Genomic DNA, 56521 nt, shown 5'->3' on the forward strand with positions numbered 1-56521 from the left:
GCGCCCGCCAATGGATGATTTGATGGACGCCGATGATGTGACGCTGGCGCGTCGCATGAACGAAGAGGTGGAACATTTCGTCGGCCCGCATCCGGAGCAGTACGCCTGGATCCTCAAGCTTCTGAAAACGCGTAAAGATGGCGAGACCGAGCCTTACCGCCGCAAGGATCTCTACCCGAAATAAAAAAGCCGCTCAGGGCGAGCGGCTTAAATAGAGAGAAAAGGGGCACGGGCCCCTTTTTTACGGCGTTTAGTCGACGGTCAGCACGCGCGTGGTGTTGGTGCTGCCTGTGGTGCCCATCATATCGCCCTGGGTGACGATAACAAGATCGCCGGTCACCAGATAGCCTTTATCACGCAGCAGGTTAACGGCATCCTGCGCCGCCGCCACGCCGTCGTTGGCGCTGTCGAAATAAACCGGCGTCACGCCACGATAAAGCGCGGTGAGGTTCAGGGTGCGCTCATGGCGGGACATCGCGAAAATCGGCAGGCCGGAGCTTATACGCGAGGTCATCAGCGCCGTGCGCCCCGATTCGGTCATGGTGATAATCGCGCTCACGCCTTTTAGGTGGTTGGCGGCGTACATGGCCGACATCGCAATTGCCTCTTCGACGTTATCAAATTCAACGTCCAGACGGTGTTTAGAGACGTTAATGCTCGGGATTTTCTCCGCACCGAGGCAGACGCGCGCCATCGCGGAAACGGTTTCTGCCGGGTATTGGCCCGCGGCAGTTTCCGCCGACAGCATCACGGCGTCGGTACCGTCCAGCACGGCGTTCGCCACGTCCATGACTTCCGCACGGGTCGGCATCGGGTTAGTGATCATCGACTCCATCATCTGGGTCGCAGTAATGACGGCACGATTCAGCTTACGGGCACGACGAATGAGGGTTTTCTGGATGCCGACCAGCTCCGGGTCGCCAATTTCAACGCCCAGATCGCCACGCGCGACCATCACGACGTCAGACGCCAGAATGATGTCGTCCATCGCTTCGTTGCTGCATACCGCTTCAGCGCGCTCGACTTTGGCGCAAATTTTCGCGTCACAACCGGCGTCGCGCGCAAGACGGCGAGCGTAGTTAAGATCTTCGCCGCAGCGCGGGAAGGAGACGGCCAGATAATCCACGCCGATTTTCGCCGCGGTGATGATGTCCGCTTTATCTTTTTCGGTCAGCGCTTCAGCGGAAAGCCCGCCACCCAGCTTGTTGATACCTTTGTTATTCGACAGCGGGCCGCCGACGGTGACTTCGGTGAAGACTTTCATGCCCTGAACTTCAAGGACTTTCAACTGTACGCGGCCGTCGTCCAGCAGCAGGATATCGCCCGGCACCACGTCCGCCGGCAGGCCTTTATAGTCAATACCAACTTTTTCTTTATCGCCTTCGCCTTTGCCGAGGTTAGCGTCGAGCAGGAATTTATCGCCAATGTTGAGGAAAACTTTGCCTTCTTTAAAAGTAGAGACGCGAATTTTCGGCCCCTGAAGGTCGCCAAGGATAGCGACGTGACGTCCCAGTTTGGCCGCTATCTCGCGGACTTTATCAGCGCGAAGCTGATGATCTTCCGGCGTCCCGTGCGAGAAGTTCATACGTACTACGTTCGCGCCGGCGGCGATAATTTTTTCCAGGTTATTATCGCGGTCGGTAGCCGGGCCTAACGTGGTAACGATTTTGGTTCTGCGAAGCCGTCTGGACATGTATTACTCCGTTGACTGAAACAACTTTGGTGTTGCGTGAACATAAATTCGGCACGATGGCCTGTTTCGAATAGAGACACAAACCATAACCGAATGGCTTTGTAAGTTACAACTTTGTTATAAAAATGCTTACTGGTCGTCAGAAACCAGTAAGCTCTTATCAAAACGCGATTCCTTAAGCGCTTCTTTGACTCGCTTCAAGTTATCCCGGAATTTTGCCCCGCGCCGCAGCGTAAAGCCCGTCGCCAGCACATCAATGACGGTAAGCTGGGCAAGCCGCGAGACCATCGGCATATAGATGTCGGTATCTTCCGGCACGTCCAGCAGCAGGGCGAGGCTCGCTTCGCGGGCGAGCGGTGACCCACGCGAGGTGATAGCCAGCACCAGCGCGTCGTTGTCGCGGGCGAGACGCGCCAGTTCCACCAGGCTTTTGGTGCGCCCGGTGTGCGAAATCAGCACTACCACGTCATCGGCTCCGCCGTTCATGCAGCTCATGCGCTGCACCACAATATCTTCTGAATAGACGACAGGGACGTTAAAACGGAAAAATTTATTCATGGCGTCATGCGCCACGGCCGCCGACGATCCCAGGCCAAAAAAAGCGATTTTCTTCGCCTGGGTGAGCATATCGACCGCCCGGTTCACCGTCGCCATATCAAGCGACTGGCGCACGTGATCGAGGCTCGCCATCGCGGATTCAAAAATTTTCGTGGTATAGGCTTCAACGCTGTCATCTTCATCGACATTGCGATTCACATACGGCGTGCCGTTGGCAAGGCTCTGAGCCAGATGCAGTTTAAAATCGGGAAAGCCTTTCGTCTCAAGGCTCCGGCAGAAGCGGTTGACTGTCGGCTCGCTGACGCCCGCCTCGCTTGCAAGGGTCGCGATGCTCGAATGAATGGCCTGCGAAGGCGATTCCAGGATCACTTCGGCGACTTTGCGTTCAGATTTACTCAGATGTTCCAGTTGCGACTGGATCTTTTCCAGCATGTTCATTGCTAACATGAGACCCGCAGAGAGCGTCATTTCACACGATTGGGAAACGACGATGAGTTTTATCGAGAATATACTCCTGATAGTACAGGTGCGGGCTGGCTGAAAAAGACAATGTTGTTGTTTTTTTTCATAACATGATCGCGGTCTGATTTTGTTATGACGAGGGTGGCGTAAAAAGCGCCAGCCGGGCGCGGCGGGCCACTTTCAGAGCGATCGCCGCTGCGTGTGGCGTTTTAGTCATCAACGCCGGTCGCTTAGGAGTATCCTGAAAGACCTAAAAGCAGTAGAGTGCAGTGTAAGAAAATTACAATGATGACCTGTCCCGACAGGGATTCCGAAACGAGGAGAAAGACATGGCGGTAACGCAAACAGCGCAGGCGTGCGACTTAGTGATTTTCGGCGCCAAAGGCGATCTGGCGCGCCGAAAACTGTTGCCTTCCCTTTATCAGCTGGAAAAAGCGGGCCAAATCCATCCGGATACCCGCATTCTGGGGGTAGGCCGCGCGGACTGGGATAAAGAAGCCTATACCAAAGTCGTCCGTGAAGCGCTTGAAACCTTCATGAAAGAGAAAATCGACGAAGCCCTGTGGGACACCTTAAGCGGCCGTCTCGATTTCTGTAATCTGGATGTCAACGACACCGCCGCGTTTACTCGTCTTGGCAAAATGCTGGATCAGAAAAACCGCGTCACCATCAACTATTTCGCCATGCCGCCAAGCACTTTTGGCGCAATTTGCGAAGGCCTGGGGGCGGCGAAGCTTAACGCCAAACCCGCGCGTGTGGTGATGGAAAAACCGCTCGGCACCTCGCTTGAAACCTCTCGTGAGATTAACGACCAGGTCGGTAAATTCTTCGAAGAGTGCCAGGTCTACCGTATCGACCACTACCTCGGTAAAGAGACGGTGCTGAATCTGCTGGCGCTGCGCTTCGCAAACTCGCTGTTCGTTAACAACTGGGACAACCGCACAATCGATCACGTAGAAATCACCGTGGCCGAAGAAGTGGGCATCGAAGGCCGCTGGGGATACTTCGATCAGGCGGGCCAGATGCGCGACATGATCCAGAACCACCTGCTGCAAATCCTCTGCATGATTGCGATGTCGCCGCCGTCTGATCTGACTGCCGACAGCATTCGCGATGAAAAAGTGAAAGTGCTGCGCTCGCTGCGCCGTATCGACCGCTCCAACGTGCGTGAGAAAACTGTGCGCGGCCAGTACACCGCCGGTTTCGCGCAGGGCAAAAAAGTGCCGGGTTATCTGGAAGAAGAGGGCGCCAACAAAACCAGCCATACGGAAACGTTTGTGGCTATCCGCGTGGATATCGACAACTGGCGCTGGGCCGGCGTGCCGTTCTATCTGCGTACCGGTAAACGTCTGCCAACCAAATGCTCTGAAGTGGTGGTCTATTTCAAAACGCCGGAGCTGAACCTGTTTAAAGACTCCTGGCAGGATCTGCCGCAGAACAAGCTCACTATCCGTCTGCAGCCGGACGAAGGCGTGGATATCCAGGTGCTGAACAAAGTGCCGGGGCTGGATCACAAGCACAACCTGCAAACCACCAAGCTGGATCTGAGCTACTCCGAAACCTTTAACGAAAGCCATCTCGCGGACGCCTACGAGCGCCTGCTGCTCGAAACCATGCGCGGTATTCAGGCGCTGTTCGTGCGTCGCGATGAAGTGGAAGAAGCCTGGAAGTGGGTCGACTCCATTACCGAAGCCTGGGCGGCGGACAACGACGCGCCGAAACCGTATCAGGCGGGCACCTGGGGGCCTGTCGCCTCGGTCGCGATGATTACCCGTGACGGTCGTTCCTGGAACGAGTTCGAGTAATCACTCGGTACGGAGGAGTGTTACTTTACCGGTAACATGATCCCAAACAGGTGTTGTGTAAAAAATTCTTTTTTAAAGCCCCGTCTGGATTCACCAGCGGGGCTTTTTTTATTACACTGGCTGAAGCGATTTTGCTCTTGTGAGGCGCGGCTGGCGCGTATACGTGATAACCCCGCGGCATTGCGCAACGCCTGAAAAGGCGGCCTCAGGCAGAAATAACAGAGAGGACTTTTTATGCATCCTGAATTGTTACGGGTAACAAAACGTATTACCGAACGCTCCCGCGCCACGCGCGAAGCTTACCTTGCGCGCATCGAAGAGGCGAAAAGCCAGACCGTTCATCGCGCCAGCCTCGCCTGCGGTAACCTGGCGCACGGCTTCGCCGCCTGCCAGCCGGATGACAAAGCGGCGCTGAAAAGCATGCTGCGTAACAATATCGGCATCATTACCTCCTATAACGACATGCTCTCCGCGCATCAGCCTTACGAAACCTACCCACAGCAGATCCGCGAGGCGCTGCACAGCGTCGGCGCGGTGGCGCAGGTCGCAGGCGGCGTGCCCGCCATGTGCGACGGCGTGACGCAGGGGCAGGACGGTATGGAGCTGTCGCTGCTGAGCCGCGAAGTGATCGCCATGTCGGCGGCGGTGGGGCTGTCGCACAACATGTTCGACGGCGCGCTCTATCTGGGCGTGTGCGATAAAATCGTGCCGGGGCTGGTGATGGCGGCGCTCTCTTTCGGGCATCTGCCCGCCGTGTTTATCCCGTCGGGGCCGATGTCGAGCGGCCTGCCGAACAAAGAGAAAGTGCGCATTCGCCAGCTTTACGCCGAAGGCAAAGTGGATCGCGCGGCGCTGCTGGAATCCGAAGCCGCATCCTATCATGAGCCCGGCACCTGCACGTTCTACGGCACCGCTAACACCAATCAGATGGTCATTGAATTTATGGGGATGCAGCTGCCAGGCTCCTCCTTTGTTCACCCGGACGCGCCGCTGCGCCACGCGCTGACCGCCGCGGCCGCGCGCCAGGTGACGCGCCTCACCGGCAACGGTAACGACTGGATGCCGCTTGGCAAACTGGTGGATGAAAAAGTGGTGGTCAACGGCATCGTGGCGCTGCTTGCCACCGGCGGTTCCACTAACCACACCATGCATCTGGTGGCGATGGCGCGCGCGGCGGGCATCATCATTAACTGGGACGACTTCTCCGAGATCTCAGACGTCGTGCCGCTGCTGGCGCGTCTCTATCCGAACGGTCCGGCGGATATCAACCATTTCCAGGCCGCAGGCGGCGTACCGGTGCTGATGCGGGAGCTACTGAAAGGTGGTCTGCTGCATGAAGATGTCAACACCGTGGCGGGCTTTGGCCTTACGCGCTACACCCAGGAGCCGTGGCTTGATAACGGCGAACTCGCCTGGCGCGACGGGGCGCAGGCTTCGCTGGATGACGCTATCATCGCCACTATCGATAAACCGTTCTCAAAGCATGGCGGCACCAAAGTGCTGAGCGGCAATCTGGGCCGCGCGGTGATGAAAACTTCTGCGGTGCCGGTGGAAAACCAGGTGGTGGAAGCGCCCGCCGTGGTCTTCGAAAGCCAGCACGATGTGCTGCCTGCCTTTGAAGCCGGTCTGCTGGATCGCGACTGTGTGATAGTCGTGCGCCATCAGGGGCCAAAAGCGAACGGTATGCCAGAATTACATAAACTTATGCCGCCGCTTGGTGTATTATTGGACCGCTGTTTCAAAATTGCATTGGTCACGGACGGTCGCCTTTCCGGCGCGTCGGGGAAAGTGCCTTCGGCCATCCACGTGACGCCCGAAGCATACGACGGCGGGCTGCTCGCGAAAGTGCGCGACGGCGATATCATCCGCGTTAACGGCCAGACCGGCGAACTGACGCTGCTGGTGGATGACGCCGAGCTGGCGCGGCGCGAGCCGTACCACCCGGATCTCAGCGCGCAGCGCGTGGGAACGGGGCGCGAGCTGTTCGGCGCGCTGCGTGAAAAACTGTCCGGGGCGGAGCAGGGCGCGACCTGCATCGAATTTTAACTGTCAGGTGCGCAGGCGCGTACCACACCTTTTTAAAAATGGCGGGAGAGATCCACAGATGAAAAACTGGAAAACGAGTGCCGAACAGATCCTGAAAAGCGGTCCGGTTGTGCCGGTGATTGTGATTAACAAGCTGGAGCACGCGGTTCCGATGGCGAAAGCGCTGCTGGCAGGCGGCGTGCGCGTGCTGGAAGTGACCCTGCGCACCCCGTGCGCGCTGGACGCTATCCGCGCTATCGCCAAAGAAGTGCCGGACGCCATCATCGGTGCGGGCACCGTGCTGAACGCGCAGCAGCTTAAAGACGTCACCGAGGCTGGCGCGCAGTTCGCCATCAGCCCGGGCCTCACCGAGCCGCTGCTCAAGGCCGCGACCGAAGGCACTATCCCGCTGATCCCGGGCATCAGCACCGTTTCTGAACTGATGCTGGGTATGGATTACGGCCTGAAAGAGTTCAAATTCTTCCCGGCGGAAGCCAACGGCGGCACCAAAGCGTTGCAGGCTATCGCAGGCCCGTTCTCTCAGGTGCGTTTCTGCCCGACCGGCGGCATCTCTCCTGCCAACTACCGTGACTACCTGGCGCTGAAAAGCGTGCTGTGCATCGGCGGCTCCTGGCTGGTGCCGGCAGATGCGATGGAAGCGGGCGACTGGGATCGCATTACCGAACTTGCCCGCGAAGCGGTGGAAGGCGCGCAGTAACTTTCGCGCGAGATAAAACGTAGCGCGCCGCCTTCACGGGCGGCGCGTTTTTTTAGCCCTTAACGTTTACGGCCGCGGCGGACGCTTTCGCGCGCGCGATGGCGTCATCGACCGTTTCGCCGGTGGCGAGCGCCACGCCGAGGCGGCGCGAACCGTCGATTTCCGGCTTGCCGAACAGCCGCAGTTGCAGCCCAGCGCCCAGCGCCCCGGAAAGTTCGCCAAATTTTACGTCATCGCTTTTCAGCGATGGCAGGATCACCGCCGAGGCGGCCGGCCCGTACTGACGAATACCGCCGACCGGCAGGCCGAGAAACGCGCGTACGTGCAGCGCGAACTCTGAGAGATCCTGAGAGATAAGCGTCACCATCCCGGTATCGTGCGGGCGCGGCGACACTTCACTGAATATCACCTCGTCGCCGCAGACAAACAGCTCTACGCCGAACAGACCGTAACCGCCGAGCGCCTCTACGACCTTCTGCGCAATCTCCTGCGCGCGGGCGAGCGCCACATCACTCATCTGCTGCGGCTGCCAGGATTCGCGGTAATCGCCATCTTCCTGGCGATGACCGATGGGCGCGCAGAAATGCACGCCGTCCACGGCGCTGATGGTCAGTAAGGTAATCTCAAAATCGAACTGCACCACGCCTTCAACGATGACTTTGCCCGCGCCGGCGCGTCCGCCCTGCTGCGCGTACTGCCAGGCATCGTCCAGCATCTCTTCGCTGCGAATAAAGCTCTGGCCCTTGCCGGAGGAACTCATGACCGGTTTGACGATGCATGGCAAGCCGATTTCCGCCACCGCCTCGCGAAATTCCGCCTCGTTTTCGGCGAAGCGATAGGCGGAGGTCGGCAGTCCAAGCTCTTCAGCGGCGAGGCGGCGAATGCCTTCACGGTTCATGGTAAGACGCGCGGCGCGGGCGGTGGGCACCACGCGCTGACCCTGTTGTTCAAGCTCTACCAGCGCGTCGGTCGCGATGGCTTCAATCTCCGGTACGATGAAATCCGGCATCTCCTGCGCCACCAGTTTTTTCAGCGCCGCGCCGTCGAGCATAGTGATAACGTGGCTGCGGTGCGCCACCTGCATGGCGGGCGCATCGGCGTAGCGATCGACGGCGATCACCTCAATGCCCAGGCGCTGGCATTCGATCGCCACTTCTTTTCCGAGTTCTCCTGAGCCAAGCAGCATCACGCGGGTTGCTGACGGGCGTAGTGCGGTTCCTAACATAGCCATAGCGGTATTCCTGCTGTGTGAAATTCTGGCGGCAGTATATACGAAAACGTTTGCCTTGCGCATTGCGCGCGGGTTGCATTTCGGTTCTTACAGGTTTATACTGTATATAAATACAGTAACGGGAGTTGCAACATGGCGGTAGAAATCAAATACGTCGTAATCCGTGAGGGTGTGGAAAAAATGTCATTTGCCAGTAAGAAGGAAGCCGACGCCTGGGACAAAATGCTGGATTTAGCCGAAGCCCTGGAAGGCTGGCTGGGCCAGGCGCCTGTCGGTTTCGCGGAAGGTCAGGTCGAGCAGCTGGCGCTGTGGATGGCGGAGCAGAAAGACAACCTCAGCACTATCGTGCGTACCGGTCGTCTGCCGCAGGAAACCAGCGAGCACACCGGGAGTGCGGCAGAGTCTTCCACTGAAGAATCAGCTGAAAGCGAAGAGGGCGCTGTCGCGCTGCACAGCGCGCGTAAACGCACCAAAGCCGCCTGATAGCCTTCTCCCTGTGCCGCTGGCGGGTTTACCTCTCCAGCGGCGCGGTTTTCAGTTACGGCGCGCTTGTGCGCCTGATGGGATGCTCTGTATTCACTAAACGCAGAACCGGGCGTTGCGTGCGTACAGCGGGCTGTTATCGCTGACTGCTGCCCATGACTTAACGCTTTTCACCCCGCCTCTGACCCTCCTTCGCCTAATCCCTTCCTTTTGTATGGTTCGCTTGCGCTTCGCTGTTTTTGTACCAGGCTTTTTTCATCACCCGTCTTCGGAGAAGTACGATGAAAAAAACAGCAGGAGCCCTGATTTCTTTTCTGTTACTCACCGCGGCAAGCGCCGCGCACGCTGACGATCCGCGTAAGGTGCATTTCCCAAAATGCGAAGGGATGACGGCGGAGGGGATCGCCGCGAGCGTGAAGCGCGACTATCTGCAAAACCGCATTGTGAAGTGGGCCGACGACCAGAAAACGTTAGGGCAGGCCGATCCGGTTGCCTGGATCAACAGCAAAGAGATCGTCGGCAAAGACGATAAATGGACAGTGCCGCTGACCGTGCGCGGTAAAAACACGGACATTCACTATAAAGTGATGGTTGACTGTGCGGCAGGCGAAGCGCATTACCAGCGCTGATCCTCTGCGGCCCTGTTTGGGGCCGCGTCTTTTCCCTTCCTTGCGGTTCCCCGACACATCTTGACGTCCGCTCGCTTACGCTTGGGTTATCACTCATCAGCGCAGAGGACAATAATGAGCAACTGGTTAACACAGCTTCAGTCGATGCTGGGACAAAGCGGCGGTGCGTCGTCCGGTAAGTCCGGCATTCAGGACGCGTTGCGCTCCAAAGGGTTAAGCAGCCTGATTACGCCAGGCGCGCTCGGCGGTCTCGCTGGCTTACTGGTGGCCAGCAAATCGTCGCGCAAGCTGCTGGCGAAATATGGCGGCGGCGCATTGCTGGTGGGCGGCGGGGCCGTGGCGGGTACGGTACTGTGGAACAAGTACAAAGATAAAATCCGCGCGGCGCACCAGGACGAGCCGCAGTACGGCCAGCAGCAGACGCCGCTTGATCGCCGCGCCGAGCGTCTCGTGCTGGCGCTGGTCTTCGCCGCCAAAAGCGACGGGCATATTGATGACAGCGAGCGCGCGGCCATTGAGCGCCAGCTGCGCGAAGCGGGCATTGAAGAGCAGGGGCGGATACTGGTGGAGCAGGCGATCACTCAGCCGCTCGACCCGATGCGTCTTGCCGCCGACGTGAAAAACGAAGAGGAAGCGCTGGAGCTTTACTTCCTGAGCTGTGCCGCGATTGATATCGATCACTTTATGGAGCGCAGCTATCTGCAGGCGCTTGGCGACGCCCTGAAAATCCCGCAGGAGGTGCGTGACGAGATTGAGCGCGACATCCAGCAGGAGAAAAAAGCGCTGCCGGGATAAGCAGATAATGTCATAAACACGCATGTTTCGCTTGCAACGCGCGCGGGTTTTGCCACCCTTACAGGGTGTTAAACAAAAAGAACAGCGACATGCCACCGAAAGCGAAACAGATCCCCTACGCCATCACACAGCATGGCGACACCCGCATCGACAACTATTACTGGCTGCGGGACGACACGCGATCGCAGTCGGACGTACTGGATTACTTACGCCAGGAGAACGACTACGGGCGGCGCGTGATGTCCACGCAAAGCGCGCTGGAAGAGCGGCTGCTCTCTGAAATGGTCAGCCGTATTCCGCCGCGCGACGTCTCGGCACCCTACGTGAAGAACGGCTATCGTTACCGGCAAATTTACGAGACCGGCTGCGAATACGCGATTTATCAGCGCCAGTCGGTTGTCCTGAGCGAGTGGGAAGAGTGGGAAGTCCTGCTGGATGGCAATAAACGCGCCGCCCGTAGCGAATTCTACACGCTCGGCGGGATGGATATCGCGCCGGATAACACCGTGATGGCGGTGGCGGAAGATTTTCTGTCACGCCGCCAGTACGGGCTGCGCTTTCGCAATCTGGAAACCGGGCAGTGGTACCCGGAAGTACTGGAAAATGTCTCGGCGAGTTTCGTCTGGGCCAACGATTCCCGCACGCTCTATTACGTGCGTAAACACCCGGTGACGCTGCTGCCGTACCAGATCTGGCGGCACACGCTCGACACCGCCGCCGATCAGGATGAGCTGGTCTATGAAGAAAAAGACGAGACGTTTTACGTCAGCCTCTACAAAACCACCTCGCAGAATTTCATTCTGATTTTCCTCGGCAGCGCCACCACCACGGAAGTGCTGCTGGTGAACGCCGATCTCCCGGACGCGCCGCCGCTAAGCTTCCTGCCGCGCCGTAAAGATCATGAATACAGCGTCGATCACTTCCAGCATATGTTTTACATCCGCTCCAACCGCGCCGGGAAAAACTTCGGGCTGTACCGCAGCCGCGTGCGCGATGAAGCGCGCTGGGAAGAGATAATCCCGGCGCGCGAGCATGTGATGCTGGAGGGTTTTACGCTCTTTGCCGACTGGCTGGTGGTGGAAGAGCGCCAGCGCGGCCTCACCAGCCTGCGGCAAATCAACCGCAAAACGCATGAATCAATAGGCATCGCTTTTGACGATCCGGCGTATGTCACCTGGGTTGCTTATAACCCGGAGCCGGAAACCTGCAAGCTGCGTTACGGCTACTCGTCAATGACGATGCCGGACACGCTTTTCGAACTGAACATGGAAACCGGCGAGCGTCGTGTGCTTAAGCAAACGGAAGTGGCGGGGTTTGACGCGGCCAACTACCGGAGCGAACACCTCTGGATCACCGCGCGCGACGGCGTTGAAGTGCCGGTGTCGCTCGTTTATCACAAAGACCATTTCCGCGAAGGCAAAAACCCGTTGCTGGTGTACGGCTACGGCTCTTACGGCACCTGTATCGACGCCGATTTCAGCGCCAGCCGGTTGAGCCTGCTGGATCGCGGCTTCGTCTACGCCATCGCCCATGTGCGCGGCGGCGGCGAGCTCGGCCAGCAGTGGTATGAAGAAGGCAAATTCCTGAAGAAGAAAAATACCTTCAACGATTATCTCGACGTGTGCGACGCGCTGCTGGCGCAGGGCTATGGCGATCCGACATACCTGTTCGGCATGGGCGGCAGCGCGGGCGGTATGCTGATGGGCACGGCGATTAACGAGCGTCCGAAACTCTTCCGCGGCGTGATTGCGCAGGTGCCGTTTGTCGATGTCGTCACTACGATGCTCGACGAATCCATTCCGCTCACCACCGGTGAATTTGAGGAGTGGGGCAACCCGGCTGACCAGGAATACTATTTCTACATGAAAAGCTACAGCCCTTATGACTGCGTGAGCGCGCAGCGCTATCCGCACCTGCTGGTGACCACCGGTCTGCACGATTCGCAGGTGCAGTACTGGGAGCCGGCGAAATGGGTGGCGAAGCTGCGCGAGCTGAAAACCGATGACAATCTGCTGCTGCTTTGTACCGATATGGATTCCGGTCACGGCGGAAAATCGGGGCGCTTTAAATCGTATGAGGGCGTGGCGATGGAGTACGCGTTTTTGATTGGGCTGGCCCAGGGCACGCTGCCGCCGGACCAGCTCGCGGATTAATCGTTATCGAGGTAGTGCTTTAACGTCAGACGTAAATCCGGGTTGAGCTGTTTGACGTTATTCAGCATCCAGCGCAGATATCCCGGATCGCGCCCGGCGATATCGGCCACCGGCTCGCCGCGGTATTTGCCAAACGGCAGCGTGGCGATAAGCTGCGGACGGCCGGTGATATTAACCATCTCTTCCGGCGTCCAGCCGGAGACTTTCATTATCTCCAGCAGCAGCGCCGCCGTAATGTAGCAATCGAACAACGCGCGGTGATGATGCAGCCCCTCAGGCGTCTCAACCTGTAGCTTCAGGGATTTATACAGCCCCATATTGCTGTAGCGAATGCCCGGCCACAGGCGGCGCGCCAGCTTAACGGTGCAGATCCACTCGCCCGGCATTTCAGGAAGGACTTTACGGTCAAAGCTGGCGTTATGCGCCACATACCACTGGCTGCCGTGGTAGCGCGGGATCACCTCTTCGATATACGGCTTATCCGCGACCATCGCCTCGGTAATTTTATGTATCGCCATCGCCTGATGGCTGATAGGGCGGTCCGGGCGCACCAGATCGCTCATCGGGTTGACTATCGCGCCGTCGATGATGTCCACCGACGCCACTTCGACAACGCCGCCCTGCAGGCCGCAGGTTTCGGTATCAATAATCCGTAGCATATGCGCTCCGCCGGAAGGGAAAACAGACGCCCGCCGTCATTAGTGATGACCGGCAGGCGAGGCAGAAAGCCATTATTTCATTTTAGGCTCGTAGGGCAGGCGGGAGAGGTTAACCGACGCCAGGCGATGCGCGATAAGACGCTCGCGAAACCAGTCGCGCAGATGCTCAGGCTGTTCGCGCTCTACGGCTTCGGCGATAACCGGCATATTGTAGCGCTCTTTAAACGCCACGCCGGACGCCGCCAGATCGACGTTCACTTTATCCATCTCTTCCTGCGGAAGAAGGGCAAGGTTCTGGTTCATGGTGTGCTCCTGTTAATCGCCGTGAAGGTACTGCGCCGCGCGCCGGATGACAAGCCTTATGTGGCGGGATGTGCCTTCCCGGCTCGACTTGCCATCAGCGCGAAGGTATTCTTGCGCCTGATTTATAATAAAAAGGAATGACTGATATGGCACTGTTTACCGCACGTTTTTGCCGTGCGCTGGCGCTGGTCGCCGCCGTCATGACCACGCCCGCCGTATGGGCGCATGCGCATCTGAAAGCCCAACAGCCCGCCGCGAATGCGACGGTAGACGCATCGCCTGAGGCGCTGATTTTAACCTTTTCCGAAGGCATCGAGCCTGCGTTCAGCGGCGTAACGCTGACCGGCCCGGATGGCAAAAAAACGGACACCGGCGCGGTCAAACGCGCGCCGAATGATGATAAACAGCTGGTCGCTCCGCTTGCCGCGCCGCTGGCGAGCGGTGAGTACCAGGTGCAGTGGCACGTGGTGTCGGTGGACGGTCATAAAACCAAAGGCAGCTACCGGTTTAGCGTGAAGTAACGTCGTGCTGGAAAGCGTTTATGTCGCGCTGCGTTTTGTCCACGTCGCCGCGCTGATGCTCGGCGCGGGCGGGGCGCTGTTCTGCGCGTGGCTGGCACCTTCCGCGCTCGCCGAACCGCTGGCACAGCGTCTGCGTACGCTCTGGCGCTGCGCTGCGCTGGCGACGGCTCTCAGCGCCGTAGCGATTTTCGCGGTGCAGGCGGGGCTGATGGGCGATGGCGCGGCGGACAGCCTGCGCCCGGCTATCTGGCAGGCGATGTTATCGACGCGCTTTGGCGCGGTGTGGCTGTGGCAAATCCTGCTGGCGCTGGTGACGCTGCCGTGCGTCTGGCGTGCGGCGCAGCGCAGTGGACTGCTGCTTATTTTATTTTGTGCGCAGCTCGTGTTGCTCGCGGGTGTCGGGCATGGCGCGATGCACGAGGGGCTGGCCGGCGCGCTCCAGCGGCTCTGTTATGCGCTACATGTGCTGTGCGCGGCCTGGTGGTTTGGTGGTCTCGTGCCGCTCTTAATGCTGATGCGCATGGCGAAAGAGGCGTGCTGGCATGCCGACGCGATTACCGCCATGATGCGCTTTTCACGCTACGGACATGTAGCGGTTGCCGGGGTTATCGCGACAGGTATCGTTAACAGCGTACTGATTCTCGGCGTGGTCTGGCCCATTGAGAGCGGTTATGTCCGGATGCTGGCATTTAAAATCGCGCTGGTGGCGGTGATGGTGGTCATCGCGCTGATTAACCGCTATGTTCTGGTGCCAACATTTTCACGTCAGGCGACGGCGCTGCGCCGGTTTATCCTGATGACAAAACTGGAAGTGGCGCTCGGTGCGCTGGTGCTGTTAAGCGTCAGCCTGTTCGCCACCTGGGAACCTTTTTAACTGGTGAGAAAATAATGAAGAAATCGCTGCTTGCGCTGCTGATGCTCTCCTGTTCCGGCATGGCTCTCGCCGCGCCGCAGATTATTACGGTCAGCCGCTATGAAATCGGCAAAGACAAATGGGCGTTCAACCGTGAAGAAGTGATGCTCGCGTGCCGTCCGGGCGATGCGCTGTTTGCGATTAACCCCAGCACGCTGATGCAGTATCCGCTGAATGACGTCGCTGAAAAACAGCTGGCGCAGGGCAAAGTCACCGGCCAGCCGATCTCTGTCATCCAGATTGACGATCCGGCGCATCCGGGGCAGAAGATGAGCCTGGCACCGTTTATCGAGCGCGCACAGAAACTCTGCTAATTTCCTGCCACGCATAAAAAAACCGCAACAGCCGGTGAGGGGCGTTGCGGTTTTTCTTTTTTATGACGTTGTGACCGCTTTTTGCTGCGACTTTAGCCGCAAACTGGAAAAGCTGGTGTCGTCATCTATTCTTAAAAGGCAAGGCGACTGAGCCTGCATTAATGCCAACTTTTAGCGCACGGCTCTCTCCCAAGAGCCATTTCCCTGGACCGAATACAGGAATCGTATTCGGTCTTTTTTTATCCTTCGTTTATAAGTAATAAACTAAATCATCCTTAATAAATACCCTTTTATTTAAATATTATTGATTCAGACAGGTCTGAAGGGATCGAAAGTGGTTTTCAAGTCTTTTTGATCCAATAGGTTGTACTATTTTTAGGGGGGGGTGAGACGCTGTTCATTTCTGGGGGATTTAATTAGCATATACTGCCTTCTTTTATCAGAGGGATGCCAAAAAAGGAGAATAAAATGAAGGAGTTAAGCGGGGCAGCTTGGGTTAATAAATTTCAGGGTAGTGCTTCCACTGAAACGTTAAGCTATCCATTCAGAACCAATGTTGAACAATTTTTGGCCGCCTTGCGGCAAGCTGGAGCAGTAGTAACTATAGCCGCTACGCTTCGCCCACCAGAAAGAGCTTATCTGATGCACTGGTGCTGGAAAATTAGCCGGGGACTGGTCAAAGCTTCCGATGTACCCCCAATGGCTGGCGTTGATATTGAATGGGATCATGGCAATGACGCTAAGAGTTTGCGTGAAGCGAATGCGATGGTCGCGGCCTATGGTATGAGTGGGTTGCATGTGGCTCCGGCGTTACAAAGCCGTCATACGGAGGGGAATGCGATTGATATGAACATTTCGTGGTCAGGCGATCTGCATATCATCGATAAAGATAATAACGCTGTCATTATCAGGACACCGCCGCGAGATGGAATGAATACAGAACTTCATCAGGTAGGCAGAAATTATAACGTGATAAAATATCATGGCGGTGCTCGGGACAAGCCTCACTGGTCATCTGATGGGAGATAACATGAAAAAAATAATGATGATGGTCGTCGCTTTTTTGCTGATAGAAGGATGTACCACAGTCCAGGCTGAACCCGTACAGCCTGATGTGAAAGCTTTTCAGGATAACGCTGATGAATGCCAGCACTTTGCTGGTGAGTGGGACAGCACGTTACCTAAAAGCCGCCAAAAGGAAATTGAGGCAGGCGTAGATAAATATTGTACAGCGGCGCGTCAGCAACAAGAGCAACTAAAGAAAAAATATAAGGGAAATCATCAGGTAGAACAAAAAATTGCTGAGTACGATCTCTGAATGAGCGTACTCGCATAGTATTATTCGACTGGGTTTCTGAGGCGACATCCTATAACCGGGTGCCGCCAGTTAATGACTTCGCGTCAAGCCTTCAGCATAACGTTTATTCACGCTCTGGTTATGCTTGTTACTTTCTGCTCCCTTCTCAATACCAGTCAGGATTATCTCTGGATCATGAATTCATGATGATTAAGGTCATACCGTTCTTTCGCGAACGAACCGACCATCCCTTCCTTATGTGAACAGAAATTCCTCCCACTAAATCTGGTGGATTTGTGAAGGCGAACCGGTAGCAGGCTAAGGGATGAAGTATAGTAAAAGCAGGAAAACAAGGAGTTAATCCCGATGAATCCGTTTATCTATGTTTTTGGTCTCCTGCTGACGCTCGACGCGCTGCGTGAACTGGCCGGCGCCTCTTCCGTTATTGGGCTGTGGTAAGCCGGCCTGCGCAAACGTGGCTATTTATCGTGTTTGCGGCCAAACAACCAGAGCATAAAGATCGCCGCCACAACACAGCCGATAAAGCTGACGATAGCTTCGTGAGTAAAAATGGTCACAGGACACCTCCCGACGTTGCTTGCTTTAAGCATAGAACATCCTTAGCCGGGTAAGCGTCTTTACGTGAATTAATGGGATAAACGCTACCGTAGACCACAAATTTAGTTACAACATACTTAAAGCGATGACGAGAGTTTCTGCCGACACGCAGGCGAGCGCGACGCCTGGTAAAGCGCCAGACCCAAATTGCCATGACTCGCCGCGCTATACTTGCCTGATAACCAGAGGAACAGGCGATGTATCAGCGAATCGACGGCGCGGCGTGGCGGCATATCTTTATTGTGGGCGATCTGCACGGTTGTCTGGAGGCGCTGGTCAGCGCCCTGAAGCGCGAGCGTTTCGACCCGCGCGTCGACGCGTTGATTTCGGTGGGTGATTTAATCGATCGCGGCCCCGACAGCCTGGGCTGTCTGCGGCTCATCGGAAAACGCTGGTTTTTCGCGGTGCGCGGCAATCATGAGGCGATGGCAGTCGAGGCGCTGGATTCCGGCGACAACGCGCTATGGGCAATGAACGGCGGCAACTGGTATTTCGGGCTGTCTCAAACCGTGCAGCAGGAGGCGCAGGCGCAATTTGTCAGAGCACGCGAGCTGCCGCTGGTCATTGAGGTACAAAGCCACGACAGGCGGATAGTGGTGGCGCACGCCGACTATCCGGCGTCGCGCTACGTTTGGGAAGAGCCGCTTGATGAACAGGCGGTGGTGTGGAGCCGGGCGAGAATAAACCGGGTATCGGCAGGTAAAGCGGAGCACATTGAGGGCGCGGACGCGTTCTATTTTGGTCACACGCCGCTGCGCGAGCCGCTCACGTGCGGGAACCTGCATTACATCGATACCGGCGCGGTCTTTGGTAATACGCTGACGCTGGTACGTGTGCAGTGATTAGAAATCGCTGTACTCCCGCGCCGGGCGCCAGAAGCCATCGATAAAGTCTTCAACGGGGTAGCAGCCCCCGTGGCGCATCCGCTGTTCATCCATCACTTTCAGACATTGCTGTTCCGTATTAAACACATCCACGACGATGTCATCGCAACCGCCATCCAGATAACAAACAAATAAAACCAGAGCGAACATGGCGTCCTCTGTGTGACAACGTTTGTCATAAGTGTAGGAGAAGCGAGGGGGAAGGGAAAACCGAAGGTTCTGAATCGGGACGTGTAAATAAATAACCCGCCTTCAGCGACGGGTTCTTTTTGAATCAGGCAAGGCGCATGATCCAGGCATCAGCTTGCTGGTCGTAATGTTCGCGGTATAGCACAGAGTGTTCGCCGTTGAGCACGGCAGGAATACTGGTTTCGGCGTCCCAGGCATCAAGCTGCATGCAGAGATCCGGATCCGATTTACAGGGAATGCTCAGCTTGCGCTCGCCGGGCGAGTCGCCGTGCAGCTCTGCATCATCTATCTCGAAAGTGCCGATTTTTACGCTGGTTTTTGACATAACGTTCTCCCTCAGACAGTACACAGGTGGTATGACCAGTCAGGCCCCATCGTTAAGCGTAGTCAAAAGCGCAAGAAATGCCAAAAAATGCGTTGGTGAACTTTTGCGCACCTTAAACCGGCGCGCTGAACAGAACACCGTCGCGCACCAGCTCGCGGGGATAACTATTCTTCAGTCGGCTGCCCACTTTTTTCGCCAGGCCCAGCGGCTGATGCTGAAAAGTGACAATCACATCATCGGCGCCCGGTACCGTCTGCGGCCAGACATCGCGCCCGCGATACCACTCCTGGGCTTCTTCGGCGGTCAGCTCAAACGCCAGAGGATTATCGCTTCCGGCCAGCGCCACCACGGCTTCATGCTGCCAGCGGTATCCTTTATTATGGACTTCAGCCAGACGAATGCCAGTGCGTGAGAACCGCACCTTGCCGATGAACGGCGTAAAAGCCTGCGGGAAAAGCCAGATCTCTTTATCGCGCTGCCACAGTTCAAGCGTCTCGTCCCATTCGAGGCCGACTTTTCTGGCGGCGGCGATAACGGCCTGCGCTTCGCGAGTTTTCATCGGCGCGAAGGGGAATGCGCCTACTTTGTAGGTCGGCGCGGGCAGCGGCTCGACACTCGCGGTTTTACGCAGACGCGCAACAAAAAAGCCTTCGCAGTCGTAGATTTGCGGAAAGACATGCAGAAAGCCTTCTTCGGTCAGCGCCGCGTCGGCACCGGGGAACAGGGCTTCAAGCGAGAGCACTTCCACCGCCTGCGGGTAGCGCGCCAGCAGCCAGCGCACCGTCTCCTGGTTCTCTTCGCGGTTCAGCGTGCACGTGGAGTACACCAGCGTGCCGCCAGGGGCGAGCGCATGAAAAGCGCTGTCGATAAGCTCGCGCTGGGTGGCGGCGATCTCCTGGTTGCTTTGCGGCGACCAGTTGCGCAGTGCGTCCGGATCTTTTCTCACTACGCCTTCGCCGGAGCAGGGCGCGTCCAGCAGAATGGCGTCAAACTGTTCCGGCAGCGCGGCACCAAAAACGCGGCCGTCAAAATGGGTCAGGCCGACGTTGCGAATGCCGCAGCGGCTGATATTCGCGTGTAACACTTTGACGCGGCTGGCGGAATATTCGTTGGCGAGAATGAAGCCCTGGTTTTGCATCAGCGCGGCTATCTGGGTCGTTTTCGAGCCGGGCGCTGCCGCAACATCCATCACGCGCGCAGGCGTGTTGCCGTCGGCGAACAGCGCCGCCACCGGCAGCATGGAGCTCGCTTCCTGAATATAAAACTGACCGCTTAAGTGCTCGGCGGTGCTGCCAAGCGGCAGCGCCTCTTCGTCATCCCGCTCGATCCAGAAGCCTTCCGGGCACCACGGCACGGGCGTTAACTGCCAGCCGTAGGGCGCCACCTGTTCAAGGAACGTCAACACGCTGATTTTCAGCGTGTTGACGCGAATGCTGCGACGCAGCGGGCGTTGGCAGGCGGCGATGAAATCGTCCATCGCAAGCCCGGCGGGCATCGCTTCACGCATAACATCAAGAAAAGCTTCAGGAAGGCAGACAGAACCGAATTGCGCCACGGCGACACCTCAGCGGGCAGAAAAAGAGGGCGCGAAGTGTAACACAAACGCCCCGGCGTGACACCGGGGCGCAGGCGTTAACGAGGAAGGGCGGTGCCCCACTGACGCCACTCTTTCGGCTCACTGTCCTGCAACAGGAAGTGCTTACCGGGCTGCGCTTTCGGCGCGAGCGGCGTTTCCGGTGGCGTGGCGAAGGCAATGCCGCCGCGAATGAACTGGTTAAACGTGCCGGTTTTCACCACGCCGCCCACCAGACCGAAGTTCAGGCTGTAGCCCGAGGCGAGCCAGAAGACCGAGTTCTCGCGCACCAGATGCTGATAGCGCTTGCTGATACGCATCGCGACCATCACGCGATCAGACATGCTGCCAAGCGACATCCCGGTTACCGTGCCCACTTCGATGCCGCGGAACAGCACTGGCGTGCCAATATTCAGCGACCCGGCCTCCGGCGCTTCCACAATAATGCTCAGGCCGTCGAGATAGCGGGAATCGGTAATGGTCGCTTCCTGAAGCTCAAAGCTGCGACGCCCCGGCCCACGCCCCGGCTCCACGTTGATATAGGGTTGCAGGATGGTGTCGAGATTCTCGACGCCTGCCGCCGAGATCTGCGGCGTCACCACCGAGAACCGCGTGCCAGCGCGCGCGAAAGTATTCACATATTCCGGGTAGAGCACCGCCGTCGCCTGCACTTCGTTGCGATCGGTGATGAGCTTCAGCGATTCGATCTGGCCGATGTTAATGCCGAGATAGCGAATCGGCATGTCCGGCGCGAGCTTGCCGGCATCAAACGCGTGCAGCGTTATCTGGCTGCCCACCGCGCGGGCGGCGGTTTCTGACGGATAGAGCGTGCGCTTGTCTTTTTCGCCAAGACCCGCGCTGGCACCGTTGAGGTTATCGAAGCTGATAGCGCCTTTGAGCGCGCGGGAGAGCGGTGAGGCCTGCACCGTCAGCCCGCTGCCGTTGAGCTGTACTTTCGCGCCGCCTTCGGCCCAAAAGACGCTGTTTGGCGTGAGCAGCTTGCGATATTCAGGTTTGATATGCACTTCAATATCAAACGCGTTGGCGCGCGGGCGCACGGTGATGACTTCACCCACTTCAAATTTACGATACAGCACCACCGAACCGGCCTGAACGTCCGGCAGGCTTTCGGCGGTGAGCGTCAGCGTCGTGGTCGGCATGTCGCTTAAGCTGTTTTCCACCGCTTTTTCCAGGTTGGCGTAGAGCGGGTATTCGTTTTTCATCTCGCCTTTATCGCCCGGCAGCACGCGGATGCCGCCGCTCAGCCATTCGCTGGCGCTGGCACCGAGAAACTCAACGCCATCGAGACCGACTTTCACATCCACGCGGCTGTTGACGACGAATTTGCTGTCGCCTTTGAGCAGCTCGCGATATTGCGGATCAATCGCCACGGCGAAGCTGACGCCTTTGGCGTTCAGCGAGCGCTCCAGCACCTGGCCTATCTGAATGCCGTGGAGGATAACCGGCTGGCCTGCGTCAATGCCGTAGCTCTCCGGCGCGTTCAGCGTCAGCGTCAGCACGCCTGGTTTTTGCAGCGGCGTTTTGTCATCCGGCAGGACGACGAAATGGTTGCGCGGCTGGCCTTCGCCCGGCACCAGCTCCAGCGTACTGCCGGTCAGCAGCGTGCTGATTTCGGGGTTATTGAGCGAAAGTTTCGGGCTGTGCATCTCAATGCGCGTACCGTCACGCAGCAGGTTTACCACGCTCGGATCGACCGTCAGCTCGCCGGTGACCGCGCCGCCAGGGTTGAGATTGAGTTTGGTGAGCGTGCCCACTTCAAGCCCCTGATACATCAGCGGTGTGGAGTTTTCTTTCAGCCCCTGACCGCCCGGGAGATCGAGCTTCACCAGCACGCCGCGTTGGCTGTGGGCGAGATCTTCATACAGCCCGAAGGTGTCGTTCTGGTCGGCGTGCGCGGAATCCGCCGGCGAGTCAAAGGCGATAGCCCCATTGACCAGCGCCGCCAGGCTCTCCAGCTCGACTTTAGCACCGCTCAGCCCGATGTTGGTTTTCACGCCGGAGACGTTCCAGAAGCGGCTGCCTTTTTTCACCAGATTGGTGAAACGCCGCTCGATAATAACGTCGATGGTGACGCCCTGTTTATCAGTGTTGATGGAGTAGTCATACACACGGCCAACAGGAATTTTACGGTAGTAAACCAGCGAGCCGCTGTTCAGCGAACCGAGATCCGGGGCGTGCAGGTGGATCATCAATTCGCCGGTATTCAGACGGTATTTCGGCTGCGTATCAAGCGCCCGGAAGTGGTCGCGCGGCTCGCCTTCACCCGGCATCATGCCGATATAGTTACCCCCCACCAGCGCATCCAGCCCGGAAACGCCCGCCAGCGAGGCTTTCGGCGTGACCAGCCAGAACTGCGTCTGATCGCGCAGCGCGTCTTTCATGTCATTCTTGATACTGACCGTTACCTCGATTTTATTCAGGTCGTCGCTCAGGCGAATATCCTGTACGGTGCCGACTTCGACGCCCTGATAGCGCACCGGCGTGCGCCCGGCGACGATCCCGTCGGCGGACATAAAGTCGATAGTAACGGTGGTGCCTCGCTCTTCATACGTGGTCCAGATAAGCCAGCCCGCGATCAGCAATGCGATAACCGGCAGGATCCAGAACGGAGAGATGCGACGTTTTGTTTTAATTCGCGCTTCAGTCTGTGAAGCGGGCGTTTCCTGACTCATGTGCGTCCCAAAGTAAGCGGCTGTCCAGCCATTCAACAGCAAGAATAGTCAAAATCACCGACGCGCCGAAATAAAACGCAGCCGGCCCCATGACAAACGACAACAGCTGGTCACGATTGACCAACGACATCGTAAGAGAAATCACAAACAGATCGAGCATTGACCAGCGGCCAATCCAGGCCACCAGACGTAACATCAGGATGCGCGCGCGCAGCCCCTGCTGACATTTAAAATGAATACTGACCAGCAGCGTCAGCAGCACCAGCACTTTGGTGAACGGCACCAGAATACTCGCAACAAACACCACGCCCGCCACCAGGATATTGCTCTGCGCCAGGGAGATTATCCCTGACATGATCGTATCTTCCTGGCGCGAGCCGTTAATATAGATAATCGAAATAGGCAGCAGGTTGGCGGGCAGGAGAAACACCATCGAGGCAATCAACGCCGCCCAGCATTTCTGCAAACTCTGACGGCGACGGCGGCGCAGCGGAATATGGCAGCGCGAGCAACGCCCGCGTTTATCCGGCACGCCGGTGTAGTGGCAGCCTAGACAGACGCGCAGATCCTCATGATAGCGTGTGGCGGGGCGCTGGGGATAAAAGCGCTCCCACAGCTCTTCAACATTGAGATGAATCAGCGTCAGCACGCTTAACACCACCAGCGCCACAAACGCCAGCAGTCCGATGCCCGGCTCCAGCCAGGCGTATTCGCGTACTTTGATAGACGCGACGCCGATGCCCACAAGATAGATATCCAGCATCACCCATTCGCGCAGCCGCTCCAGCATCAGCAGCACCGGACGCAGGTTCATACCCAGAATATTACCGAACCAGAGATAGGCGATAGCGGCCACCAGCGTCGCGGGCGCGCCCACCGAGCAAAACAGCACCATGGCGGCGGTGATCGTGTCGCCCTGGCGCGTCATCTGCCAGATGCCCTGGAAAAGGTTGGCGTCAATGCGCGTGCCGAGCAGGTACAGGCGCAGCAGCGGTTCGCTATAGGCGAACGGCATCAGCAACAGCATGGTGATGGCCATCGCCGCCAGCCGGGTAAGCGACCAGTCGCGACCGTCACGAATTTTCGCGTCGCAGCGCGGGCAGTGCGCCGTCTGGTTAGACTTCACCACAGGCAGCATAAAAAGGATATCGCATTGCGGGCAACGCTGATAATGTGCCATCGGCAACGGCTCGCCGATGGCGTGAATGCTCAGTTTTTTGCCAGGAGAAATCTGTTGAGTTTTGAGTGCCATGTGCGAAGCATGTTTTTATATGATTCTGTTATCGTAACTCATGAAATGATTAATCTTGAGCATGAGCGCATTTAATGCTTATTTTAGTAGGCTGGCAGAGTAAGTAAGACAACAAAGCGATCGGATTAATGAACAAAACACAATTTTACGCGGAACTCAATCGCGATTTTCACTCCCTTATGGCAGGGGAAACCAGTTTTCTCGCGACGCTCGCGAATACCAGCGCGCTACTGTTTGAACGCCTTGACGGCGTGAACTGGGCAGGTTTCTACCTGCTGGAAGACAAGACGCTGGTGCTGGGCCCGTTCCAGGGCAAAATCGCCTGCGTGCGTATTCCTTACGGCCGCGGCGTGTGCGGTACGGCGGTTGCGACCGGTGAAGTGCAGCGCGTGGATGACGTGCATGCGTTCGACGGCCACATCGCCTGCGATGCGTCCAGCAACGCCGAAATCGTACTGCCGCTGCGCGCGGACGGGCAAATTATCGGCGTGCTGGATATCGACAGCACCGTCTTTAACCGCTTCGACGCCGACGACGAGCAGGGGCTGCGTACCCTCGTGGAACAGCTTGAAGCCGTTATCGCCGCCACCGACTTTAAAAAATTCTTTGCGCCAGTCGCATGATAAGCAACGGATAACGTGGCATTTACCGATGGCGTCATTATAATGACGCCTGTTCATGCCTGCGGCTTGTTGGCAACATCCGTTGTAATCAGGAAATTTCATGGAAAATCAACCTAAGTTGAATAGCAGTAAAGAAGTTATCGCCTTTCTGGCCGAACGTTTTCCGCAGTGTTTCAGTGCTGAAGGCGAAGCGCGTCCTCTGAAGATCGGCATTTTTCAGGATCTGGTAGAGCGTGTTGAGGGCGAAATGAACCTCAGCAAAACGCAACTTCGTTCCGCATTACGTCTTTATACGTCGAGCTGGCGCTATCTTTACGGCATCAAACCCGGTGCCACGCGTGTCGATCTCGACGGCAACCCGTGCGGCGTTCTGGAAGAACAGCACGTAGAACACGCCCGCAAGCAGCTTGAAGAAGCGAAAGCCCGCGTCCAGGCGCAGCGCGCTGAACAGCAGGCGAAAAAACGCGAAGCAGCAGGCGCTGAAGGCGAAGAGAACGGCGCAGAGCGTCGTGAACGTAAGCCGCGTCAGGCCCCGCGCCGCAAGGACAACGCCGAGCGTAAACCGCGCGCTGCGAAACCCGCCGCCGCCGCCAAACCATCGCGCCCTGCGCGCGAAGAGCGCCATACTCCGGTGTCTGACATTACGGCGCTCAGCGTCGGCCAGGCCATCAAGGTCAAAGCAGGCAATAACGCGATGGACGCCACCGTGCAGGAAATTACCAAAGATGGCGTCCGTGTACAGCTGACTTCTGGTATGTCGATGATTGTACGCGCAGAACATTTAGTGTTCTGAAACGGAGGTCAACCAGGGCATGAACACTTTTTTTAAGCTTACCGCCGTCGCCGGCCTGCTGCTGATGGCGGGTCAGGCGTTGGCCGTGGATGACATTACCCGTCCTGACCAGATCCCGGTTCTTAAAGAAGAACCGCAGCATGCCACCGTAAGCGAGCGCGTGACCTCACGGTTCACCCGCTCTCACTACCGCCAGTTCGATCTTAACGAAGCCTTCTCCGCCAAAATCTTCGATCGCTACCTCAACCTGCTCGACTACAGCCACAACGTGCTGCTGGCGAGCGACGTCGAGCAATTCGCGAAGAAAAAAGGGCAGATTGGCGATGAACTGCGCAGCGGCAAGCTCGATGTGTTTTACGATCTCTACAATCTGGCACAGCAGCGTCGTTTTGAACGTTATCAGTACGCGCTGAAGGTGCTGGAAAGACCGATGGATTTCACCGGTAACGATACGTTCGATATCGATCGCAGCAAGGCGCCCTGGCCTTCCAGCGAAGCGGAGTTGAATAAACTCTGGGACGGCAAAGTCAAATATGACGAGCTGAGCCTGAAGCTGACCGGTAAAACCGATGCGGAAATCCGCGAAACGCTGACCAAGCGTTACAAATTCGCGATTCGTCGCCTGGCGCAGACTAACAGCGAAGATGTATTCTCGCTGGCGATGACCGCGTTCGCGCATGAAATCGACCCGCATACCAACTATCTCTCGCCGCGCAGCACCGAGCAGTTCAACACCGAAATGAGCCTTTCGCTTGAGGGCATCGGTGCCGTTCTGCAAATGGATGATGACTATACCGTCATTAACTCCATGGTCGCGGGCGGCCCGGCGGCGAAAAGCAAGGCGATTAGCGTTGGCGATCGCATTGTCGGCGTAGGCCAGGTAGGCCAGCAGATGCAGGATGTAATCGGCTGGCGTCTTGATGATGTCGTCGCGCTCATCAAAGGGCCGAAGGGCAGCAAAGTGCGCCTTGAAGTTCTGCCTGCCGGTAAAGGCACCAAAACCCGCATTGTGACGCTGACGCGTGAGCGCATTCGTCTTGAAGATCGCGCCGTGAAGATGTCGGTGAAAAATGTCGGTAAAGAAAAAATCGGCGTGCTGGATATTCCTGGCTTCTACGTTGGTCTGACCGATGACGTGAAAGTGCAGCTTCAGAAACTTGAGAAGCAGAACGTCGCGGGCGTGATTATCGATCTGCGCTCCAACGGCGGCGGTGCGCTGACGGAAGCGGTATCGCTCTCCGGTCTGTTTATTCCGTCCGGCCCGGTCGTGCAGGTGCGTGATAACAACGGCAAGGTACGTGAAGATCGCGATACCGACGGCGTGGTCTATTACAAAGGCCCGCTGGTGGTGATGGTCGACCGTTTCAGCGCCTCGGCGTCGGAGATTTTCGCCGCCGCCATGCAGGATTACGGCCGTGCGCTGATTGTCGGCGAGCCAACCTTCGGGAAAGGCACCGTGCAGCAGTACCGTTCACTGAACCGTATTTACGATCAGATGCTGCGCCCGGAATGGCCGGCGCTGGGTTCCGTGCAGTACACCATCCAGAAATTCTACCGCGTTAACGGCGGCAGTACCCAGCGTAAAGGGGTCACGCCGGATATCATCATGCCAACCGGCAATGAAGAGACGGAAACCGGCGAGAAATTCGAGGATAACGCGCTGCCGTGGGATAGCATCAATGCCGCCACGTATGAAAAATCTGGCGACCTGAAGTCGTTCGGCCCTGAGCTTTTGAAAGATCACAACGACCGTATCGCGAAAGATCCGGAATTCCAGTACATCATCAAGGATATTGCTCGTTATAACGCGATGAAAGAGAAGCGCAACATTGTGTCGCTTAACCTTGCCCAGCGTGAAAAAGAGAACCATGAAGATGACGCAACCCGACTGGCGCGTATCAACGACCGTCTGAAGCGTGCCGGCAAACCGCCGCTGGCGAAGCTTGAGGATCTGCCGAAGGATTATCAGGAGCCCGATCCGTATCTCGATGAAACGGTGCATATCGCCCTTGACCTGGCGAAAATGACCAAAGAGAAAACGGCGCAGCCTGCTGACTCTCAGAAATAAAATCCCCAACCGGCGCACTCAGAGGCGCCGGTTTTTTATGTCGTGTTAAGCCCCCCGTCAGTGAAATGCTACAAAATGTAAAGTTTCGTATTTTTAGGGACTTGCCCGCTTCTGATGCTTGAAAACGGCGCGCGCGCCCCTACGATGTGTGTAATCGCATAATGCGTATTGTTAAACCGAGGTAAAAAGAAAATTATGATGCGAATTGCGCTTTTCCTGTTGACTAACCTGGCCGTTATGGTGGTGTTCGGTCTGGTGCTCAGCCTGACAGGGATCCAGTCAAGCAGCGTGACGGGCCTTCTGATCATGGCGCTGCTGTTTGGCTTCGGCGGCTCGATCGTTTCGCTGCTGATGTCCAAATGGATGGCGCTGAAATCGGTGGGTGGTGAAGTTATTGAAGCGCCGCGTAATGAAACAGAACGCTGGCTGATGGATACCGTGGCGCAGCAGTCGCGCCAGGCGGGCATCGCGATGCCGCAGGTGGCTATCTACCACGCGCCGGATATCAACGCCTTCGCGACAGGCGCGCGCCGTGACGCCTCTCTGGTAGCGGTAAGTACTGGCCTGTTGCAGAACATGAGCCGCGATGAAGCGGAAGCGGTTATCGCGCACGAGATCAGCCACATCGCCAATGGCGACATGGTTACCATGACGCTGATTCAGGGCGTGGTGAACACCTTCGTTATTTTTATTTCGCGTATTATCGCGCAAGTGGCGGCTGGTTTCCTCGGTGGCAACCGTGACGAAGGCGAAGAGAGCAACGGCAACCCGCTGATTTACTTCGCGGTCGCGACTGTGCTGGAACTGGTATTCGGTATCCTCGCGAGCATTATCACCATGTGGTTCTCGCGCTATCGTGAATTCCACGCTGACGCCGGCTCCGCAAAACTGGTGGGCCGCGAGAAAATGATCGCTGCACTCCAGCGCCTGAAAACAAGCTATGAGCCGCAGGAAGCGAGCAGCATGATGGCGTTCTGCATCAACGGTAAATCGAAATCGCTGAGCGAACTGTTCATGACGCACCCGCCGCTCGATAAACGTATCGAAGCGCTGCGTAGCGGCGAATACCTGAAATAACCGCGTAAGCGATAAAGACGAAAGCGCGCCTGATGGCGCGCTTTTTTTGGTCAGTGCGGCAGGAGCTTGCGAGTGATACGTTCATCTTAAGCGATTGATCTGGTGCGAAAGATATATCCTGCCACTCAATGCGGTTGGATGTCGCAGATTTATGATGTGCGCGCATAGATTCATTGCGACACCGTCGCCCGGAATTTATAATAAAAACCGGTTCTGATTTTTATAAAACAAATGCGATCGAGGTGATCAATGGCAATCGCAGAATTAGATAAACAGCCTGACTCCGTCTCTTCGGTGCTCAAGGTCTTTGGTATCTTGCAGGCGTTGGGTGAAGAGCGGGAAATTGGTATCACCGAATTGTCGCAGCGCGTGATGATGTCAAAAAGCACTGTTTACCGCTTTTTGCAGACGATGAAGTCGCTGGGTTATGTCGCGCAGGAAGGGGAGTCGGAAAAGTACTCTCTGACGCTCAAGCTCTTTGAGCTTGGTGCGCGCGCATTGCAGAATGTCGATCTTATCCGCAGCGCGGATATCCAGATGCGCGAGCTGTCGCGCCTGACGAAAGAGACCATTCACCTGGGCGCGCTGGACGAAGACAGCATTGTCTACATCCATAAAATCGACTCGATGTATAACCTGCGCATGTATTCGCGCATTGGTCGCCGCAACCCGCTCTACAGTACCGCTATCGGTAAAGTGCTGCTGGCCTGGCGCGATCGCGACGAAGTTCGACAGATCCTCGAAGGCGTTGAGTATAAGCGCAGTACCGATCGTACTATTGTCTCTACCGACGCGCTGCTGCCGGTGCTGGATCAGGTTCGTGAGCAGGGTTACGGCGAAGATAACGAAGAGCAGGAAGAAGGGCTGCGCTGCATCGCGGTGCCGGTATTTGACCGCTTTGGCGTGGTGATCGCGGGGCTGAGTATCTCCTTCCCGACGCTGCGTTTCTCTGAAGAACGTCTGCACGAATATGTTGAGATCCTGCATAACGCCGCGCGGAAAATCTCCGAACAGATGGGATATAACAGCTATCCGTTCTGACGATAAGCCTTCTGATAAAAAAGCCGCGCGACTCCGCGGCTTTTTTATTGCGTATGATTAACCGTTATCCACGACAGTTTCGCTTTTACGCAGCACCGGACAGGCGGTGATGCCGATAAGCCCGCTGTCTGAGTGAATGAACTGCGTGTTCACTACCTGTCTTGCCGTCAGATAACGACACTGCAATCCCAGGCCTGCGGCGTTCTCATGACTACCAATCAATACTCCATAACCGCTGAAAAGCAGCGCAGCCCAGGCCACAACCACCAGCGCGGCAATACGAATCAAATAGCGCATTACGGCTCCGTTTGTTAACGTTCATGCGTACAGCGTGCCGTGGCTGCCGCTGCGTCACAAGAGGAGGATTCCGTATTGTGCGAGTTAACGTTACAGTGATATTTGGTTTAAGGTTTCCGTGATAATTTGGCCCTGTAGATGCCGTAACGGAGAAGGTAGTGAAAAAATTAAGATGGGCTATTTTGCTGGCCGTGCTGGTGGCCTGTTTACTGTTATGGACGCAGACGATCAATGTAATGTGCGATCAGGACGTTCAGTTTTTCAGCGGCATTTGTACCATCAATAAGTTCATTCCCTGGTAACGCGCGTCAGGCATGCCCTTATGCCGCAGCGGTGGTAAGATAGCGCGTTTCCCTGAGGTGGTTAGCATGAACGACATTATCAATTCTGGTGCTTTAAATTTCGCCTCCCTGGCGATTTCTCTCTTTGGCGCTATCGTGGCGCTGGTGGCCTGGTTCTTTATTAACCGTGCAAGTGTGCGTGCCAACCAACAGATAGAACTGCTGGAAGCGCTGCTTGAACAGGAAAAACGTCAGACAGCACTGCTGCGTCGTCTGTGCGACGCGAATGAGCCGGAGGCGCCGGCGCCTTCCGACGCGCCCGTGGCAACGCAGGATGACGACGATGGTTTCGTCCGCCTGGTGGCTGAACGTTAATTGCCAACGCCCGGGAGGTGATGGGCATGGTCTGGAAAAACCCGTGGTACGATCCCACAAAAGCCCATCACCGCCCGGACGGGTTTTGCAACACACATGAGGTCGGGCATCAGCCTGGCGATTTGCGCCGCTGGCAGGATGAACGTAAAGCGCTGGGGCTGCCGCACCCGCCTGCTGAAGGGTACGGGACGTTTATCCGCCAGTGGTGGCAGCCTGCGGTAATTGAAGGCGACGAAGATGGCGTCTGGTGGCTCGGCCACGCCACGCTTTTGCTGCGTCTTAACGGTCGCTATTTACTTACCGATCCGCTTTTCTCCCGCCGCGCTTCGCCCGTGAATTTTTACGGCCCCGTTCGTAAAACGCCGCTCTCCCTTGAGTTTGCCCGCCTGCCGCGTATCGACGCGGTGCTGATTTCCCACAATCATTACGATCATCTGGACAACAGCACAGTACGCCGTCTGGCGAAACGCTTTCCTGACGCGGCGTTTTTTGTACCGCTCGGGCTGAAAGCGTGGTTTGTGAAGCGCGGTATTCGCAACGTTACCGAACTCGACTGGTGGGAAAGCCATTCCCGGGAAGGGCTTCAGATGACGGCTGTCCCGGCGCAGCACTGGAGTATGCGCACGCCGTGGGATCGCAATCGCTCCCTGTGGTGCGGCTGGGTGATTGAGAGCGCCTCGCAGCGTTTCTGGTTTAGCGGCGACAGCGGTTATACGCCTGAGCTGCTTGAGATCCCGCGCCGCCTCGGGCCCCTCACCGGCGCGGCTATTCCCATCGGCGCTTACGCGCCACGCTGGTTTATGGCACCGCATCATATGGATCCGCAACAGGCGGTCGGACTCTGGCAGGATACAGGCCGCCCGCTTGCCATTCCCATTCACTGGGGCGTGTTTGAGCTGGCGGATGAATCGCTGGATGCGCCGCCTGCCGAATTGCTAAGTGTACTTGCCGAACGCGGTGAAAAAGAGGAAATGTTTGTGCCGCGCCGTATCGGGCAATATTTATCGCTGACGGCGAATAAGACCGGGTAAGAATATATCAGGCTGGTTAAATTTACTTCTGGCAGGATGATTTATTAATCACTTCGCCTTATTCCCTGTGCCTCTTTTTGAGGCAACTTTCATTAAAATGTCATTATTTTGGTGCAGAGAAAAATTGTCTTGTACAATTTTTTCTGATTTGTACATTATTTACTGCCGTCAGGCTGTAATAAAGCCTCGTTAAAATGAAGTTTAACCACATTTATGAATAAGCTTTTGCAGAAATAATAACAGCGTGAAAAATACTCTGTGTACTCTCACGTGTCGCCTGGACGAACCGAAGTTATTGAGCTACTTTTAAAAAAGTGCATTCTGGCTTATCGCCAGAACCGGGTGGCGAGGTCACTGATATGGGGCTTCGTACGCCCGTTCTGTGCTTTATTGTCAGGCACATAGCGATCTGTTGAGGAATCTGTGCGACAGATCGTGCAGCGTATAAAAATGGCTTGCCATTGTTTACGTTGTATGTGATAACAAGTTTTGGGTTAAACGAGGTACAGTTCTGTTTATGTGTGGCATTTTCAGTAAAGAAGTCCTGAGTAAACACGTTGTCGTTGAATACCGCTTCTCTGCCGAACCTTATTTTAGTGCCTCAAGCAGTAATGTCTCAGTTTTATCTAAGTCAGCGCCTGCGGGCGAACAAAACAATTGAAGGAATTTGCGAAATGGCAAAGATTAAAGGTCAAGTTAAGTGGTTCAACGAATCTAAAGGTTTTGGTTTCATTACTCCTGCTGACGGCAGCAAAGACGTGTTCGTACACTTCTCTGCAATCCAGGGTAATGGCTTCAAAACTCTGGCTGAAGGCCAGAACGTTGAGTTCGAGATTCAGGACGGTCAGAAAGGTCCGGCAGCTGTTAACGTAGTTGCTATCTAATCGCACTTAAACTGACCCGGTGCCTTGTTTCACCGGCCAGCTATTTTAAAGCCCCGCCCACTGGCGGGGCTTTTTCATGTCTGACGCGTATCAGCGTTTCCCCGTCTGCCGAATCACGTTACACTTCGCGTTTTGCGCTGTTTCGGAGTCTCCATGTCTTTTATTTGCCCCCTTTGTCATTTGCCCTTACAGCCGCAAGCGAAAAGTTTCCGCTGCGCAAGTCACCACCAGTTTGATATCGCAAAGGAAGGGTACGTGAATCTTCTCCCGGTGCAGCATAAGCGCTCACGGGATCCGGGCGACAGTACCGAAATGATGCAGGCGCGCCGCGCATTTCTCGATGCCGGGCATTACGCGCGGCTTCGCGAGCGCACCGCACAATTGCTGAATGAGCGCCTGCCGCAAAGCGATGCCACACTGCTGGATATTGGCTGTGGGGAAGGGTATTACACTAGCGCGTTTGCCGCGCTCACCACCACCCGCGGTGGGCAGAGCTTTGGGCTTGATGTGTCGCGAAGCGCCATTCGTTTTGCCGCGAAGCGTTATACCGATATTTCGTTTTGCGTGGCATCCAGCCACCGGTTGCCTTTTTCGGACGCCTTTTTCGATGCTGTGGTGCGCATTTACGCGCCCTGCAAAGCTGAAGAGCTGGCGCGCGTAGTGAAACCCGGCGGCGTGGTGGTAACCGTTACGCCTGGGCCGCGTCATCTTGTTCAGCTCAAAGGGCTTATCTATGACGAAGTACGGCTGCATGCGCTGAATGAAGAGTCGCTGCCTGGCTTTACGCTCGCGGAAGAACAGGCGTTACGCTATGAGATGAGCCTGAATGGCGATGAGGCGACGACGCTTTTACAGATGACGCCGTTCGCCTGGCGCGCGCGCCCCGAAGTGTGGGCGGCGCTAAAAGAACAAACGGCGTTTGGCTGTGAAACCGATTTTTGCCTGCGCGTCTGGCAGCGCGAGGGCTAACCCGCGAAATGGCTCCAGAGGATCTGGCAGCCAATACCGATAAGCACCACGCCGCCAAGAATCTCTGCCCGCTTACCCAGCAGCGGGCCGATAAAGCGGCCAACCATCATGCCGAGCGTTGACATAATCAGCGTGGCGCAGCCAATGGCGAGCGCGGTTTTCACAATATCGACCTGCAGGAAGGCGAGGCCAACGCCAACGGCCATCGCATCAAGGCTAGTGGCGAATGCTGTTGTCACCAGCAGCCAGAAGCTGTGGCGGCGGATTTTCTCAGGTTCTTCCTCACAGCCGCGCACGCCTTCGATAATCATTCTGCCCCCAAGAAACGTCAGCAGGACAAACGCTATCCAGTGGTTCCAGGTCAGAACAAACTGGGTCGCCAGCAGGCCCAGCAGCCAGCCAACCAGCGGCGTGATGGCTTCGATTACGCCAAAGATCAGTCCCGTGCGGAGCGCTTCAGAAAATTTGGGTTTATGGAGTGTGGCGCCTTTGCCGATGGAAGCCGCGAATGCGTCCATGGACATACCGAAGGCAAGAAGCAGGGTTGCAGAAAGATTCATTACTCAGTCCTGACCGGGATCACCATATACACGCCGACCGCCCCCAGTAAAAAGCGGCCGCGTGCCTATGGTCTCGCCTGACTGAAAAGGCTTCAGTCCGTACGCACCACGTTTTGCAACGAGTATGTTGATGCGTACATTTCCAAAAGGAAATTGGCTACTCCCCAATGACGGGCGCAACCTTACCATATTCCAGACGGCAAAGACAATAATTAGAGAATAACCTTTTAGATATAAATGAGAATGGTTTTCGCTTAATAGCAGAGGCGTGACGAGCTTGTTAAGAATAATGGAAATGTTCGGAACGGAAATATAGCACGGGCTATACACATGGTTATTTTTTGCACGCAAAAATAGCCTGTGCTATATTTTTAACTCACTGATTATTAATCATAAAATGATAAATCCTCTCCAGGTCATCGATATTCTTTACACGGATAAGCAAGCGGCGTTTAGCTAATTGTATTACCAGTACGCCATCTTCGGATAAATTCATAGCCTTAATGTGGTTATATTTCACCCAGCCACCAGCAAAGTAAAAGCCTTCACGCTTGAAGCGTATTTGCGGCTCTCTGATCCAGAAAAGATAAATTGCGAGCAAGCCCAGCGCGCCCAACAGCCAGGTAGTGAGCAGAGCGCCGTGCGACGCAATGTTCTGCCAGATAAGGATGGCGACCAGGCCGGTAAAAATCAGGCTGTCGGCACGCCCGCGTTTGAGCAGCGGTACACGCAGCAGCGTTTTTCCGTGGCGGCGCTCGGTTCCCCACTGGTCATAAATGGCCCAGCCCAGCAGCGCGATAATAAAAATCACCAGAACGCCATTTGTCAGCGTCATGCCGTCTCCCTTAAATAAAAAAGCCGGGAGCCACTGGCCCCCGGCGTATTACATTAACCGTTACTGACCGAGCAGGCCGACCGCGTAACCGGCGATACCAATCACGAAGAACCCGACGATGATCCACAGCGGGTTCACTTTCTTACGCAGTAACCACATGCATGCGAAGGTCAGCAGCAGCGGCACCAGGCCCGGCATCAGCTGATCAAGGATCGTCTGCACTGTCGTGACTTTCACCGCGCCGTTCTGATCGGTAACACGCGATACCACGAGCGGAATGTTGACGTGCGTCCACTTGTTAACCAGCGCCCCCATCACAAACAGGCCGAGAATTGACGCCCCCTCGGTCAGTTTTTGCAGGAAGCCGCCGCCCATATCTTTCACGATATCGACGCCTTTACGGTAGCCATACGCCACACCGTAGTAGCGTGTGGCGAGACGCACCAGGTTAAACAGCACAAAGAACAGTAGCGGGCCGAGCAGGCTGCCGCTCATGGCGATGCCTGCGCCGAGCGCCGCGAACACCGGACGCACCGTTCCCCAGAAAATCGGGTCGCCAACGCCCGCGAGCGGCCCCATCAGGCCCACTTTGATACCGTTAATCGCGCCGTCGTCGATCTCCGCGCCGTTCGCGCGTTGCTCCTCCATGGCAAGCGTTACGCCGAGCACCGGCGCTGCCACATACGGATGGGTGTTAAAAAACTCCAGATGGCGTTTAATCGCCTGACGACGCGCTTCGTTATTCTCAGGATAAAGGCGACGAATCGCCGGTATCATCGAGAAGCAGAAGCCAAGCGCCTGCATACGTTCAAAGTTCCACGATCCCTGGAAGAGGTTAGAGCGGATAAACACGCCGCGCACATCGCCCGGGGTCAGTTTTTTCTCACCAGTTGTTTTCGTCATATCAACCATGTCGCTCACCTGTTAATCCAGTTCGTTATCAAGATCGTTCGCGCCAGCAGTGTGCGCGGGTGCCGCTGCGGAGCGGTTATATTTCGGGCTAAGCTGAATATAGAGCACCGCCATAACAGCACCGATGACGCCCAGCGCCACGAGGTTGAAGTTGGTGAACGCGGCGGTAACGAAGCCGAGATAGAAGAATGGCATCAGGTAGCCCGCGCGCATCATGTTAATGACCATGGCGTAACCAACCACCACGATCATGCCGCCCGCGATGTTCAGGCCGCCGGTCACGACTTGCGGGATAGCACTGAGCATACTTTGCACTTCGCTGGTACCGACGGAAATCGCCACGATAACGGCCGGGATAGCGATACGCATTGCCTGTAAGAACAACGACGAGACGTGGATCCAGGATAGCGCCGTGAGGTTGCCGTTTTCGGCGGCTTTATCCGCGGCATGCTGGAAACCGACGGTAATGGTACGCACGATGATGGTCAGCACCTGGCCTGCCGCAGCCAGCGGAATCGCCAGCGCGATACCCGCGCCGATGCTCTGGTGCCCGGCGATAACCAGAATGGTCGAGATGATAGACGCCAGCGCGGCGTCAGGCGCCACGGCGGCACCGATGTTCATCCAGCCCAGCGCTATCATCTCCAGCGTACCGCCGATGATGATGCCGGTTTTCATATCCCCCAGTACGGCCCCGACCAGGGTACAGGCCACCAGCGGGCGGTGGAACTGAAATTCATCAAGCACCGATTCCATACCCGCGATACAGGCGACGATGAACACCAGCACAATCTGAAGAGTGGTAATCTCCATTGTACTTCTCCTGTGATATCAAACTTACGTGTAAGAACTGAGTAATCGTTAAGCAGCAATGCCGTTATTTCGTAGCTTTGCTGAGTAAATCCATCATTTTTAAGCGGGGATCGTTAGAGACTTTCCGCACTTCCAGCTCAATGCCGCGCGCGTTGAGTTTCTTAAAGGCTTCGATATCTTTCTCATCGACAGACACCGCGTTATTCACCTGAGTTTTACCCTGGCGATAGGCCATCCCGCCAATATTAACGGAGGTGATTTTGACGCCGCCTTCCACGATGCGCTCAACGTCGGTCGGGTTGGTGAACAGCAGCATCACGCGCTCGCCCGCATATTTCGGGTTGTTGTAAACGCGGATCATTTTGGCGACATCCACCACATGCGCGGTGACGCCTGGCGGAGCCACCTGAGTGAGCAGCGTTTTACGTACGTTGTCGGCGGCGACTTCATCGCTCACCACAATAATGCGCGAAACGTTGGTCTCTTTTGTCCAGCGGGTGGCGACCTGGCCGTGGATAAGACGGTCGTCGATACGTGCGAGGCCGATGACCATATAGTCGTTCGGTCCCATCGGTCTGGCAGGTGCCGCCGCTTTAGGGGCAGGTGCTGCGGGAGCCGCTTTTTCATCGGGTTTGGCTTTCAGGGCTTTTACGCCTTCACGGCCCGTTTCAACGGCAATCGCCACCAGTTCATCGAAAGCCGGATCGTCATCGCGCGCCATTAAGGTTTCGACGAGCATCGGGATATTCACCCCGGCGACGACTTCATAGTTGGGCTTGTCCACCACAATGCGGCTCGCCGCGTTAAACGGACTGCCGCCCCAGGTATCCACCAGAAAGACAACGCCTTTGCTGGTGTCCAGTTTTTCGAGCTGTGCATTATATTTTTCGATCAAGGTTTCCGCATTTTCGCCGGGAACGAAATCGATCCAGCCGACATTTTCCTGCTCGCCCAACAGCATTTCCGCTGTTTTGAGCAGTTGTTCGGCCGCCCAGCCATGCGTGCCTATGACAATAGCAATGGTCACTTGCTACCTCCGTGGTTATTGTCAATGCCCTTACAGGCACCGCTAACAGTGATTCGCTTATCGAATCGATTCAGATAAGGATTTGTAAGCTTTCAGAACCTAAGCACGATTTATTTTAGAAGGCGAAAAAATAATGTATGTGATGAAGGTCTGTAATTTTGCCATCAAAACAAGGCATTCGGCGTCCGGGCAAAATATGCGCGCTTTTTATGTCACACGGATTGCAAATTCTGGTAAATCTTTGCCAAAGGCTATTACGCTTTGTTAAGGTAGATTTCCGATTAACTAACAGGAGTAGCGGGCAGCAGCCCACCGTATGGACCGTCACCGACGTCTTTTCTTTTCCTGGCTTTCATCAGCCGTCATGTCACAAGGCTTTCGCCTTAACTCTCTGATAAATCATGTCAAAGCGCCCGACATCGTTGGGGTGCCGTTTAGTCATTCCTTGCGCAGGAGCCTGTTATGGAATTCTTAATGGACCCCTCGATTTGGGTGGGCTTAGCAACGCTTGTGGTGCTGGAGATTGTTCTCGGCATCGACAACCTGGTGTTTATCGCCATTCTCGCGGACAAACTGCCGCCGAAGCAGCGCGATAAAGCACGTCTGATAGGTTTATCCCTGGCGCTGGTGATGCGTCTGGGGCTGCTGTCGCTGATCTCCTGGATGGTGACGCTTACCCGTCCGCTCTTCAGCGTGTGGGAGTTAAGCTTCTCCGGCCGTGATTTGATCATGCTGTTCGGTGGTCTGTTCCTGCTGTTCAAGGCCACGACAGAACTCCATGAGAGGCTGGAAAACCGCCAGCATAATGACAGCCACGGCAAAGGCTACGCCAGCTTCTGGGTCGTGGTGGCGCAGATTGTGGTGCTGGACGCCGTCTTCTCGCTGGATGCCGTGATCACGGCGGTAGGCATGGTGAACCATCTGCCGGTGATGATGGCTGCGGTCGTGATTGCGATGGGCGTCATGCTGCTCGCCTCGAAGCCGCTCACCAACTTCGTCAACGCGCATCCGACGGTCGTGGTGCTCTGTCTGAGCTTCCTGCTCATGATCGGTCTGAGCCTGGTGGCGGAAGGTTTCGGTTTCCATATTCCGAAAGGCTACCTCTACGCGGCGATTGGCTTCTCTATCATCATTGAGTTCTTCAACCAGATTGCACGTCGCAACTTCCTGAAGCATCAGTCCAACCTGCCGCTGCGCGCACGTACGGCAGAGGCGATTCTGCGTCTGATGGGCAACCATCGTCGTCCGGCCCCGGTCAGCGAAACCGAGCATCACACCGTGGTGCCGGTGCATGACGAGGCGTTTGCCGAAGAAGAGCGTTACATGATTAACGGCGTGCTGACGCTGGCGTCCCGCTCGCTTCGCAGCATCATGACGCCACGTGGCGAAATCAGCTGGGTTGACGCCAACCGCAGCGTGGATGAGATTCGCGAGCAGTTATTGTCGTCACCGCACAGCCTGTTCCCGGTGTGTCGCGGCGAGCTTGATGAAATCATCGGCGTGGTGCGTGCCAAAGAACTGCTGATGGCGCTGGAAGAGGGCGTTGACGTCGCGGCCATCGCTTCGGCGACGCCGGTGATTGTGGTGCCGGAAACGCTGGACCCGATCAACCTGCTTGGCGTGCTGCGCCGCGCGCGCGGCAGCTTTGTTATCGTCAATAACGAGTTTGGTGTGGTGCAGGGGCTGGTCACGCCGCTGGACGTGCTGGAGGCGATTGCCGGGGAATTCCCGGACGCCGACGAAACACCGGAAATCGTTCACGATGGCGACGGCTGGCTGGTGAAAGGCTCGACCGATCTCCATGCGCTGCAACAGACGCTGGATCTTCCGTCACTGGTCAATGACGAAGAGGATATCGCGACGGTCGCCGGGCTGGTGATTGCCATTAACGGGCAGATCCCGCGCGTTGGCGACGAGCTGGCGATGCCGCCGCTGCGTATTACCATCGTTGAGGCGAACGCCTACCGCGTTGACCTGGTGCGCGTGGTGAAAGATACGCCAGCGCACGACGAAGAAGAGTAACCGTCAGACCATCGGCGCTGGCAGACTGCGGCGCCAGAACGGCGTGCCCGGATGGGCGCGCCGTTCTTCCAGCCACTGCGGGAGCGCACTCAGCGGCATTGGATGCGCGAACAGATAGCCCTGCAACACCGGCACGCCGAGGCGGCATAAATAGGCGGCCTGCTCTTCGGTCTCCACGCCTTCTGCCACCAGTTCAATCTTCAGCCTTCTCGCCATTGCGATAATAATGTCCGTTACGGTCGAATTCACCGCGTCGGTACCGATAGCGGCGGTGAAGCGTTTGTCCATTTTCAGCACGTCCGGGCTGAGTGTTTCGAGATAGGAGAGCGAGCTTTGGCCTGTGCCGAAATCGTCGATCGCCAGTTTTACGCCGAGCTTGCGCAAATCATGCGCCACCCGGTAATCCACTTCCGGCAACGCGTCGCGCTCCGTGAGCTCCAGAAACAGCGTCTGTACCGGGCAGTGCGGATACCAGTAGCGCTTCAGATCGTCAATAATCACGCCGTCGTGAAAGTGGCTCGCCGCGATATTCACCCCGATATGAAAATCCGCAGAGGCCGGAAAATAGTGGCGCTGCGCGGCGGTTTTCGTCAGCACATAGCGCGTCAGCGCGTTAATCATCCTGAGCTGTTCGGCAAGCGGAATAAACACGTCCGGTGCAATGGGCCCGAGGCGCGGATTGTTCCAGCGCAGCAGCAGTTCCACGCCCGTACACTCGCCGGTTTTACCGCTCACCAGCGGCTGGCAGTACACTTCAAACTCATTGTTGGCGATGCCGAGATTAATCTCCCAGGAGAAGCTCATCCGTCTGGCCGTCGCAAGCCAGGCGATATAGCCAATCAGCAGGCTTAACAGTACCGCGAGCGGCAACTGGCCCGGCATATTTTTCAACGCCAGCGCGTCCGGGGAAGGGCCGCGCAGCGTCACTGAAAACGGATAGCGGCTGGAGATTTGCTGGTATGGCGTCAGCCCGTCGGGAGCAGGCGTCGTTTCCATGAGACCCCGCCCATACTCCAGATGCTCGCCTGCCACATCAAACAGCACATGTTCAATCACCGGCGGATCCGGGCTCAGCATGAGGCTTGCGATAAATTCGATATTCACCGACTGCAACACGCCTGACTGGCCGTTATCAATAGATGGCGTCCAGAGAAGGAGTATCGGGCTTCCTTTGATTAAGGAGCTGTCACGCGAGAGCCGCATCAGTGGTTTTGGCGCAGGTAAATGCGGCTGTAACTGATGCACCGGCACGTTGCGTTCGCCAAAAATGCTGGAGCAATAGAGCGTGCCGTCGCTCACCAGCGCAATGGTCCGTACGGTCTGGAGGCTGGCCGCCATTTCGCGCAACTGGCGATGCACCTGCTGGCACGGCATGCCGATGAGCGGCAGCAGCGCGGTGCGCGCGGCGTCCAGCGGCACCAGCAACTCTTCCAGCGTTTCCACCGCACGGGCGGCATAGCGTGTGGTCTCGTACCGGTACTGTTTACGGTCGGCAAGATAGCGTATTCCCAGCGTGACGATTAACGCCAGCAGGGCGAGGGCAATACACAAAATCAACCGCCGGCGGCGGTAAGCCCGGATAATACGCTGCGCTTTTTGCATAGGCTCTATCTCTCAGACTCATCTGAGTTATTAAGGCGGAATGTTAAGAGTGTAGTGGGCGTTGACGCGACGGGAGGAATAAAAGGCGGGCTGGGATAAAAAAAGCGCCGCGGGTGCGGCGCTTCAGGGCATTAATCGCACTGAACCTTAATGGCCAGGCCGCCACGTGACGTTTCACGGTATTTAGCGTTCATATCTTTGCCGGTTTCATACATGGTCTCGATAACCTTATCGAGTGAGACGCGCGGCTCGCTGGTACGGCGCATCGCCATACGCGCGGCGTTAATCGCCTTCACGGAGGCAATCGCGTTACGCTCGATACACGGCACCTGTACCTGGCCCGCGACCGGATCGCAGGTAAGGCCGAGGTTATGTTCCATACCGATTTCCGCCGCCACGCAAACCTGTTCCGGGCTGGCGCCCAGCAGTTCCGCAAGGCCCGCCGCCGCCATGGAACAGGCAACGCCCACTTCGCCCTGGCAACCCACTTCGGCACCAGAAATAGAGGCGTTCATTTTATACAGCGCGCCGATTGCGCCCGCCGCCAGGAAGTAGCGGATGTAAATATCGGGGCTGACCGACTCGATAAAGTGGTCATAGTAGGCCAGCACCGCCGGTACGATGCCGCACGCGCCGTTGGTCGGCGCGGTAACCACGCGCCCACCCGCGGCGTTCTCTTCGTTCACGGCGAGCGCAAACATATTTACCCAGTCGACCACAATCATCGGATCGTTGGAGAGTTTATCGCTGGAAACCAGCATACGGCGCAGCGCAGAGGCGCGACGCGGTACGCGCAGCGGGCCGGGAAGCACGCCTTCGGTATTCATGCCGCGATCGATACAGGCGCGCATGGTCTGCCAGACGTCCGCAAAATAGTCTTCAATCTCTTTTTTGCTGTGCAGCGCCAGTTCGTTTTTCATCACCAGGCCGGAGAGCGACAGGCCGGTTTCTTTGCAATGCGCCAGCAGATCTTTAGCGGAGTGGAACGGATACGGCACGCTCACTTCATTGCTGGCGGTTTTGCCGAAATGTTCTTCATCGACGATAAAGCCGCCGCCGATGGAGTAATAGGTTTTGCTGTAGATCTCTTTCTCGCCGCTGTACGCGTGAATGGTCATGCCATTTTCATGCAGCGGCAGGTTGTCGCTCTGAAAACGCATCCCGTTATCTTGCGGGAAATCCACTTCGTGAGCGCCCTGCGCGAGAAGCAGGCGACCGCGGGTTTCGACGTCACGGATAAACGCAGGTATGGCGTCGATATCCACCGTGGCGGGTTCATTGCCTGCCAGGCCCATAATAATGGCGATATCGGTATGGTGGCCTTTGCCGGTCAATGAGAGCGAGCCGTAGACGTCCACCGCAACGCGGGTCACGTCCTGCAATAATCCTTTTTCGACCAGGTCATCGACGAACTGCTTCCCGGCTTTCATCGGACCTACCGTATGGGAAGAGGAGGGGCCAATGCCCACCTTAAACATGTCGAATATACTAATCACGTGGTAACTCCTGACAGAGTCATTTGCTCTGCAAATGACGGTGTGAAAACAGCGCATAGTGTAAAAGGTTATTGTGCTGCGCAGTTAACTATTCACATGAATTAAACTAATGAATAAGGCGAGGCCGCCTAATAAAGTGCTGCGGATCGCACTTTTCACCCACAATAATAGTCAGGGTTTCTCACCGATTTGTAGTGCCAGCTCACGAATAATGCCTGCGGTCATGCCCCAGACAAAATAGTGCTGATACCAGGAGAGCCAGACGCGGTGGTGATTGCCGCGCCGGTGGATGTCTAGCGGGTGATAGCGCCCGAGCCGCAGCGCCTCGGCAAGCGGCATCTCAAAAACCGCCGCCACTTCATCTTCACTGGCGTGATACGGCAGATCCGGCGGGATAATGCCCACTACGGGCGTCACCTGAAAACCGGTCACGCTGTCGACCGGCGGCAGCACGCCGATAACCTCGACTGCCTCGGGCGGGATAGCCACTTCTTCCTGCGCTTCACGCAGCGCCGCCGCGATTAGCGAGGCGTCGGTGTCATCCACCGCACCGCCGGGGAAGGCCACCTGGCCTGCGTGTTTGCGAAGCGTGGCGGCGCGCTTCGTCAACAGCAGGCCTGGCTCCGGGCGGCGCACCACCGGCACCAGCACGGCAGCCTGGCGCTGATTCAGGCTGGATCTGTTTACCTGCGGGCGCAGGAGCTGGAAACGCGATAAAAACCGGTCGAGCGTCAGCGGGCTATTCTCCATCGTTACCTCTCTAAGGCATGCAGGATACGATTAACTTTATCAAAAGTTTCCTGATATTCCGCCGCTTCCTCGCTGTCGGCCACGATGCCGCCGCCCGCAGAGCAGTAAAGTGTGCCGTTTTCCGCCGTCAGCGTGCGGATGGTAATGCTGGTGTCCATCGCGCCGCAGAAGCTGAGATAACCGATGCTCCCGCACCAGGCGTTGCGCCGCTGCGGCTCCAGCTCTTCGATAATTTCCATCGCCCGCACTTTGGGCGCGCCGGTGATAGAACCGCCAGGGAAGCTCGCGCGCAGGAGATCGGTGGCGTGAAGCGATGGCGGTAGCGTCGCGGTAATGGTGCTGACCAGATGATGCACCGCCGGAAACGGCTCAACCACGAACAGCTCCGGCACTTTCACGCTGCCAGGCGTCGCCACGCGGCCAATGTCGTTACGCAGCAGATCGACAATCATCAGGTTTTCGGCGCGATCTTTAGGCGATTGTGCGAGCCGTAAAGCCTGGCGCGCATCGTCCTCAGGATCGGACAAACGCGGCAGCGTGCCTTTAATGGGGCGCGTTTCAATAGCGCCGTCATGCAGACGGATAAACCGCTCCGGCGACAGGCTTAAAATCGCCTGTTCCGGCAGGCGCAGAAAGGCGCTAAACGGCGCGCGGTTAGCGGCATTGAGCGTTAAAAATGCCTGCCATTCGCTGCCTTCATACTGCGCGCAAAACCGCTGCGCCAGATTGACCTGATAGCAGTCGCCGCTTCGCAGATACGCCTGCACCTGGCGGAATTTCTCGCCATATTCCTCGCGCGTCATGTTTGAGCGCCACGGCGAGGTTAAGCGAAACGGCTCAGTTTCTGCGGGCTGCTGTGCGTTAAGCCAGGCGAGACGCGCTTTCGCATCGCCGTAGCAGAGCAGCGTCAGGCGCTCGCGATGGTGATCGGCTATCAGCGCCCAGTCATAGATGCCGACCGCCATATTCGGCGTGTTGAGATCGGCGCTGGCCTGTGATGGCAGCCGCTCGAAGCGTCGCCCGAGATCGTAGCCAAACAGCCCGAGCGCGCCGCCCTGAAAGGGAAAATCCTCAGCTGGTACGGGTGAAAACGGAAAGCGCGCCAGCGCCGCGTGCAGCAGACGCAGCGGATCGTCGTCGCTCTGCTGGCAACCCTCTGCGTCTTGCGTCATAGTGAGCGCCCCCCGCGTGGTCAGCGTGACGCGCGGGTCGGCCACCAGAATGTCGAAACGGTTGTGGGCGTGCTCGGCAAAACCCGAGTGCAGCAGCATCGCCCACGGCTGATGTTGTAGCGCAGAAAAGGTCTGTTGCAGCGCATCGGCGCGCCAGGGCAGGGAGATCAGTTCGGGAGTCAGGTTCGTATTCATCAGGACGACAATTAACAACGGCGTGGGGCGTCTGGCGCCCGCACGCACGGCGTGAAATAATTGAACGCATCAATGTAACAGGAGTCAGCGATGTTTGCAGGTTTACCTTCTCTCACCCATGAACAGCAGCAGCAAGCGGTTGAACGTATTCAGGAGCTGATGTCGCAGGGCATGAGCAGCGGCGAAGCCATCGCACAGGTGGCGCAGGAGATCCGCGCCACCCATCAGGGCGATCGCATCGTCGCGCGTTTTGAAGACGACGACGAAGAGGAATAAACGCACCACACCAGGAAAAGGTAGCGACAATTTTTTTGTCCCTGCTGACGTGTTATCGTGCCCGGCACGCATAATAACGTCAGATATCATCATACTTCGCGTCCCTGTCCGGCAGGGACGCTGAGCTTAGGGACAGAGCTTTATGGCCTTTACACCTCACACCCCGCCCGCTTCACGGCTGAAAATCATCGCGACCGGCAAGGCGCTGCCGGAACACCTTATTACTTCCGCCGAACTCGACAGCCGCCTTGGCAAGCGAACCGGTTATGTCGAGCGCCGCTCAGGGATTCTGCACCGCTATCATGCCGCGAACGACGACAGCCAGGCTGCGCTCGCCGCCGCCGCGCTGCATGACGCCTGCCAGCGTCACGCGATTAACCCCGACTCCATCGAGCTGCTGATCTCCGCCTCGGCCATCGCCGTTCAGGCGCTGCCCTGTTCAGCGGTGCACGTGATGAAAGCCGCAGGCTTACCGGCAGGCACGGCGGGGTTTGACATCAACAGCAGCTGCGTGAGTTTCATCAGCGCCATACAGGTGGCGTCGGCGCTGTTAACGAACGGCGCTTATCGCCGTATCGCGATTGTGTCGGCGGATATCGCCTCGCGCGGGATCGACTGGCAGCATGAGGAGTCGTCGCTTATTTTCGGTGACGGTGCCGCCTGCGCCATTGTTGAGGCGGGCGATGGTCGTTCTGGCATTCTGGCCATGAAATCGGAAACCTACCCGCAGGGCAGCGAGCTGTGCGAGATCCGCGCTGGCGGCACGCGTAAAAACCCCCGCGCCGGGATGGAGGAGAGCGACTTTCTGTTTCATATGCAGGGCAAAGCGCTGTTCCGCCAGGCCTCGCTGCTGATCGATGGCTTCTGGCAGCGGCTGCTTGACGCCGCCGGGCTAACGCTTAATGAGATAGCCACCGTGGTGCCGCATCAGGCGAGCCATTTGTCGCTTGAGCATATGCGTAAACGCCTGAAAGTGAAGCCGCAGGTGCTGGTGGATATTTACCGCCAGCACGGTAATCAGGTGGCGGCCTCGATTCCCACCGCGCTCCACGAAGCGTTTACCACCGGGCGTGTGAAACCGGGCGAGCCGATAATGCTGGTCGGCACGGCTGCGGGGTTAACGCTCGCCGGTATGGTGCTGCTGCCATGAAGTACCTGGTGACGGGTGCCACCAGCGGGCTTGGTCGCAACGCGGTTGAGGCGCTGCTCGCGCAGGGCTGTGACGTGCGCGCGACGGGGCGTGACGAAAAGGCTGGGGCTGAACTGGCCGCGCTCGGCGCACAGTTCGTACCGCTGGAGCTTGCGCAGGCCGATGACGCCCGCTGCGATGCGTTAATGCAGGGCTGTGATGTGGTCTGGCACTGCGCGGCCAAATCGTCGCCGTGGGGCAGCGCGCAGGCGTTTCACGCGGTGAATGTCGCGGCCACCGAACGGCTGGCCCATGCTGCCGCGCGGGCGGGCGTCACGCGTTTTATTCATATCTCCACGCCAGCTATCTATTTCGATTTCCGCCATCACCACAATGTGGATGAACACTACCGGGCTGCCCGCTTTGCCTGTCATTACGCCAGCAGTAAATATGCGGCGGAGCAGGCCATTCAGGCGGCGGCAAGGCAATTTACGCACGTCACGTTTATTATTCTGCGCCCGCGCGGGCTGTTCGGCGCGCACGATCGCGTCATCATTCCCCGCCTGCTGCGCCAGCTTGAGGCCGACCGCGGCGTGTTGCGTCTGCCGCGCGGCGGCGAGGCGCTGCTGGATTTAACCTGGGTCGGCAATGTGGTGCATGCGATGCGTCTCGCCACCGACACGCCGGGTCTCCTCTCCGGTGAAGCGTTCAATATTACCAATCATGAGCCGCAGCGGCTGGTAGAGATGCTCGGCAGTCTGCTGCGCGATGAGCTTCGGTTACAGTATCGGGTGGCGTCGGTGCCCTGGCCGCTGCTCTCGCTCGTGGCACAGGGCATGGAAATCCACGGACATCTCACCGGCACGGAACCGCGCCTGACGCGCTACAGCGCGGGCACCGTCAGTTTTGATATGACGTTAAGCCAGGAGAAAGCCATCACCCGGCTCGGCTACCGACCGCCGGTGTCGCTGGCGGACGGCGTGCGGCTTACCGGCGCCTGGCTGCGCGAAAGGAGAGGCTGAATGGCCACGATTACGACGTTTGAAACGGGTTACTGCACCCATCTGGGCTGTATCGCGCTAAAGGGCGCGGCATGGAAAACCTGTAAATTTCCGGCCCGCGCGAGCCTTATCGACGCGGGCGGCAAACGCTGGCTGTGGGATACCGGCTACGCCTCGTGGTTTGACGACTACACCCGCCGCGGGATCTATCAACTTTATCGCCGCGTGACGCCGGTTTACTTCTCCCCGGAACAGTCGCTGGTGCGCCAGCTTGCGGAGAAAGGCTATCGCCCTGATGACATCGACGCCCTGATCCTCTCGCACTTTCACGCCGACCATATCGCCGGGCTGCGCGATTTCGCGGATAACCGCTTTATCTGCTCCGGCGAAGGCTGGGCGCAGACCCGCACGCTGCGCGGGTTTGCCGCGCTGCGCCAGGCGTTCGTGCCGGGGCTTATCCCGGAGAATTTTGAAAGCGCGGTCAGCTTTATCGAGGGCTTTGAGCGCGTGTCGTTGACCGCCGCACTCGCGCCGTTTGATACCGGCTTTTTATTGCCTGGCAGCAACGGCGAGGTGTTACTGGTGCCGCTGCCGGGCCACGCCGCCGGGCATATCGGCGCGTTTGTGCTGACGGATAACGGCTGGGTGCTGCTCGCGGCCGACGCCGCCTGGTCGCCGGTCAGCTACCGTGAACAGCGCGGCCCGTCGCGGCTCGCGAATCTGGTGATTGCCGATCCGGCGGCCGCTGCGCGCACGCTCGACTTACTGCACCAGCTCTGGCGCGACGGCGGCGCGGAGATCCGTCTCGCGCACGAGGGCGACCTGTGAATAAGCTCGCCATGCTCTGGCACTATTTCCGTGTTAAACGTCTGCGTTTTCAAAATCGCGCGGCGCTGGAGCGCTACCAGCAAAAACAGCTTGGGCGGTTTACCGCGCGCGTGCTGTCGAAAAGCCCGTGGTTCAGGCGCTACCGTACACTGCCGTTTGGCGAATGGCAGATAATGGACAAAGCGCTGATGATGGCGCATTTCGATGAGATGAACACCGGTGGCCTGAAAGCGGCGGACGTGATGGCGTGCGCGCTTAAAAGTGAAAACGACCGCAATTTTACGCCGACGGTCGGGCGCTACAGCGTGGGGCTGTCGAGCGGCACATCCGGGCGGCGCGGCATTTTCGCGGTCAGCCCCCAGGAGCAGGCGCTGTGGGCAGGTGCCATGCTCGCGAAAATGCTGCCTGACGGCCTGTTCGCCGGCGAGCGGGTGGCGCTCTTTTTGCGCGCTGACAATAACCTCTATCAGAGCGTGAACCACCGCTGGCTGAGCCTCGGTTTTTACGATCTCTTTGCGCCCTTCGACGCGCTGCTCACACGGCTTGAAGCCGAATCGCCGTCGATTATCGTTGCGCCTGCGCAGGTGTTGCGCGCGCTGGCGCTGGCCGTCCAGGCAGGCGAGCTTAAGATTGCGCCAAAGAAAGTCATTTCCGTGGCGGAAGTGCTCGACGCGCAGGACCGCGCGCTGCTGGAAAACGTTTTTCCTGACGTCGGCGAAGTGTATCAGGCGACCGAAGGCTTTCTCGCCGCCACCTGCGCGCACGGGGTATTGCACCTCAACGAGGCGTTTATCTTTGTTGAAAAAGAATGGCTGGATACGCGCCGTTTTGTCCCAATCATTACCGATTTTACCCGCACCACGCAGCCCATCGTGCGTTACCGGCTGGACGATGTGCTGACGGTACGCGAGACGCCGTGCGCCTGCGGGGATCCTTCGCTGGCGCTGGCGCATATTGAAGGGCGCCAGGACGATCAACTCCTGCTGCCGGATGGCCAGGGCGGCGAGCGCGCGATTTTCGGCGATCTCTGCAACCGGGCGCTGGCGCGCGTTCTGCCCTTCACGGCGGATTACCGGCTGATCCAGCACGGCGCGAAGCGCCTGACGCTCATCGTCGAGGCCGACGACGCACAGCGCGCGCAGGCGCAGGCTGCGCTGATAGCGCTTTTTGAACAACAGGGCGTGGCGTGCAGTGTCCTTCGCTGGACGCTTTTATCGCAGATCCCGCAAGCGCCCGCCGGGGCCAAGCGGCGGCGTATCGTGCGTGTAAGGGACTGCGCATGAACGAAACGGTTTATCGCCTGAAATCCCTGCTGCTGGGGTGGGGAAGCGTCGGCGTGGTCTACTTCACGACCGATCTGCTCCAGCGCGCCGGGCATAAGCTGCCGCCGTTGTGGTTCGATACGCTGCTGGATTTCACGCCCTCGGCCATCTGGCTCTATATGTCGTTTTTCCTGCTCGTTCCTGCGGGCTACTGGTTAACTCCGAGAGCAGAAGTGAAATGGCTGATGCGCGCCACGCAGCTGGCGGCGCTGTTTGCCGGCGTGATTTATCTGGCGTGGCCGACGACGATGGCCTATCCCGCCGTTAGCGGCGAGGGCATCAGCGCTGACGCGCTGCGTATCCTGCTGGCGGTGGATTCGCCGCAGAACTGTTTCCCGTCACTGCATATGGCGCTGACCCTGCTGATGGTCCGGGGCATCAGCAAGCGCGGGCAGTGGCGCTATACGCTGGCCGCTGTGCTCTGGGGCGCGGCGATTAGCGTGTCGATTTTGCAGCTGCGACGCCATCTGTTTGTCGATTTGGTCGGCGGCGTCGCGCTGACGCTGCTGGCAGGCATGCTGGCGCGAAGGATGCTGGCTCGTAAGGTGGCGCAAAGCGCCTTGCGATGGGAAGAGACGGAGAAGACAAAAAGAGAAGAGACCGCCACCGGCGAACGGTGACGGCGGGCATTACACCGCGGCGATAATTTTAATTTCCACTTTATAGCGCGGGTTCATCAGGCGGGCCTGCACGGTGCAGCGTACCGGCGCGGAGCCTGCCACCACCCACTCATCCCACGCTTTATTCATCAGCGCGAAATCGTCGCCGTCGGCCAGAAAAATCGTGGCGTCAAGAATGCGGGATTTGTCGCTGCCCTGCGCCGTTAACAGGGTGTCGATTTGCGCCAGCGTATTGGCAGTTTGTTCGTAAGCGTCGCCGTCGAGATTTTCCGGCACGCCGGTGTAGTAAATCGTCTGGTTGTGAATCACCGCGTCAGACCAACGATCTGCGGGATCGATACGTACGATTGTCATCGCTGTTTCCTTTTCCTGTTCTGTTTAGCAGGGTGCAAGCCTGCCATAAAGCGCGAGCGCCGTCATCTGTTCGGCTGGCGTAAGCGTGGCCGCCCTGACATAATCACTGGCAATTTAACCAGGGGGCAGTGTGACGGACGATTTTGCAGCAGATGGCCAGCTGGCCAACGCGATACCGGGCTTCAAACCGCGCGAGCCGCAGCGCCAGATGGCGCAGGCGGTCAGCGCCGCCATTGAGGCCGCGACGCCGCTGGTGGTCGAAGCGGGCACCGGGACCGGGAAAACTTACGCCTATCTGGCGCCCGCGCTGCGCGCCGGTAAGAAAGTGATTATCTCCACCGGTTCGAAAGCGCTGCAGGATCAGCTCTACAGCCGCGATCTGCCGACCGTTGCCAAAGCGCTGGAGTACAAAGGCCGTCTGGCGCTCTTAAAAGGGCGATCGAACTATTTATGCCTTGAGCGCCTTGAGCAACAGGCGCTGGCGGGCGGCGACCTGCCGGTTCAAACCTTAAGCGACGTTATCCAGCTGCGCGGCTGGGCCAACGAAACCGTCGATGGGGATATCAGCACCTGTGGACGCGTGGCGGAAGACGCCCCCGTCTGGCCGCTTGTCACCAGCACCAACGATAACTGCCTTGGCACCGACTGCCCGCTCTACAAAGACTGCTTTGTGGTCAAAGCGCGTAAAAAGGCGATGGAAGCCGATGTCGTCGTGGTGAACCATCACCTGTTTCTCGCCGATATGGTGGTCAAAGAGAGCGGCTTTGCGGAGCTTATCCCGGAGGCTGAGGTGATTATTTTCGACGAAGCCCATCAGCTTCCTGATATCGCCAGCCAGTATTTCGGCCAGTCGCTCTCCAGCCGCCAGCTGCTTGACCTCGCGAGAGACATTATCATCGCCTATCGCACCGAGGTGAAGGATACCCAGCAGCTACAAAAATGCGCCGATCGCCTGGCGCAAAGCACCCAGGATTTCAGGCTGCAACTGGGCGACCCCGGCTTTCGCGGCAATCTGCGCGAACTGCTGGCGGATGCCTCCATCAGCCGCGCGTTGCTGCTGCTTGATGACGCGCTGGAGCTTTGCTACGACGTGGCGAAGCTGTCGCTTGGCCGCTCGGCGCTGCTGGACGCCGCCTTTGAGCGCGCCACGCTCTACCGCGCGCGCCTCAAACGCTTAAAAGAGATCAATCAGCCGGGCTACAGCTACTGGTATGAGTGCAACTCGCGCCACTTTACGCTGGCCCTCACGCCGCTGACCGTCGCGGATAAATTTCAGGACGTGATCGCCGAAAAGGGCGGCAGCTGGATTTTCACCTCTGCCACGCTCTCGGTGAATGACGACCTGCATCACTTCACGGAGCGGCTCGGCATTCACGAGGCAAAAACTCTCCTGCTGCCCAGTCCGTTCGATTATGCGCGCCAGGCGCTGCTCTGCGTGCCGCGCGGCCTGCCGCAGACTAACCAGCCGCAGGCCGGAAAAGCGCTGGCGCGAATGTTACAACCGCTGATTGAGGCCAACCAGGGGCGCTGCTTTATGCTCTGCACGTCGCACGCGATGATGCGTGACCTGGCCGAGCAATTCCGCGCCACCATGACGCTGCCGGTGCTTTTGCAGGGCGAAACCAGCAAAAGCCAGCTGCTGGAGCAGTTTATTAGCGCGGGCAACGCGCTGCTGGTGGCGACAAGCAGCTTCTGGGAAGGCGTAGACGTGCGTGGCGACGCGCTGTCGCTGGTGATTATCGACAAACTGCCGTTCACCTCGCCGGACGATCCGCTGTTGAAAGCGCGGATGGAAGATTGTCGCCTGCGCGGCGGCGATCCGTTTGATGAAGTCCAGTTGCCGGAGGCGGTCATCACGCTCAAGCAGGGCGTCGGGCGGCTTATCCGCGACGTCGACGACCGCGGCGTGCTGGTGATTTGCGACAATCGCCTTGTAATGCGCCCCTACGGCGCGGTCTTTCTGAAAAGCCTGCCGCCGACGCCGCGCACCCGCGATATCGGCGAGGCGGCGCGCTTTCTCACCGACGCGGCGCGGCAGTAATTTATGCCAGACTGTGATAAGATGCGCCCCTTTTTGAACCACCACGACGCGTAAGAGTGTTATTGATCCATGCGAATTCTGGCTATTGATACCGCCACCGAGGCCTGTTCCGTCGCCTTGTGGGACAACGGTAAAACGTCCGCCCTTTTTGAACTCTGCCCGCGCGAGCACACCCAGCGTATTCTGCCGATGGTCAGTGAGATCCTCACCGAAAGCGGCGTTGCGCTGTCGGCGATGGACGCGCTAGCCTTTGGCCGCGGGCCGGGAAGCTTTACCGGCGTGCGAATCGGCATCGGCATCGCGCAGGGGCTGGCGCTCGGCGCAGAACTGCCGATGGTCGGCGTATCGACGCTGATGACCATGGCGCAGGGCGCATGGCGCGTCAGCGGCGCGACCCGCGTGCTGGCGGCTATCGACGCGCGCATGGGCGAAGTCTACTGGGCCGAGTACCAGTGCGATGAGCAGGGCGTCTGGCACGGCGAAGAGACCGAAGCGGTGCTCAAACCTGAAGCCGTCACGGAGCGCCTGAAAGCGCTTGACGGCGAGTGGGCGACGGTCGGCACCGGCTGGCAGGCGTGGCCGGATATGGCGAACGGCAGCGGGCTTACGCTCACCGACGGGCAGATAACGCTCCCGGCAGCGGAAGATATGTTGCCGCTGGCGTGCCGGTTGTTCGAACAACAGCGCGTTGTTGCGGTCGAACATGCAGAACCGGTCTATCTGCGCAACGAAGTGGCGTGGAAAAAACTGCCAGGCCGGGAATAACATCCCGACGCAAACCGCGGGCGGGTTTAAGGAGTCGCTTATGGTGGTTCAACAATCAATGATGCGCAGTGGGCTTCTGGCGCTGGGCGTTTTGCTCGTCAGTGGGTGTGTCAGCGTTCCCGACGCGATTAAAGGCACCAGCCCGACGCCGCAGCAGGATCTGGTGCGCGTGATGAACGCGCCGGAGCTTTATATCGGCCAGGAGGCGCGCTTCGGCGGGCGAGTGGTGAATGTCGATAACGAGAAGGGCAAAACCCGCCTGGAGATAGCCACGCTGCCGCTCGACAGCGCGGCGCGGCCGCTGCTTGGCCAGCCCTCACGCGGACGCATCTTTGCCGACGTTGGCGGCTTTCTCGACCCGGTGGACTTCCGTAATCAGCTCGTTACGGTGGTCGGCCCCATTACCGGTACAGCGGAAGGAAAAATCGGCGCGAGCCCGTATAAATTCATGGTAATGCAGGTGAACGGCTTTAAGCGCTGGCGCGTGACGCAGCAGGTGGTCATGCCGCCGCAGCCCATCGATCCGTGGATGTGGGGGCCGCGTCCCGGCTGGGGTTATGGCTATGGCCCGTGGGGCTGGTATAATCCCGGCCCGGCTCAGGTTCAGACCGTAGTAACTGAGTAATTCGTTGATTTAACGAGTAAAATAAACAGCGGCTGGTCCGCTGTTTATTTGTTTTATCGGTATAACAAAAATAATTAGTGACGCGCTTCGCAACCTTAAATCAGGTGAATTAATAAACTGGTACAATGAGTTAATATTATGTTAACGCCGTGTTTATTGTTTTGGGGTTGTGATGACGACGAATAATACATTCAGAGGTGACGCATTGAAGAAGGTTTGGCTTAACCGTTATCCGGCGGATGTTCCGGCGGAAATAAACCCGGACCGTTATCACTCCCTGGTGGATATGTTTGAGCAATCCTGCACACGCTACGCCGACCAGCCTGCCTTTACCAACATGGGCGAGGAGATGACCTTCCGCAAGCTGGAAGAGCGCAGCCGCGCCTTTGCTGCCTGGCTGCAACAGGGCCTCGGCCTGCAAAAAGGCGATCGCGTCGCGCTGATGATGCCGAACCTTCTGCAATATCCGGTGGCGCTGTTTGGCATTCTGCGCGCCGGAATGATCGTTGTGAACGTCAACCCGCTCTACACGCCGCGTGAGCTGGAACACCAGCTTAACGACAGCGGTGCCAGCGCCATCGTCATCGTTTCTAACTTTGCGCACACCCTCGAAAAAGTCGTCGAAAAGACCCAGGTGAAGCACGTCATTCTGACGCGCATGGGCGATCAGCTCTCCACCGCCAAAGGTACGCTGGTGAACTTTGTGGTGAAGTATGTAAAACGCCTGGTGCCGAAATATCACTTGCCGGACGCCATTTCGTTTCGCAGCGCGCTGCATAACGGCTACCGGATGCAGTACATCAAGCCGGAAGTGACACCAGACGATCTCGCTTTCCTGCAATACACCGGCGGCACTACGGGTGTGGCGAAAGGCGCGATGCTGACGCACCGCAATATGCTCGCCAATCTCGAACAAGTGCTTGGCACATATGGGCCGCTGCTGCATCGCGGGAAAGAGCTGGTCATCACCGCGCTGCCGCTGTACCACATTTTCGCGCTGACCATGAACTGCCTGCTGTTTATCGAACTCGGCGGCCAGAACGTGCTGATAACCAACCCGCGCGATATCCCGGGGCTGGTGAAAGAGCTTGGCAAATACCCGTTTACCGCGATGACCGGCGTGAATACGCTGTTTAACGCGCTGCTGAATAACAAAGAGTTCCACAAGCTCGATTTCTCCTCGCTGCACCTCTCGGCGGGCGGCGGGATGCCGGTGCATCAGGCGGTCGCGGAGCGCTGGGAAAAACTCACCGGCCAGTTCCTGCTGGAAGGCTACGGGCTTACCGAATGCTCGCCGCTGGTGAGCGTTAACCCGCACGATATCGACTACCACAGCGGCAGCATTGGCCTGCCGGTGCCATCCACCGAAGTCAAACTGATTGACGACGAAGGCAACGAAGTGGCACCCGGTGAGCCTGGCGAGCTGTGCATTAAAGGCCCGCAGGTGATGCTGGGCTACTGGCAGCGCCCGGACGCCACCGATGAGATCCTTCAAGACGGCTGGCTGCGCACCGGCGATATCGCGGTGATGGACGAAGAGGGTTTCCTGCGTATCGTCGATCGCAAGAAAGATATGATTCTGGTCTCCGGTTTTAACGTCTACCCGAATGAAATCGAAGATGTGGTAATGCAGCACAGCGGCGTGCAGGAAGTCGCGGCGGTGGGCATTCCGTCGGAAGCGAGCGGAGAGCTGGTGAAAATCTTCGTGGTGAAGAAAGAGGCGTCGCTTACGGAAGAAGCGCTGATTACCTTCTGTCGCCGTCACCTGACGGGTTATAAGGTGCCGAAACAGGTGGAATTTCGCACCGAGCTGCCAAAATCCAACGTCGGGAAAATTTTACGACGAGAACTACGTGACGAAGCGCGCCGGGCGGGCGACAATACCGCCTGAGCTGCAATCACGTCGCCCTGACGCCGGTTCTACCGGCGTTTTTTATGGGCGCAGACAAAGAGAGAGCGATTTGAATTACCAGATGATTACCACCAATGACGCGCTGGCGACGCTGTGCGAAACCGCACGCACGCAGCGCGCTCTGGCGCTGGACACCGAATTTGTCCGTACCCGTACTTACTACCCGCAGCTGGGGCTCATCCAGCTGTATGACGGCGAAAACGTCGCGCTTATCGATCCGCTGACCATCACCGACTGGGCGCCGTTTCAGGCGCTGTTGCAGGATCAAAACGTCACCAAGTTTCTCCACGCGGGCAGCGAAGATCTGGAAGTGTTCCAGAACGCGTTCGGCATGATGCCCGATCCGTTTATCGACACTCAGGTGCTGGCCTCGTTTGTCGGCCATCCGCTCTCCTGCGGTTTCGCGACGCTGGTAGAGCATCACACCGGCGTGGTGCTGGATAAAAGCGAGTCGCGCACCGACTGGCTGGCGCGTCCGCTAACCGAGCGCCAGTGCGATTACGCGGCGGCGGATGTCTGGTATCTGCTGCCTATAGCCCACAAACTGATGGAACAGGTGCGTGAAGCCGGCTGGCTGACCGCCGCCATTAACGAATGCCGCCTGATGACCCAGCGCCGCGGCGAGGTGCTCGATCCTGACGAGGCGTGGCGTGAAATCACTAACGCCTGGCAGTTGCGCCCACGTCAGCTCGCGTGCCTGAAGCTGCTGGCCGGCTGGCGTCTGCGTAAAGC

The 56521-nt window shown here is 57.6% G+C and carries 58 protein-coding genes, 1 pseudogene and 1 riboswitch (2 of these 60 running past the window's edge); of the genes and pseudogenes, 38 read left to right on the forward strand and 21 right to left on the reverse strand.

The genetic code is table 11. The annotated features are described in order from the left end of the window. A protein-coding gene (lpxM, locus tag AFK66_RS07540; RefSeq protein ID WP_023898522.1) for a lauroyl-Kdo(2)-lipid IV(A) myristoyltransferase crosses the window boundary here: on the forward strand, positions 1–184 show its 3' portion. The gene continues 785 nt to the left of window position 1, outside the view; 184 of the gene's 969 nt are visible here — the last part of the coding sequence; its start codon lies off the left edge, out of view; its stop codon occupies positions 182–184. A gap of 66 nt (positions 185–250) precedes the next feature. Here the strand turns inward: lpxM and pyk are convergent, their stop codons facing one another. Together pyk and AFK66_RS07550 are read right to left on the reverse strand one after the other, a co-directional pair. Beyond that, entirely contained in the window at positions 251–1693 is a 1443-nt protein-coding gene (gene pyk, locus AFK66_RS07545; RefSeq protein ID WP_007868646.1) for a pyruvate kinase, read from the reverse strand. Positions 1694–1822: 129 nt separating this feature from the next. Next, complete coding sequence (locus AFK66_RS07550; protein ID WP_007698921.1) at positions 1823–2689, reverse strand: MurR/RpiR family transcriptional regulator; 867 nt, start codon at positions 2687–2689, stop codon at positions 1823–1825. A gap of 353 nt (positions 2690–3042) precedes the next feature. On the opposite strand from AFK66_RS07550, the gene zwf reads away from it, so the two are divergent. The 3 genes from zwf (at position 3043) to AFK66_RS07565 (ending at position 7261) form a co-directional block, all read left to right on the forward strand. Continuing rightward, entirely contained in the window at positions 3043–4518 is a 1476-nt protein-coding gene (gene zwf, locus AFK66_RS07555; RefSeq protein WP_007698918.1) for a glucose-6-phosphate dehydrogenase, read from the forward strand. A 234-nt stretch (positions 4519–4752) separates the two neighbouring features. Next, complete coding sequence (edd, locus tag AFK66_RS07560; protein ID WP_023898524.1) at positions 4753–6564, forward strand: phosphogluconate dehydratase; 1812 nt, start codon at positions 4753–4755, stop codon at positions 6562–6564. Positions 6565–6622: 58 nt separating this feature from the next. After that, on the forward strand, positions 6623–7261 hold the full coding sequence (locus tag AFK66_RS07565) for a bifunctional 4-hydroxy-2-oxoglutarate aldolase/2-dehydro-3-deoxy-phosphogluconate aldolase (protein ID WP_007775914.1): 639 nt from the start codon (positions 6623–6625) through the stop codon (positions 7259–7261). A gap of 52 nt (positions 7262–7313) precedes the next feature. Here AFK66_RS07565 and purT read toward each other — a convergent pair whose 3' ends face one another. After that, a complete protein-coding gene (purT, locus tag AFK66_RS07570; protein WP_032983277.1) occupies positions 7314–8492 on the reverse strand; it encodes a formate-dependent phosphoribosylglycinamide formyltransferase in 1179 nt (392 codons plus the stop codon). 132 nt (positions 8493–8624) lie between these two features. Here purT and AFK66_RS07575 point away from each other — a divergent pair, with 132 nt between their 5' ends. The 4 genes from AFK66_RS07575 (at position 8625) to ptrB (ending at position 12552) form a co-directional block, all read left to right on the forward strand. Further along, positions 8625–8975 carry a YebG family protein gene (locus AFK66_RS07575; protein WP_007775911.1) on the forward strand — a complete coding sequence of 117 codons (351 nt, stop codon included), beginning with the start codon at positions 8625–8627 and terminating at the stop codon, positions 8973–8975. 281 nt (positions 8976–9256) lie between these two features. Beyond that, the gene (gene yebF, locus AFK66_RS07580; protein ID WP_007775906.1) at positions 9257–9604 is read left to right on the forward strand and encodes a protein YebF; all 348 of its coding nucleotides are present in this window, start codon (positions 9257–9259) and stop codon (positions 9602–9604) included. 114 nt (positions 9605–9718) lie between these two features. Further along, a complete protein-coding gene (locus AFK66_RS07585; protein WP_007775904.1) occupies positions 9719–10399 on the forward strand; it encodes a tellurite resistance TerB family protein in 681 nt (226 codons plus the stop codon). A gap of 89 nt (positions 10400–10488) precedes the next feature. Then, positions 10489–12552: an oligopeptidase B gene (ptrB, locus tag AFK66_RS07590; protein WP_007775903.1), complete on the forward strand. Its 2064-nt coding sequence runs from the start codon at positions 10489–10491 to the stop codon at positions 12550–12552. Here the strand turns inward: ptrB and exoX are convergent. Both exoX and AFK66_RS07600 read right to left on the reverse strand, forming a co-directional pair. Next, positions 12549–13211 (reverse strand): exodeoxyribonuclease X, encoded by a 663-nt coding sequence (gene exoX / locus AFK66_RS07595; RefSeq protein ID WP_007775901.1) that lies wholly within the window; start codon positions 13209–13211, stop codon positions 12549–12551. The two genes, ptrB and exoX, sit on opposite strands and share 4 nt — an antisense overlap. 72 nt (positions 13212–13283) lie before the next feature. Continuing rightward, positions 13284–13514, reverse strand: a complete 231-nt coding sequence (locus AFK66_RS07600; RefSeq protein ID WP_007698883.1) for a DNA polymerase III subunit theta — start codon at positions 13512–13514, stop codon at positions 13284–13286. Between the two features lie 146 nt (positions 13515–13660). Between AFK66_RS07600 and yobA the strand changes: the two genes are divergently transcribed. From yobA to AFK66_RS07630, 7 genes are all read left to right on the forward strand, one after another. Further along, positions 13661–14035 carry a CopC domain-containing protein YobA gene (gene yobA / locus AFK66_RS07605; RefSeq protein ID WP_007775897.1) on the forward strand — a complete coding sequence of 125 codons (375 nt, stop codon included), beginning with the start codon at positions 13661–13663 and terminating at the stop codon, positions 14033–14035. A 4-nt stretch (positions 14036–14039) separates the two neighbouring features. Continuing rightward, positions 14040–14909, forward strand: coding sequence for a copper homeostasis membrane protein CopD (copD, locus tag AFK66_RS07610; protein ID WP_007775896.1), 870 nt, complete (start codon positions 14040–14042; stop codon positions 14907–14909). A gap of 14 nt (positions 14910–14923) precedes the next feature. Further along, entirely contained in the window at positions 14924–15262 is a 339-nt protein-coding gene (locus AFK66_RS07615) for a YebY family protein (RefSeq protein WP_004386669.1), read from the forward strand. Positions 15263–15730: 468 nt separating this feature from the next. Next, positions 15731–16291 carry a hypothetical protein gene (locus tag AFK66_RS22605; RefSeq protein ID WP_032968251.1) on the forward strand — a complete coding sequence of 187 codons (561 nt, stop codon included), beginning with the start codon at positions 15731–15733 and terminating at the stop codon, positions 16289–16291. Continuing rightward, entirely contained in the window at positions 16245–16580 is a 336-nt protein-coding gene (locus AFK66_RS07625; protein WP_007775885.1) for a hypothetical protein, read from the forward strand. The genes AFK66_RS22605 and AFK66_RS07625 overlap by 47 nt, the downstream gene beginning before the upstream one ends. A 345-nt stretch (positions 16581–16925) precedes the next feature. Beyond that, the gene (locus tag AFK66_RS22985) at positions 16926–17018 is read left to right on the forward strand and encodes a KPN_01571 family protein (RefSeq protein ID WP_012124476.1); all 93 of its coding nucleotides are present in this window, start codon (positions 16926–16928) and stop codon (positions 17016–17018) included. 356 nt (positions 17019–17374) lie between these two features. Next, entirely contained in the window at positions 17375–18019 is a 645-nt protein-coding gene (locus tag AFK66_RS07630) for a metallophosphoesterase (protein ID WP_023898529.1), read from the forward strand. Here AFK66_RS07630 and AFK66_RS07635 read toward each other — a convergent pair whose 3' ends face one another. From AFK66_RS07635 to yebS, 5 genes are all read right to left on the reverse strand, one after another. Further along, complete coding sequence (locus AFK66_RS07635) at positions 18020–18211, reverse strand: YdfD/YebW family protein (protein WP_004386675.1); 192 nt, start codon at positions 18209–18211, stop codon at positions 18020–18022. 124 nt (positions 18212–18335) lie between these two features. Continuing rightward, positions 18336–18575: a YebV family protein gene (locus AFK66_RS07640; RefSeq protein WP_004386676.1), complete on the reverse strand. Its 240-nt coding sequence runs from the start codon at positions 18573–18575 to the stop codon at positions 18336–18338. 112 nt (positions 18576–18687) lie between these two features. Then, positions 18688–20082 (reverse strand): 16S rRNA (cytosine(1407)-C(5))-methyltransferase RsmF, encoded by a 1395-nt coding sequence (rsmF, locus tag AFK66_RS07645; RefSeq protein WP_202628971.1) that lies wholly within the window; start codon positions 20080–20082, stop codon positions 18688–18690. Between the two features lie 125 nt (positions 20083–20207). Beyond that, positions 20208–22841, reverse strand: coding sequence for a PqiB family protein (locus AFK66_RS07650; protein WP_007775871.1), 2634 nt, complete (start codon positions 22839–22841; stop codon positions 20208–20210). Further along, positions 22810–24093, reverse strand: coding sequence for a membrane integrity lipid transport subunit YebS (gene yebS / locus AFK66_RS07655; RefSeq protein ID WP_023898530.1), 1284 nt, complete (start codon positions 24091–24093; stop codon positions 22810–22812). The genes AFK66_RS07650 and yebS overlap by 32 nt, the downstream gene beginning before the upstream one ends. Before the next feature lie 128 nt (positions 24094–24221). Between yebS and AFK66_RS07660 the strand changes: the two genes are divergently transcribed. The 5 genes from AFK66_RS07660 (at position 24222) to kdgR (ending at position 29695) form a co-directional block, all read left to right on the forward strand. Next, on the forward strand, positions 24222–24716 hold the full coding sequence (locus AFK66_RS07660; RefSeq protein ID WP_007775867.1) for a GAF domain-containing protein: 495 nt from the start codon (positions 24222–24224) through the stop codon (positions 24714–24716). A gap of 100 nt (positions 24717–24816) precedes the next feature. After that, positions 24817–25509, forward strand: coding sequence for an RNA chaperone ProQ (proQ, locus tag AFK66_RS07665; RefSeq protein ID WP_007775865.1), 693 nt, complete (start codon positions 24817–24819; stop codon positions 25507–25509). A 19-nt stretch (positions 25510–25528) separates the two neighbouring features. Continuing rightward, a complete protein-coding gene (gene prc, locus AFK66_RS07670) occupies positions 25529–27577 on the forward strand; it encodes a carboxy terminal-processing peptidase (RefSeq protein WP_007775864.1) in 2049 nt (682 codons plus the stop codon). 195 nt (positions 27578–27772) lie between these two features. Next, the gene (gene htpX / locus AFK66_RS07675) at positions 27773–28654 is read left to right on the forward strand and encodes a protease HtpX (RefSeq protein ID WP_004386682.1); all 882 of its coding nucleotides are present in this window, start codon (positions 27773–27775) and stop codon (positions 28652–28654) included. A 249-nt stretch (positions 28655–28903) separates the two neighbouring features. Further along, positions 28904–29695 carry a DNA-binding transcriptional regulator KdgR gene (kdgR, locus tag AFK66_RS07680; protein ID WP_007775861.1) on the forward strand — a complete coding sequence of 264 codons (792 nt, stop codon included), beginning with the start codon at positions 28904–28906 and terminating at the stop codon, positions 29693–29695. Between the two features lie 57 nt (positions 29696–29752). Here the strand turns inward: kdgR and AFK66_RS07685 are convergent, their stop codons facing one another. Then, positions 29753–29992 (reverse strand): YobH family protein, encoded by a 240-nt coding sequence (locus AFK66_RS07685; RefSeq protein WP_007775859.1) that lies wholly within the window; start codon positions 29990–29992, stop codon positions 29753–29755. Positions 29993–30150: 158 nt separating this feature from the next. On the opposite strand from AFK66_RS07685, the gene mgrB reads away from it, so the two are divergent. From mgrB to rlmA, 6 genes and pseudogenes are all read left to right on the forward strand, one after another. Next, positions 30151–30294: a PhoP/PhoQ regulatory lipoprotein MgrB gene (gene mgrB, locus AFK66_RS07690; protein ID WP_007714125.1), complete on the forward strand. Its 144-nt coding sequence runs from the start codon at positions 30151–30153 to the stop codon at positions 30292–30294. A 66-nt stretch (positions 30295–30360) separates the two neighbouring features. Beyond that, the gene (locus AFK66_RS07695; protein WP_023898536.1) at positions 30361–30648 is read left to right on the forward strand and encodes a YebO family protein; all 288 of its coding nucleotides are present in this window, start codon (positions 30361–30363) and stop codon (positions 30646–30648) included. A gap of 20 nt (positions 30649–30668) precedes the next feature. Beyond that, positions 30669–31679: an MBL fold metallo-hydrolase gene (locus AFK66_RS07700; RefSeq protein ID WP_007775856.1), complete on the forward strand. Its 1011-nt coding sequence runs from the start codon at positions 30669–30671 to the stop codon at positions 31677–31679. Positions 31680–32196: 517 nt separating this feature from the next. Continuing rightward, a pseudogene (locus AFK66_RS21265) lies at positions 32197–32338 on the forward strand (DUF2627 domain-containing protein); the annotation flags it as partial. Positions 32339–32353: 15 nt separating this feature from the next. Next, the gene (cspE, locus tag AFK66_RS07705; protein ID WP_004386688.1) at positions 32354–32563 is read left to right on the forward strand and encodes a transcription antiterminator/RNA stability regulator CspE; all 210 of its coding nucleotides are present in this window, start codon (positions 32354–32356) and stop codon (positions 32561–32563) included. Positions 32564–32716: 153 nt separating this feature from the next. Beyond that, positions 32717–33532 carry a 23S rRNA (guanine(745)-N(1))-methyltransferase gene (gene rlmA / locus AFK66_RS07710; RefSeq protein WP_032983448.1) on the forward strand — a complete coding sequence of 272 codons (816 nt, stop codon included), beginning with the start codon at positions 32717–32719 and terminating at the stop codon, positions 33530–33532. On the opposite strand, the gene mntP is transcribed toward rlmA, so the two are convergent. The 5 genes from mntP to manX form a co-directional block, all read right to left on the reverse strand. Further along, the gene (gene mntP / locus AFK66_RS07715; RefSeq protein WP_007775852.1) at positions 33529–34092 is read right to left on the reverse strand and encodes a manganese efflux pump MntP; all 564 of its coding nucleotides are present in this window, start codon (positions 34090–34092) and stop codon (positions 33529–33531) included. The two genes, rlmA and mntP, sit on opposite strands and share 4 nt — an antisense overlap. A 5-nt stretch (positions 34093–34097) precedes the next feature. Then, a riboswitch (yybP-ykoY riboswitch) is annotated at positions 34098–34270 on the reverse strand. Positions 34271–34468: 198 nt separating this feature from the next. Then, positions 34469–34927 carry a DUF986 family protein gene (locus AFK66_RS07720; RefSeq protein ID WP_007775850.1) on the reverse strand — a complete coding sequence of 153 codons (459 nt, stop codon included), beginning with the start codon at positions 34925–34927 and terminating at the stop codon, positions 34469–34471. Positions 34928–34987: 60 nt separating this feature from the next. Then, positions 34988–35839: a PTS mannose transporter subunit IID gene (locus AFK66_RS07725; protein ID WP_007775848.1), complete on the reverse strand. Its 852-nt coding sequence runs from the start codon at positions 35837–35839 to the stop codon at positions 34988–34990. A gap of 12 nt (positions 35840–35851) precedes the next feature. Next, positions 35852–36652 carry a PTS mannose/fructose/sorbose transporter subunit IIC gene (locus AFK66_RS07730; protein WP_007775846.1) on the reverse strand — a complete coding sequence of 267 codons (801 nt, stop codon included), beginning with the start codon at positions 36650–36652 and terminating at the stop codon, positions 35852–35854. 64 nt (positions 36653–36716) lie between these two features. Next, the gene (gene manX / locus AFK66_RS07735; RefSeq protein ID WP_007775844.1) at positions 36717–37679 is read right to left on the reverse strand and encodes a PTS mannose transporter subunit IIAB; all 963 of its coding nucleotides are present in this window, start codon (positions 37677–37679) and stop codon (positions 36717–36719) included. 462 nt (positions 37680–38141) lie between these two features. Here manX and yoaE point away from each other — a divergent pair, with 462 nt between their 5' ends. Continuing rightward, positions 38142–39701: a CNNM family cation transport protein YoaE gene (gene yoaE, locus AFK66_RS07740; protein WP_032983449.1), complete on the forward strand. Its 1560-nt coding sequence runs from the start codon at positions 38142–38144 to the stop codon at positions 39699–39701. A 3-nt stretch (positions 39702–39704) separates the two neighbouring features. On the opposite strand, the gene AFK66_RS07745 is transcribed toward yoaE, so the two are convergent. The 4 genes from AFK66_RS07745 to pabB all read right to left on the reverse strand — a co-directional run bounded on the left by AFK66_RS07745 (position 39705) and on the right by pabB (position 44916). Further along, positions 39705–41303 (reverse strand): EAL domain-containing protein, encoded by a 1599-nt coding sequence (locus AFK66_RS07745; protein WP_007775836.1) that lies wholly within the window; start codon positions 41301–41303, stop codon positions 39705–39707. 131 nt (positions 41304–41434) lie between these two features. Further along, complete coding sequence (sdaA, locus tag AFK66_RS07750; RefSeq protein ID WP_032968250.1) at positions 41435–42799, reverse strand: L-serine ammonia-lyase; 1365 nt, start codon at positions 42797–42799, stop codon at positions 41435–41437. A 171-nt stretch (positions 42800–42970) separates the two neighbouring features. Further along, positions 42971–43549, reverse strand: coding sequence for a CoA pyrophosphatase (locus AFK66_RS07755; RefSeq protein WP_007775827.1), 579 nt, complete (start codon positions 43547–43549; stop codon positions 42971–42973). 2 nt (positions 43550–43551) lie between these two features. Further along, entirely contained in the window at positions 43552–44916 is a 1365-nt protein-coding gene (gene pabB, locus AFK66_RS07760) for an aminodeoxychorismate synthase component 1 (RefSeq protein WP_032968249.1), read from the reverse strand. A 90-nt stretch (positions 44917–45006) separates the two neighbouring features. On the opposite strand from pabB, the gene AFK66_RS07765 reads away from it, so the two are divergent. From AFK66_RS07765 to AFK66_RS07790, 6 genes are all read left to right on the forward strand, one after another. After that, entirely contained in the window at positions 45007–45192 is a 186-nt protein-coding gene (locus tag AFK66_RS07765) for a YoaH family protein (protein ID WP_004384963.1), read from the forward strand. A gap of 142 nt (positions 45193–45334) precedes the next feature. Next, positions 45335–46342, forward strand: coding sequence for a 3-oxoacyl-[acyl-carrier-protein] synthase III C-terminal domain-containing protein (locus AFK66_RS07770; protein ID WP_007775817.1), 1008 nt, complete (start codon positions 45335–45337; stop codon positions 46340–46342). Next, complete coding sequence (locus tag AFK66_RS07775; RefSeq protein WP_023898543.1) at positions 46339–47343, forward strand: NAD-dependent epimerase/dehydratase family protein; 1005 nt, start codon at positions 46339–46341, stop codon at positions 47341–47343. The genes AFK66_RS07770 and AFK66_RS07775 overlap by 4 nt, the downstream gene beginning before the upstream one ends. Next, positions 47344–48150 carry an MBL fold metallo-hydrolase gene (locus AFK66_RS07780; protein WP_007775812.1) on the forward strand — a complete coding sequence of 269 codons (807 nt, stop codon included), beginning with the start codon at positions 47344–47346 and terminating at the stop codon, positions 48148–48150. Continuing rightward, positions 48147–49433 (forward strand): F390 synthetase-related protein, encoded by a 1287-nt coding sequence (locus tag AFK66_RS07785; RefSeq protein WP_007775810.1) that lies wholly within the window; start codon positions 48147–48149, stop codon positions 49431–49433. The genes AFK66_RS07780 and AFK66_RS07785 overlap by 4 nt, the downstream gene beginning before the upstream one ends. Beyond that, positions 49430–50092, forward strand: a complete 663-nt coding sequence (locus AFK66_RS07790; RefSeq protein WP_023898544.1) for a phosphatase PAP2 family protein — start codon at positions 49430–49432, stop codon at positions 50090–50092. The genes AFK66_RS07785 and AFK66_RS07790 overlap by 4 nt, the downstream gene beginning before the upstream one ends. A 9-nt stretch (positions 50093–50101) precedes the next feature. Here AFK66_RS07790 and AFK66_RS07795 read toward each other — a convergent pair whose 3' ends face one another. After that, positions 50102–50446, reverse strand: coding sequence for a RidA family protein (locus AFK66_RS07795; protein WP_004384975.1), 345 nt, complete (start codon positions 50444–50446; stop codon positions 50102–50104). A gap of 130 nt (positions 50447–50576) precedes the next feature. On the opposite strand from AFK66_RS07795, the gene AFK66_RS07800 reads away from it, so the two are divergent. The 5 genes from AFK66_RS07800 to rnd all read left to right on the forward strand — a co-directional run. After that, positions 50577–52487, forward strand: a complete 1911-nt coding sequence (locus AFK66_RS07800; protein ID WP_023898547.1) for a DNA repair helicase YoaA — start codon at positions 50577–50579, stop codon at positions 52485–52487. Positions 52488–52556: 69 nt separating this feature from the next. After that, on the forward strand, positions 52557–53252 hold the full coding sequence (gene tsaB / locus AFK66_RS07805) for a tRNA (adenosine(37)-N6)-threonylcarbamoyltransferase complex dimerization subunit type 1 TsaB (RefSeq protein WP_023898548.1): 696 nt from the start codon (positions 52557–52559) through the stop codon (positions 53250–53252). A 40-nt stretch (positions 53253–53292) separates the two neighbouring features. Then, complete coding sequence (locus AFK66_RS07810; protein ID WP_007775804.1) at positions 53293–53877, forward strand: Slp family lipoprotein; 585 nt, start codon at positions 53293–53295, stop codon at positions 53875–53877. Positions 53878–54082: 205 nt separating this feature from the next. Next, positions 54083–55768 (forward strand): long-chain-fatty-acid--CoA ligase FadD, encoded by a 1686-nt coding sequence (fadD, locus tag AFK66_RS07815; protein ID WP_038882394.1) that lies wholly within the window; start codon positions 54083–54085, stop codon positions 55766–55768. Between the two features lie 70 nt (positions 55769–55838). Next, positions 55839–56521 carry the 5' portion of a ribonuclease D gene (gene rnd / locus AFK66_RS07820; RefSeq protein WP_023898551.1) on the forward strand. Its footprint extends 439 nt past the window's final position, so only the first 683 of its 1122 coding nucleotides appear in the window; its start codon is at positions 55839–55841; the stop codon falls past the right edge of the window.

Source organism: Cronobacter malonaticus LMG 23826 (assembly GCF_001277215.2).
Lineage (GTDB): Bacteria > Pseudomonadota > Gammaproteobacteria > Enterobacterales > Enterobacteriaceae > Cronobacter > Cronobacter malonaticus.

Coding starts and splice junctions, on each gene's coding strand:
- pyk (WP_007868646.1), bottom strand. CDS start 1,693: ATGTCCAGACGGCTTCGCAGAACCAAAATCGTTACCACGTTAGGCCCG.
- AFK66_RS07550 (WP_007698921.1), bottom strand. CDS start 2,689: ATGAACATGCTGGAAAAGATCCAGTCGCAACTGGAACATCTGAGTAAA.
- zwf (WP_007698918.1), top strand. CDS start 3,043: ATGGCGGTAACGCAAACAGCGCAGGCGTGCGACTTAGTGATTTTCGGC.
- edd (WP_023898524.1), top strand. CDS start 4,753: ATGCATCCTGAATTGTTACGGGTAACAAAACGTATTACCGAACGCTCC.
- AFK66_RS07565 (WP_007775914.1), top strand. CDS start 6,623: ATGAAAAACTGGAAAACGAGTGCCGAACAGATCCTGAAAAGCGGTCCG.
- purT (WP_032983277.1), bottom strand. CDS start 8,492: ATGGCTATGTTAGGAACCGCACTACGCCCGTCAGCAACCCGCGTGATG.
- AFK66_RS07575 (WP_007775911.1), top strand. CDS start 8,625: ATGGCGGTAGAAATCAAATACGTCGTAATCCGTGAGGGTGTGGAAAAA.
- yebF (WP_007775906.1), top strand. CDS start 9,257: ATGAAAAAAACAGCAGGAGCCCTGATTTCTTTTCTGTTACTCACCGCG.
- AFK66_RS07585 (WP_007775904.1), top strand. CDS start 9,719: ATGAGCAACTGGTTAACACAGCTTCAGTCGATGCTGGGACAAAGCGGC.
- ptrB (WP_007775903.1), top strand. CDS start 10,489: ATGCCACCGAAAGCGAAACAGATCCCCTACGCCATCACACAGCATGGC.
- exoX (WP_007775901.1), bottom strand. CDS start 13,211: ATGCTACGGATTATTGATACCGAAACCTGCGGCCTGCAGGGCGGCGTT.
- AFK66_RS07600 (WP_007698883.1), bottom strand. CDS start 13,514: ATGAACCAGAACCTTGCCCTTCTTCCGCAGGAAGAGATGGATAAAGTG.
- yobA (WP_007775897.1), top strand. CDS start 13,661: ATGGCACTGTTTACCGCACGTTTTTGCCGTGCGCTGGCGCTGGTCGCC.
- AFK66_RS07615 (WP_004386669.1), top strand. CDS start 14,924: ATGAAGAAATCGCTGCTTGCGCTGCTGATGCTCTCCTGTTCCGGCATG.
- AFK66_RS22605 (WP_032968251.1), top strand. CDS start 15,731: ATGAAGGAGTTAAGCGGGGCAGCTTGGGTTAATAAATTTCAGGGTAGT.
- AFK66_RS07625 (WP_007775885.1), top strand. CDS start 16,245: ATGGCGGTGCTCGGGACAAGCCTCACTGGTCATCTGATGGGAGATAAC.
- AFK66_RS22985 (WP_012124476.1), top strand. CDS start 16,926: ATGAATCCGTTTATCTATGTTTTTGGTCTCCTGCTGACGCTCGACGCG.
- AFK66_RS07630 (WP_023898529.1), top strand. CDS start 17,375: ATGTATCAGCGAATCGACGGCGCGGCGTGGCGGCATATCTTTATTGTG.
- AFK66_RS07635 (WP_004386675.1), bottom strand. CDS start 18,211: ATGTTCGCTCTGGTTTTATTTGTTTGTTATCTGGATGGCGGTTGCGAT.
- AFK66_RS07640 (WP_004386676.1), bottom strand. CDS start 18,575: ATGTCAAAAACCAGCGTAAAAATCGGCACTTTCGAGATAGATGATGCA.
- rsmF (WP_202628971.1), bottom strand. CDS start 20,082: ATGCGTGAAGCGATGCCCGCCGGGCTTGCGATGGACGATTTCATCGCC.
- AFK66_RS07650 (WP_007775871.1), bottom strand. CDS start 22,841: ATGAGTCAGGAAACGCCCGCTTCACAGACTGAAGCGCGAATTAAAACA.
- yebS (WP_023898530.1), bottom strand. CDS start 24,093: ATGGCACTCAAAACTCAACAGATTTCTCCTGGCAAAAAACTGAGCATT.
- AFK66_RS07660 (WP_007775867.1), top strand. CDS start 24,222: ATGAACAAAACACAATTTTACGCGGAACTCAATCGCGATTTTCACTCC.
- proQ (WP_007775865.1), top strand. CDS start 24,817: ATGGAAAATCAACCTAAGTTGAATAGCAGTAAAGAAGTTATCGCCTTT.
- prc (WP_007775864.1), top strand. CDS start 25,529: ATGAACACTTTTTTTAAGCTTACCGCCGTCGCCGGCCTGCTGCTGATG.
- htpX (WP_004386682.1), top strand. CDS start 27,773: ATGATGCGAATTGCGCTTTTCCTGTTGACTAACCTGGCCGTTATGGTG.
- kdgR (WP_007775861.1), top strand. CDS start 28,904: ATGGCAATCGCAGAATTAGATAAACAGCCTGACTCCGTCTCTTCGGTG.
- AFK66_RS07685 (WP_007775859.1), bottom strand. CDS start 29,992: ATGCGCTATTTGATTCGTATTGCCGCGCTGGTGGTTGTGGCCTGGGCT.
- AFK66_RS07695 (WP_023898536.1), top strand. CDS start 30,361: ATGAACGACATTATCAATTCTGGTGCTTTAAATTTCGCCTCCCTGGCG.
- AFK66_RS07700 (WP_007775856.1), top strand. CDS start 30,669: ATGGGCATGGTCTGGAAAAACCCGTGGTACGATCCCACAAAAGCCCAT.
- cspE (WP_004386688.1), top strand. CDS start 32,354: ATGGCAAAGATTAAAGGTCAAGTTAAGTGGTTCAACGAATCTAAAGGT.
- rlmA (WP_032983448.1), top strand. CDS start 32,717: ATGTCTTTTATTTGCCCCCTTTGTCATTTGCCCTTACAGCCGCAAGCG.
- mntP (WP_007775852.1), bottom strand. CDS start 34,092: ATGAATCTTTCTGCAACCCTGCTTCTTGCCTTCGGTATGTCCATGGAC.
- AFK66_RS07720 (WP_007775850.1), bottom strand. CDS start 34,927: ATGACGCTGACAAATGGCGTTCTGGTGATTTTTATTATCGCGCTGCTG.
- AFK66_RS07725 (WP_007775848.1), bottom strand. CDS start 35,839: ATGGTTGATATGACGAAAACAACTGGTGAGAAAAAACTGACCCCGGGC.
- AFK66_RS07730 (WP_007775846.1), bottom strand. CDS start 36,652: ATGGAGATTACCACTCTTCAGATTGTGCTGGTGTTCATCGTCGCCTGT.
- yoaE (WP_032983449.1), top strand. CDS start 38,142: ATGGAATTCTTAATGGACCCCTCGATTTGGGTGGGCTTAGCAACGCTT.
- AFK66_RS07745 (WP_007775836.1), bottom strand. CDS start 41,303: ATGCAAAAAGCGCAGCGTATTATCCGGGCTTACCGCCGCCGGCGGTTG.
- AFK66_RS07755 (WP_007775827.1), bottom strand. CDS start 43,549: ATGGAGAATAGCCCGCTGACGCTCGACCGGTTTTTATCGCGTTTCCAG.
- pabB (WP_032968249.1), bottom strand. CDS start 44,916: ATGAATACGAACCTGACTCCCGAACTGATCTCCCTGCCCTGGCGCGCC.
- AFK66_RS07765 (WP_004384963.1), top strand. CDS start 45,007: ATGTTTGCAGGTTTACCTTCTCTCACCCATGAACAGCAGCAGCAAGCG.
- AFK66_RS07770 (WP_007775817.1), top strand. CDS start 45,335: ATGGCCTTTACACCTCACACCCCGCCCGCTTCACGGCTGAAAATCATC.
- AFK66_RS07775 (WP_023898543.1), top strand. CDS start 46,339: ATGAAGTACCTGGTGACGGGTGCCACCAGCGGGCTTGGTCGCAACGCG.
- AFK66_RS07780 (WP_007775812.1), top strand. CDS start 47,344: ATGGCCACGATTACGACGTTTGAAACGGGTTACTGCACCCATCTGGGC.
- AFK66_RS07790 (WP_023898544.1), top strand. CDS start 49,430: ATGAACGAAACGGTTTATCGCCTGAAATCCCTGCTGCTGGGGTGGGGA.
- AFK66_RS07795 (WP_004384975.1), bottom strand. CDS start 50,446: ATGACAATCGTACGTATCGATCCCGCAGATCGTTGGTCTGACGCGGTG.
- tsaB (WP_023898548.1), top strand. CDS start 52,557: ATGCGAATTCTGGCTATTGATACCGCCACCGAGGCCTGTTCCGTCGCC.
- AFK66_RS07810 (WP_007775804.1), top strand. CDS start 53,293: ATGGTGGTTCAACAATCAATGATGCGCAGTGGGCTTCTGGCGCTGGGC.